The 57,671-nt window shown below is 51.7% G+C and carries 54 protein-coding genes, 1 pseudogene and 1 riboswitch (1 of these 56 running past the window's edge); of the genes and pseudogenes, 31 read left to right on the top strand and 24 right to left on the bottom strand.

All coding sequences use genetic code 11. The features are described 5' to 3' along the window. On the bottom strand, positions 1 to 291 hold the start of the coding sequence (gene fsa / locus A1WG_RS05265; protein ID WP_016242614.1) for a fructose-6-phosphate aldolase. It extends 372 nt beyond the left edge of the window; the window shows 291 of its 663 coding nt (coding positions 1-291); the start codon lies at positions 289 to 291; its stop codon lies beyond the left edge, outside the window. Between the two features lie 128 nt (positions 292 to 419). On the opposite strand from fsa, the gene A1WG_RS05270 reads away from it, so the two are divergent. From A1WG_RS05270 to A1WG_RS05285, 4 genes are all read left to right on the top strand, one after another. Next, on the top strand, positions 420 to 1,319 hold the full coding sequence (locus tag A1WG_RS05270) for a glycyl-radical enzyme activating protein (RefSeq protein ID WP_001516054.1): 900 nt from the start codon (positions 420 to 422) through the stop codon (positions 1,317 to 1,319). Between the two features lie 5 nt (positions 1,320 to 1,324). Beyond that, the gene (locus A1WG_RS05275) at positions 1,325 to 3,757 is read left to right on the top strand and encodes a glycyl radical protein (RefSeq protein ID WP_000209339.1); all 2,433 of its coding nucleotides are present in this window, start codon (positions 1,325 to 1,327) and stop codon (positions 3,755 to 3,757) included. Positions 3,758 to 3,902: 145 nt separating this feature from the next. Beyond that, on the top strand, positions 3,903 to 4,718 hold the full coding sequence (gene ybiV / locus A1WG_RS05280) for a sugar-phosphatase YbiV (RefSeq protein WP_001516053.1): 816 nt from the start codon (positions 3,903 to 3,905) through the stop codon (positions 4,716 to 4,718). 150 nt (positions 4,719 to 4,868) lie between these two features. Further along, on the top strand, positions 4,869 to 6,128 hold the full coding sequence (locus tag A1WG_RS05285; protein ID WP_001516052.1) for a DUF1479 domain-containing protein: 1,260 nt from the start codon (positions 4,869 to 4,871) through the stop codon (positions 6,126 to 6,128). A gap of 221 nt (positions 6,129 to 6,349) precedes the next feature. Here the strand turns inward: A1WG_RS05285 and A1WG_RS05290 are convergent, their stop codons facing one another. Then, on the bottom strand, positions 6,350 to 7,942 hold the full coding sequence (locus A1WG_RS05290) for an ABC-F family ATPase (protein WP_000961451.1): 1,593 nt from the start codon (positions 7,940 to 7,942) through the stop codon (positions 6,350 to 6,352). Positions 7,943 to 8,160: 218 nt separating this feature from the next. On the opposite strand from A1WG_RS05290, the gene ldtB reads away from it, so the two are divergent. After that, entirely contained in the window at positions 8,161 to 9,081 is a 921-nt protein-coding gene (gene ldtB / locus A1WG_RS05295) for a L,D-transpeptidase (protein ID WP_001056379.1), read from the top strand. A 57-nt stretch (positions 9,082 to 9,138) separates the two neighbouring features. Here ldtB and A1WG_RS05300 read toward each other — a convergent pair whose 3' ends face one another. Together A1WG_RS05300 and mntR are read right to left on the bottom strand one after the other, a co-directional pair. After that, positions 9,139 to 10,257, bottom strand: a complete 1,119-nt coding sequence (locus A1WG_RS05300; RefSeq protein WP_000056401.1) for an anion transporter — start codon at positions 10,255 to 10,257, stop codon at positions 9,139 to 9,141. Beyond that, a complete protein-coding gene (gene mntR / locus A1WG_RS05305) occupies positions 10,254 to 10,721 on the bottom strand; it encodes a manganese-binding transcriptional regulator MntR (RefSeq protein WP_000091026.1) in 468 nt (155 codons plus the stop codon). The genes A1WG_RS05300 and mntR overlap by 4 nt, the downstream gene beginning before the upstream one ends. A 185-nt stretch (positions 10,722 to 10,906) precedes the next feature. Here mntR and mntS point away from each other — a divergent pair, with 185 nt between their 5' ends. Further along, positions 10,907 to 11,035 (top strand): manganase accumulation protein MntS, encoded by a 129-nt coding sequence (mntS, locus tag A1WG_RS05310; RefSeq protein WP_001001759.1) that lies wholly within the window; start codon positions 10,907 to 10,909, stop codon positions 11,033 to 11,035. A gap of 267 nt (positions 11,036 to 11,302) precedes the next feature. Next, positions 11,303 to 12,886, top strand: coding sequence for a phosphoethanolamine transferase (gene opgE, locus A1WG_RS05315; protein WP_001054649.1), 1,584 nt, complete (start codon positions 11,303 to 11,305; stop codon positions 12,884 to 12,886). A 49-nt stretch (positions 12,887 to 12,935) separates the two neighbouring features. Here opgE and ompX read toward each other — a convergent pair whose 3' ends face one another. Both ompX and A1WG_RS24680 read right to left on the bottom strand, forming a co-directional pair. Beyond that, on the bottom strand, positions 12,936 to 13,451 hold the full coding sequence (gene ompX, locus A1WG_RS05320; RefSeq protein WP_001516050.1) for an outer membrane protein OmpX: 516 nt from the start codon (positions 13,449 to 13,451) through the stop codon (positions 12,936 to 12,938). A 52-nt stretch (positions 13,452 to 13,503) separates the two neighbouring features. Next, the gene (locus A1WG_RS24680) at positions 13,504 to 13,569 is read right to left on the bottom strand and encodes a protein YliM (RefSeq protein ID WP_120795379.1); all 66 of its coding nucleotides are present in this window, start codon (positions 13,567 to 13,569) and stop codon (positions 13,504 to 13,506) included. 233 nt (positions 13,570 to 13,802) lie between these two features. Between A1WG_RS24680 and rhtA the strand changes: the two genes are divergently transcribed. From rhtA to ybiO, 6 genes are all read left to right on the top strand, one after another. Next, the gene (gene rhtA, locus A1WG_RS05325) at positions 13,803 to 14,690 is read left to right on the top strand and encodes a threonine/homoserine exporter RhtA (RefSeq protein WP_001119539.1); all 888 of its coding nucleotides are present in this window, start codon (positions 13,803 to 13,805) and stop codon (positions 14,688 to 14,690) included. A gap of 299 nt (positions 14,691 to 14,989) precedes the next feature. After that, positions 14,990 to 15,493: a DNA starvation/stationary phase protection protein Dps gene (gene dps, locus A1WG_RS05330; protein WP_000100800.1), complete on the top strand. Its 504-nt coding sequence runs from the start codon at positions 14,990 to 14,992 to the stop codon at positions 15,491 to 15,493. 402 nt (positions 15,494 to 15,895) lie between these two features. Beyond that, complete coding sequence (gene glnH / locus A1WG_RS05335) at positions 15,896 to 16,642, top strand: glutamine ABC transporter substrate-binding protein GlnH (protein ID WP_001516049.1); 747 nt, start codon at positions 15,896 to 15,898, stop codon at positions 16,640 to 16,642. A gap of 108 nt (positions 16,643 to 16,750) precedes the next feature. Continuing rightward, positions 16,751 to 17,410, top strand: coding sequence for a glutamine ABC transporter permease GlnP (gene glnP / locus A1WG_RS05340; RefSeq protein WP_001159054.1), 660 nt, complete (start codon positions 16,751 to 16,753; stop codon positions 17,408 to 17,410). After that, complete coding sequence (gene glnQ / locus A1WG_RS05345) at positions 17,407 to 18,129, top strand: glutamine ABC transporter ATP-binding protein GlnQ (protein ID WP_001516048.1); 723 nt, start codon at positions 17,407 to 17,409, stop codon at positions 18,127 to 18,129. The genes glnP and glnQ overlap by 4 nt, the downstream gene beginning before the upstream one ends. 252 nt (positions 18,130 to 18,381) lie before the next feature. Continuing rightward, positions 18,382 to 20,607 (top strand): mechanosensitive channel protein, encoded by a 2,226-nt coding sequence (gene ybiO / locus A1WG_RS05350; RefSeq protein ID WP_001516047.1) that lies wholly within the window; start codon positions 18,382 to 18,384, stop codon positions 20,605 to 20,607. Here ybiO and rlmF read toward each other — a convergent pair. Then, positions 20,604 to 21,530 (bottom strand): 23S rRNA (adenine(1618)-N(6))-methyltransferase RlmF, encoded by a 927-nt coding sequence (rlmF, locus tag A1WG_RS05355; RefSeq protein WP_001516046.1) that lies wholly within the window; start codon positions 21,528 to 21,530, stop codon positions 20,604 to 20,606. The two genes, ybiO and rlmF, sit on opposite strands and share 4 nt — an antisense overlap. Positions 21,531 to 21,805: 275 nt before the next feature. Here rlmF and mcbA point away from each other — a divergent pair, with 275 nt between their 5' ends. The 5 genes from mcbA (at position 21,806) to ybiJ (ending at position 26,366) form a co-directional block, all read left to right on the top strand. Beyond that, the gene (mcbA, locus tag A1WG_RS24675) at positions 21,806 to 22,066 is read left to right on the top strand and encodes a DUF1471 family periplasmic protein McbA (protein ID WP_001516045.1); all 261 of its coding nucleotides are present in this window, start codon (positions 21,806 to 21,808) and stop codon (positions 22,064 to 22,066) included. Between the two features lie 263 nt (positions 22,067 to 22,329). Continuing rightward, the gene (locus tag A1WG_RS05365; protein WP_000429983.1) at positions 22,330 to 24,612 is read left to right on the top strand and encodes a catecholate siderophore receptor Fiu; all 2,283 of its coding nucleotides are present in this window, start codon (positions 22,330 to 22,332) and stop codon (positions 24,610 to 24,612) included. A gap of 212 nt (positions 24,613 to 24,824) precedes the next feature. Then, positions 24,825 to 25,502 carry a PKHD-type hydroxylase YbiX gene (ybiX, locus tag A1WG_RS05370; protein WP_001516044.1) on the top strand — a complete coding sequence of 226 codons (678 nt, stop codon included), beginning with the start codon at positions 24,825 to 24,827 and terminating at the stop codon, positions 25,500 to 25,502. A gap of 73 nt (positions 25,503 to 25,575) precedes the next feature. Next, on the top strand, positions 25,576 to 25,842 hold the full coding sequence (gene ybiI, locus A1WG_RS05375) for a C4-type zinc finger protein YbiI (protein ID WP_001516043.1): 267 nt from the start codon (positions 25,576 to 25,578) through the stop codon (positions 25,840 to 25,842). Between the two features lie 263 nt (positions 25,843 to 26,105). Then, entirely contained in the window at positions 26,106 to 26,366 is a 261-nt protein-coding gene (gene ybiJ, locus A1WG_RS05380) for a DUF1471 family protein YbiJ (RefSeq protein ID WP_000849310.1), read from the top strand. Positions 26,367 to 26,588: 222 nt separating this feature from the next. On the opposite strand, the gene A1WG_RS05385 is transcribed toward ybiJ, so the two are convergent. The 3 genes from A1WG_RS05385 to dinG form a co-directional block, all read right to left on the bottom strand. Beyond that, positions 26,589 to 27,662 carry a malate/lactate/ureidoglycolate dehydrogenase gene (locus tag A1WG_RS05385; RefSeq protein WP_001516042.1) on the bottom strand — a complete coding sequence of 358 codons (1,074 nt, stop codon included), beginning with the start codon at positions 27,660 to 27,662 and terminating at the stop codon, positions 26,589 to 26,591. A gap of 140 nt (positions 27,663 to 27,802) precedes the next feature. Then, entirely contained in the window at positions 27,803 to 28,771 is a 969-nt protein-coding gene (gene ybiB / locus A1WG_RS05390; protein ID WP_001516041.1) for a DNA-binding protein YbiB, read from the bottom strand. A 27-nt stretch (positions 28,772 to 28,798) separates the two neighbouring features. Beyond that, positions 28,799 to 30,949, bottom strand: coding sequence for an ATP-dependent DNA helicase DinG (gene dinG / locus A1WG_RS05395; RefSeq protein WP_001218667.1), 2,151 nt, complete (start codon positions 30,947 to 30,949; stop codon positions 28,799 to 28,801). Positions 30,950 to 31,068: 119 nt separating this feature from the next. Here dinG and A1WG_RS05400 point away from each other — a divergent pair, with 119 nt between their 5' ends. Then, positions 31,069 to 31,551, top strand: a complete 483-nt coding sequence (locus tag A1WG_RS05400; protein WP_077633340.1) for an NADAR family protein — start codon at positions 31,069 to 31,071, stop codon at positions 31,549 to 31,551. Positions 31,552 to 31,784: 233 nt separating this feature from the next. Here A1WG_RS05400 and rhlE read toward each other — a convergent pair whose 3' ends face one another. Then, entirely contained in the window at positions 31,785 to 33,149 is a 1,365-nt protein-coding gene (gene rhlE, locus A1WG_RS05405) for an ATP-dependent RNA helicase RhlE (protein ID WP_000007078.1), read from the bottom strand. Positions 33,150 to 33,377: 228 nt separating this feature from the next. Between rhlE and cecR the strand changes: the two genes are divergently transcribed. From cecR to A1WG_RS05430, 5 genes are read left to right on the top strand one after another with little or no spacing between them, the layout of a single operon-like run. Next, the gene (cecR, locus tag A1WG_RS05410) at positions 33,378 to 34,049 is read left to right on the top strand and encodes a DNA-binding transcriptional regulator CecR (protein ID WP_024191852.1); all 672 of its coding nucleotides are present in this window, start codon (positions 33,378 to 33,380) and stop codon (positions 34,047 to 34,049) included. Positions 34,050 to 34,051: 2 nt separating this feature from the next. Then, positions 34,052 to 35,047: a secretion protein HlyD gene (gene hlyD, locus A1WG_RS05415; RefSeq protein ID WP_001516038.1), complete on the top strand. Its 996-nt coding sequence runs from the start codon at positions 34,052 to 34,054 to the stop codon at positions 35,045 to 35,047. After that, positions 35,040 to 36,776 (top strand): ATP-binding cassette domain-containing protein, encoded by a 1,737-nt coding sequence (locus tag A1WG_RS05420; protein WP_000997115.1) that lies wholly within the window; start codon positions 35,040 to 35,042, stop codon positions 36,774 to 36,776. Before hlyD ends, A1WG_RS05420 begins: the two co-directional genes overlap by 8 nt. Beyond that, positions 36,769 to 37,902, top strand: a complete 1,134-nt coding sequence (locus A1WG_RS05425; protein WP_001516036.1) for an ABC transporter permease — start codon at positions 36,769 to 36,771, stop codon at positions 37,900 to 37,902. Before A1WG_RS05420 ends, A1WG_RS05425 begins: the two co-directional genes overlap by 8 nt. Before the next feature lie 10 nt (positions 37,903 to 37,912). Then, positions 37,913 to 39,019, top strand: coding sequence for an ABC transporter permease (locus A1WG_RS05430; protein ID WP_000469021.1), 1,107 nt, complete (start codon positions 37,913 to 37,915; stop codon positions 39,017 to 39,019). Here the strand turns inward: A1WG_RS05430 and A1WG_RS05435 are convergent. Next, positions 38,981 to 39,391: a YbhQ family protein gene (locus tag A1WG_RS05435; RefSeq protein ID WP_000871975.1), complete on the bottom strand. Its 411-nt coding sequence runs from the start codon at positions 39,389 to 39,391 to the stop codon at positions 38,981 to 38,983. The two genes, A1WG_RS05430 and A1WG_RS05435, sit on opposite strands and share 39 nt — an antisense overlap. Before the next feature lie 132 nt (positions 39,392 to 39,523). Between A1WG_RS05435 and A1WG_RS05440 the strand changes: the two genes are divergently transcribed. From A1WG_RS05440 to A1WG_RS05450, 3 genes are read left to right on the top strand one after another with little or no spacing between them, the layout of a single operon-like run. Next, positions 39,524 to 40,285 carry an endonuclease/exonuclease/phosphatase family protein gene (locus tag A1WG_RS05440; protein ID WP_001516034.1) on the top strand — a complete coding sequence of 254 codons (762 nt, stop codon included), beginning with the start codon at positions 39,524 to 39,526 and terminating at the stop codon, positions 40,283 to 40,285. After that, the gene (gene clsB / locus A1WG_RS05445) at positions 40,282 to 41,523 is read left to right on the top strand and encodes a cardiolipin synthase ClsB (RefSeq protein WP_000649633.1); all 1,242 of its coding nucleotides are present in this window, start codon (positions 40,282 to 40,284) and stop codon (positions 41,521 to 41,523) included. The genes A1WG_RS05440 and clsB overlap by 4 nt, the downstream gene beginning before the upstream one ends. Then, the gene (locus tag A1WG_RS05450; RefSeq protein ID WP_001516033.1) at positions 41,523 to 42,479 is read left to right on the top strand and encodes a lysylphosphatidylglycerol synthase domain-containing protein; all 957 of its coding nucleotides are present in this window, start codon (positions 41,523 to 41,525) and stop codon (positions 42,477 to 42,479) included. Before clsB ends, A1WG_RS05450 begins: the two co-directional genes overlap by 1 nt. Positions 42,480 to 42,690: 211 nt before the next feature. Here A1WG_RS05450 and A1WG_RS25395 read toward each other — a convergent pair. From A1WG_RS25395 to moaA, 7 genes and pseudogenes are all read right to left on the bottom strand, one after another. Beyond that, positions 42,691 to 42,807, bottom strand: a pseudogene (locus tag A1WG_RS25395) (BAX inhibitor (BI)-1/YccA family protein); the annotation flags it as partial. Positions 42,808 to 43,021: 214 nt separating this feature from the next. Then, a complete protein-coding gene (locus tag A1WG_RS05455) occupies positions 43,022 to 43,726 on the bottom strand; it encodes a Bax inhibitor-1/YccA family protein (protein ID WP_000373618.1) in 705 nt (234 codons plus the stop codon). A 137-nt stretch (positions 43,727 to 43,863) separates the two neighbouring features. Beyond that, positions 43,864 to 44,316 carry a molybdopterin synthase catalytic subunit MoaE gene (moaE, locus tag A1WG_RS05460; protein ID WP_000852287.1) on the bottom strand — a complete coding sequence of 151 codons (453 nt, stop codon included), beginning with the start codon at positions 44,314 to 44,316 and terminating at the stop codon, positions 43,864 to 43,866. A 1-nt stretch (position 44,317) separates the two neighbouring features. After that, positions 44,318 to 44,563, bottom strand: coding sequence for a molybdopterin synthase sulfur carrier subunit (moaD, locus tag A1WG_RS05465; protein ID WP_001516032.1), 246 nt, complete (start codon positions 44,561 to 44,563; stop codon positions 44,318 to 44,320). After that, complete coding sequence (moaC, locus tag A1WG_RS05470) at positions 44,556 to 45,041, bottom strand: cyclic pyranopterin monophosphate synthase MoaC (RefSeq protein WP_000080885.1); 486 nt, start codon at positions 45,039 to 45,041, stop codon at positions 44,556 to 44,558. The genes moaD and moaC overlap by 8 nt, the downstream gene beginning before the upstream one ends. Positions 45,042 to 45,043: 2 nt before the next feature. Beyond that, positions 45,044 to 45,556, bottom strand: a complete 513-nt coding sequence (gene moaB, locus A1WG_RS05475; protein ID WP_001516030.1) for a molybdenum cofactor biosynthesis protein B — start codon at positions 45,554 to 45,556, stop codon at positions 45,044 to 45,046. A 21-nt stretch (positions 45,557 to 45,577) separates the two neighbouring features. Continuing rightward, positions 45,578 to 46,567, bottom strand: coding sequence for a GTP 3',8-cyclase MoaA (moaA, locus tag A1WG_RS05480; protein WP_001516029.1), 990 nt, complete (start codon positions 46,565 to 46,567; stop codon positions 45,578 to 45,580). Next, positions 46,555 to 46,699, bottom strand: a riboswitch (molybdenum cofactor riboswitch). (Overlaps the previous gene by 13 nt.) Before the next feature lie 264 nt (positions 46,700 to 46,963). On the opposite strand from moaA, the gene yvcK reads away from it, so the two are divergent. Further along, positions 46,964 to 47,872 (top strand): uridine diphosphate-N-acetylglucosamine-binding protein YvcK, encoded by a 909-nt coding sequence (gene yvcK / locus A1WG_RS05485; RefSeq protein ID WP_001246027.1) that lies wholly within the window; start codon positions 46,964 to 46,966, stop codon positions 47,870 to 47,872. Positions 47,873 to 48,064: 192 nt separating this feature from the next. Here yvcK and uvrB read toward each other — a convergent pair whose 3' ends face one another. The 5 genes from uvrB to bioB all read right to left on the bottom strand — a co-directional run bounded on the left by uvrB (position 48,065) and on the right by bioB (position 54,266). Beyond that, positions 48,065 to 50,086 (bottom strand): excinuclease ABC subunit UvrB, encoded by a 2,022-nt coding sequence (uvrB, locus tag A1WG_RS05490; RefSeq protein WP_000042544.1) that lies wholly within the window; start codon positions 50,084 to 50,086, stop codon positions 48,065 to 48,067. Positions 50,087 to 50,659: 573 nt separating this feature from the next. Continuing rightward, on the bottom strand, positions 50,660 to 51,340 hold the full coding sequence (bioD, locus tag A1WG_RS05495; RefSeq protein WP_000043999.1) for a dethiobiotin synthase: 681 nt from the start codon (positions 51,338 to 51,340) through the stop codon (positions 50,660 to 50,662). After that, entirely contained in the window at positions 51,333 to 52,088 is a 756-nt protein-coding gene (gene bioC / locus A1WG_RS05500; protein ID WP_001516028.1) for a malonyl-ACP O-methyltransferase BioC, read from the bottom strand. The genes bioD and bioC overlap by 8 nt, the downstream gene beginning before the upstream one ends. Continuing rightward, positions 52,075 to 53,229, bottom strand: coding sequence for an 8-amino-7-oxononanoate synthase (bioF, locus tag A1WG_RS05505; RefSeq protein WP_001516027.1), 1,155 nt, complete (start codon positions 53,227 to 53,229; stop codon positions 52,075 to 52,077). The genes bioC and bioF overlap by 14 nt, the downstream gene beginning before the upstream one ends. Then, positions 53,226 to 54,266: a biotin synthase BioB gene (gene bioB / locus A1WG_RS05510; protein WP_000951218.1), complete on the bottom strand. Its 1,041-nt coding sequence runs from the start codon at positions 54,264 to 54,266 to the stop codon at positions 53,226 to 53,228. Before bioB ends, bioF begins: the two co-directional genes overlap by 4 nt. An 86-nt stretch (positions 54,267 to 54,352) precedes the next feature. Between bioB and bioA the strand changes: the two genes are divergently transcribed. From bioA to A1WG_RS05525, 3 genes are all read left to right on the top strand, one after another. Beyond that, positions 54,353 to 55,642 carry an adenosylmethionine--8-amino-7-oxononanoate transaminase gene (gene bioA / locus A1WG_RS05515; RefSeq protein WP_001516025.1) on the top strand — a complete coding sequence of 430 codons (1,290 nt, stop codon included), beginning with the start codon at positions 54,353 to 54,355 and terminating at the stop codon, positions 55,640 to 55,642. A gap of 58 nt (positions 55,643 to 55,700) precedes the next feature. Then, positions 55,701 to 56,177, top strand: a complete 477-nt coding sequence (locus tag A1WG_RS05520) for a kinase inhibitor (protein ID WP_001516024.1) — start codon at positions 55,701 to 55,703, stop codon at positions 56,175 to 56,177. 151 nt (positions 56,178 to 56,328) lie between these two features. Continuing rightward, the gene (locus A1WG_RS05525; RefSeq protein ID WP_001516022.1) at positions 56,329 to 57,612 is read left to right on the top strand and encodes a putative acyl-CoA thioester hydrolase; all 1,284 of its coding nucleotides are present in this window, start codon (positions 56,329 to 56,331) and stop codon (positions 57,610 to 57,612) included. Positions 57,613 to 57,671 lie beyond the last annotated feature (59 nt).

Raw genomic sequence — 57,671 nt, 5'->3', positions numbered from 1 at the left:
CTTGATGGCTGCCAGCCCCTCGGCGGTCACCGGTACTTTAACCACGATATCCGCAATAATAGAACGCAGTTTGCGTGCATCGTTCAACATGCCTTCAGCGGTGGTAGCCATTACCTGGGCAAACAAACGCCCCTGCCCCCCCATCGCTTCGTGAAGTTCCGGAAGCACAACCTCCAGCGGCTTTTTGCCTCCAGCGATAATGCTTGGGTTAGTGGTCACACCCGCCAGCGGGAAAACACGCGCCAGCGCCTTCACTGCAGCAACGTCTGAAGTATCCAGATACAGTTCCATAGCCATCCTCAAATGTACTTTTGTATGAAATCAGACTATCACGAAAAAACCCTCTGAACAGTTGATGCACATCAATTTAACTTTCATTAGAAAGCTATTTAATGTTTGAACGAAACAGAGAGGCATCTATGATCTTCAATATTCAACGCTACTCGACCCACGACGGCCCCGGTATCCGCACCGTAGTTTTTCTTAAAGGCTGCTCATTGGGCTGCCGCTGGTGTCAGAACCCGGAAAGCCGCGCCCGCACGCAGGATCTGCTGTATGACGCACGTCTGTGCCTGGAAGGCTGCGAGCTGTGCGCTAAGGCGGCCCCGGAAGTGATTGAGCGAGCGCTGAATGGTTTACTTATCCATCGTGAAAAGTTAACGCCTGAGCATCTGAGCGCGCTGACCGACTGCTGCCCAACTCAGGCACTGACCGTATGCGGTGAAACAAAAAACGTTGAGGAGATCATGGCGACCGTCCTGCGCGACAAACCGTTTTACGATCGCAGCGGCGGCGGTTTAACGCTTTCTGGCGGGGAGCCGTTTATGCAGCCGGAAATGGCGGCGGCGTTACTGCAAGCCAGCCACGAAGCCGGTATTCATACCGCTGTGGAAACCTGTCTGCATGTGCCGTGGAAATATATCGCGCCTTCCCTGCCTTATATCGATCTGTTTCTTGCCGATTTAAAACACGTTGCCGACGCACCGTTTAAACAATGGACCGACGGTAACGCCGCCAGAGTGTTGGATAACCTGAAAAAACTTGCGGCGGCAGGGAAAAAAATCATCATCCGCGTACCGCTGATTCAGGGCTTTAATGCCGATGAAACCGCAGTGAAAGCCATTACCGATTTTGCCGCCGATGAACTACAGGTTGGTGAAATTCATTTCCTGCCCTACCACACGCTGGGCATCAACAAATATCACTTACTTAATCTGCCCTATGACGCCCCGGAAAAACCGCTTGATGCGCCAGAACTGCTCGACTTTGCCCAGCAGTATGCCTGCCAGAAAGGGTTAACCGCGACCTTACGAGGATAACAATCATGACAACACTGAAACTGGATACGCTCAGCGACCGCATTAAAGCGCACAAAAATGCGCTGGTACATATTGTGAAACCACCGGTTTGTACCGAGCGCGCACAGCACTATACCGAGATGTATCAACAACATCTCGATAAGCCAATCCCGGTTCGTCGCGCGCTGGCGCTGGCGCATCACCTGGCTAATCGCACCATCTGGATCAAACACGATGAGTTGATCATCGGCAACCAGGCAAGCGAAGTCCGCGCCGCGCCGATCTTCCCGGAATATACCGTGTCGTGGATCGAAAAAGAGATTGATGATCTGGCGGATCGTCCCGGCGCTGGTTTTGCGGTGAGCGAAGAGAACAAACGTGTTCTACATGAAGTCTGCCCGTGGTGGCGCGGTCAAACCGTACAGGATCGCTGCTATGGCATGTTTACCGATGAGCAAAAAGGCCTGCTGGCAACCGGCATCATTAAAGCGGAAGGCAATATGACCTCCGGCGATGCGCACCTGGCGGTCAATTTCCCGCTGCTGCTGGAAAAAGGGCTTGATGGTCTGCGCGAAAAAGTGGCGGAGCGCCGCTCGCGTATTAACCTGACGGTACTGGAAGATTTGCACGGCGAGCAATTCCTGAAAGCCATTGATATCGTGCTGGTGGCAGTCAGTGAACACATTGAACGTTTCGCCGCCCTGGCGCGTGAAATGGCAGCCACCGAAACCCGCGAAAGCCGTCGCGATGAACTGCTGGCAATGGCCGAAAACTGCGATCTCATCGCCCACCAGCCACCGCAGACTTTCTGGCAAGCGCTGCAATTATGCTATTTCATCCAGTTGATTTTGCAGATCGAATCCAACGGTCACTCGGTATCGTTTGGTCGTATGGATCAGTATCTCTATCCGTACTATCGTCGCGACGTTGAACTCAACCAGACGCTGGATCGTGAACACGCCATTGAGATGCTGCATAGCTGCTGGCTGAAGTTGCTGGAAGTGAACAAAATCCGCTCCGGTTCGCACTCCAAAGCCTCTGCCGGTAGCCCGCTGTATCAGAACGTCACCATCGGTGGGCAAAACCTGGTTGATGGTCAGCCGATGGATGCGGTGAATCCGCTCTCCTACGCAATCCTCGAATCCTGTGGTCGCCTGCGTTCAACTCAGCCTAACCTCAGCGTGCGTTACCACGCGGGAATGAGTAACGATTTCCTCGATGCCTGCGTGCAAGTGATCCGCTGTGGCTTCGGGATGCCGGCATTTAACAACGATGAAATCGTGATCCCGGAATTTATTAAACTCGGTATTGAACCGAAGGACGCTTACGATTACGCGGCAATTGGCTGTATCGAAACTGCCGTCGGCGGCAAATGGGGCTATCGCTGCACCGGCATGAGCTTTATCAACTTCGCCCGCGTAATGCTGGCGGCGCTGGAAGGTGGTCGTGATGCCACCAGCGGCAAAGTGTTCCTGCCACAAGAAAAAGCGTTGTCAGCGGGTAACTTCAACAACTTCGATGAAGTCATGGACGCGTGGGATACACAAATCCGTTACTACACGCGCAAATCGATCGAAATCGAATATGTCGTCGACACCATGCTGGAAGAGAACGTACACGATATTCTCTGCTCGGCGCTGGTGGATGACTGCATTGAGCGAGCGAAAAGTATTAAGCAAGGCGGCGCGAAATATGACTGGGTTTCTGGCTTACAGGTCGGTATTGCCAACCTGGGTAACAGCCTGGCCGCTGTGAAAAAACTGGTGTTTGAACAAGGCGCGATTGGTCAGCAACAGCTTGCTGCCGCGCTGGCGGATGACTTTGAAGGGCTGACTCACGAGCAACTGCGTCAGCGTCTGATTAATGGCGCGCCGAAGTACGGCAACGACGATGATACCGTCGATACACTGCTGGCTCGCGCTTATCAGACCTATATCGATGAACTGAAGCAGTACCATAATCCGCGCTACGGTCGTGGCCCGGTTGGCGGTAACTATTACGCAGGTACGTCGTCTATCTCCGCGAACGTACCGTTTGGTGCACAGACGATGGCGACACCGGATGGGCGTAAAGCACATACGCCTCTGGCGGAAGGTGCAAGCCCGGCCTCCGGCACCGACCACCTCGGCCCAACGGCGGTGATTGGTTCGGTAGGTAAACTGCCTACGGCGTCGATTCTCGGTGGTGTACTGCTCAACCAGAAACTGAATCCGGCGACACTGGAGAACGAGTCCGACAAGCAGAAGCTGATGGTTCTGCTGCGTACCTTCTTCGAAGTGCATAAAGGCTGGCATATTCAGTACAACATCGTTTCCCGCGAAACACTGCTGGAAGCAAAAAAACATCCTGATCAGTATCGCGATCTGGTGGTACGTGTAGCAGGCTATTCCGCCTTCTTCACCGCGCTCTCTCCTGACGCTCAGGACGATATCATCGCCCGTACCGAACATATGCTGTAGTCCTCTCCGCCCGGTAGCCGTCGTTACCGGGCTAAATCATTCACATAATCAATTCTCCCTTACTTTCATTCGAAATATAATTTGTGCTCCACGTCACATTGTTATTACACTGTTACGGTTTCATTTTTGAGCCAGGAGCACACATATGAGCGTAAAAGTTATCGTCACAGACATGGACGGTACTTTTCTTAACGATGCCAAAACGTACAATCGGGCACGTTTTATGGCGCAATATCAGGAGCTGAAAAAGCGCGGCATCGAGTTCGTTGTCGCCAGCGGTAACCAGTATTACCAGCTCATTTTCTTCTTTCCTGAGCTAAAGAATGAGATCTCTTTTGTCGCGGAAAATGGCGCGCTGGTCTACGAACATGGCAAGCAGTTGTTCCACGGCGAACTGACCCCGCATGAATCTCGAATTGTCATTGGTGAACTACTGAAAGATAAACAGCTCAATTTTGTTGCCTGCGGTCTGCAAAGTGCATACATCAGTGAAAATGCCCCTGAATCATTCGTTGCATTGATGGCAAAACACTACCATCGCCTGAAACCGGTAAAAGATTATCAGGACATTGATGATGTTCTGTTCAAGTTTTCACTTAACCTGCCGGATGAGCAGATCCCGCTGGTAGTTGACAAACTGCACGTTGCACTCGACGGCATAATGAAACCCGTTACCAGTGGCTTTGGGTTTATCGACCTGATTATTCCCGGCCTGCATAAAGCGAACGGCATTTCACGGTTACTGAAACGCTGGGATCTGTCGCCGCAAAATGTGGTGGCAATTGGCGACAGCGGTAACGACGCAGAGATGCTGAAAATGGCGCGTTATTCTTTTGCGATGGGCAATGCAGCGGAAAACATTAAACACATCGCCCGTTACACTACCGATGATAATAATCATGACGGCGCGCTGAATGTGATTCAGGCGGTGCTGGATAACACAGATCCTTTCAATAAGTAATCTTCCCCTGGCCGGAGCGCCCCCTCCGGCCTCTCTCTTTTTTCTCGCTTTGTGCAGTGACTCAAGATTTTTATCTTGAGTTAACTTATTTTTAACTTAAAGTATCAATCGTAATCATTTTTACTTTCGAATGAAAGATGCGAGGTTGATATGACTTTTACCTGTGAGACACTGCCAACAGATACGAAAGCGGCTATCCGTAAGATGAAAGCGGAGCTGCGACAGCAGATCGGTGATGTGCAACATGTCTTCGATAAACTCTCAGCAAAAATCGAAGCGCGTGTAGCAGAAATAGATGCCCTGAAAGCACAAGGATTGCCGGTTTGGCCGGAGATCTCTTATAGGGATATTGCAGCCGGTACAGTAAACAATGTCACTCGCAATGAAATTAAGCGCCGCGGTTGTGCGGTAATAAAAGGCCATTTCCCTCGTGAGCAGGCGCTGGCGTGGGATCGCGCAATGCTCGACTACCTTGATGCCAATCACTTTGATGATGTATATAGAGGTCCTGGCGACAGTTTTTTCGGTTCGCTGGAGGCTTCTCGCCCCGAAATCTATCCCATTTACTGGTCACAGGCGCAGATGCAAGCGCGGCAGAGCGACAATATGTCTGCGGTTCAATCTTTCCTTAACCGCCTGTGGAAATCTGAAAGCAACGGCAAACAATGGTTTGATCCCGATGTCAGCGTGATTTATCCGGACAGAATTCGCCGTCGCCCACCAGGCACGACGTCCAAAGGTCTGGGCGCACACACCGACTCTGGTGCTCTGGAACGCTGGCTATTACCCGCTTATCAGCGCGTTTTTGCCAATGTTTTCAACGGTAATTTTGATGATTATGATCCGTGGGATGCTGCGCATCGTACCGATGTAGAAGAATACACCGTAGATAACACCACCAAATGTTCGGTGTTCCGCACGTTTCAGGGCTGGACGGCGCTCTCCGATATGTTGCCTGGCCAGGGATTATTACATGTGGTGCCAATCCCGGAAGCGATGGCATACGTTTTACTGCGTCCGTTACTGGATGACGTACCAGACGACGAGCTGTGCGGTGTCGCGCCTGGTAAGGTTCTGCCAATTTCAGAGAAATGGCACCCATTGTTGATAAAAGCACTCACGTCAATTCCGGCAATAACAGCGGGGGATTCCGTCTGGTGGCACTGCGATGTGATTCACTCCGTCGCGTCGGTAGACAATCAACAAGGCTGGGGGAACGTGATGTATATTCCCGCCGCGCCGATGTGCGAGAAAAACCGGGCTTATGCGCACAAGGTCAGAAAGGCACTGGAAAAAGGCGTCTCGCCGGGTGACTTCCCACGTGAAGATTATGAAGCAAACTGGGAAGGCCGCTTTACGCTGGAGGATCTGAACGTTCACGGTAAACGCGCGCTGGGCATGGACGTGTGAAAGTTGATAGATTAGTGGAAGTGAGGTTAAGGAAGTCGGTTCGATGTTACTCAGAGAGCTGACAACGTGCGCTTTGTTAATGCCGGATGCGACCTACAAAATCTTGCAGATTCAATATATTGCAGGGACTGCGTAGGCCTGATAAGCGTAGCGCATCAGGCAATCTTGCGTTTATCCTCAGCCGCCGTCACCCCGACTGTATCGGGGTGACGGGCAATAACTTACTCGATCCCTCTGCTACGCAGATAATCTTCGTAGTTGCCGCTAAAGTCGATCACGCGTTCCGGAGTGATTTCCAGAATACGGGTCGCCAGGGAGCTTACGAACTCACGGTCGTGAGAAACAAAGATCAGCGTGCCCTGATACAGTTCCAGTGCCATGTTCAGCGACTCGATGGATTCCATATCCAGGTGGTTGGTCGGTTCGTCCATAATCAGAATATTCGGTTTCTGCATCATTAACTTACCAAACAACATACGGCCTTTTTCACCACCGGAAAGTACTTTAGCAGGCTTTTTGATGTCGTCCTGGCTGAACAACAAACGACCGAGAATGCTGCGTACCGCCTGCTCGTCATCGCCTTCCTGTTTCCACTGGCTCATCCATTCAAACACGGTCAGATCATTATCGAACTCATATTCATGATCCTGTGCGTAGTAACCAATACGCGCATTTTCTGACCATTTTACAGTACCATTGTCCGGTTCCAGATCCCCTACCAGCGTTTTCAGCAGGGTCGATTTACCGACGCCATTGGTGCCGAGTACTGCCAGCTTTTCACCCACTTCCAGCAGCAGGTTGATATTTTTAAACAGCGGACCGTTATCAAACCCTTTAGTCAGGCCTTCTACTTCCAGCGCATTACGGAACAGCTTCTTATCCTGCTCAAAACGAATGAACGGGTTCTGACGGCTGGAGGCTTTCACCTCTTCCAGTTTGATTTTATCAATCTGACGCGCACGTGAAGTCGCCTGACGAGATTTCGACGCGTTGGCGCTAAAGCGGCTTACAAAGGACTGCAACTCGGCAATCTGCGCTTTCTTCTTGGCGTTATCAGCCAGCAGGCGTTCGCGTGCCTGGGTCGCCGCCGTCATGTACTCATCGTAGTTACCCGGATAAACGCGCAGCTCACCGTAATCCAAATCCGCCATGTGCGTACAGACCATATTGAGGAAGTGACGGTCGTGCGAAATGATGATCATGGTGCTGTCACGCTCGTTCAGCACCTGCTCCAGCCAACGAATGGTATCGATGTCCAGGTTGTTGGTTGGTTCGTCGAGCAGGAGAATATCCGGATCGGCAAACAGCGCCTGCGCCAGCAACACACGCAGTTTCCAGCCTGGAGCCACTTCGCTCATTGGACCGTAGTGTTGCTCCACTGGAATACCCACGCCAAGCAGCAGCTCACCGGCGCGTGCTTCCGCAGAGTAACCGTCCATTTCGCCGTATTTCACTTCCAGATCGGCAACTTTGTAGCCATCTTCTTCGCTCATTTCCGGCAAAGCATAGATGCGGTCGCGCTCCTGTTTCACTTCCCACAACTCTTTATGCCCCATGATCACCGTATCCAGCACGGTGAACTCTTCAAAGGCAAATTGATCCTGGCGCAGTTTACCAATGCGCTCGTTGGGATCGAGGGAAACGTTGCCCAGCGTCGGCTCTAAGTCGCCGCCGAGGATCTTCATAAAGGTGGATTTACCACTACCGTTCGCGCCAATCAGGCCGTAACGGTTGCCGCCGCCAAATTTGACGGAAATGTTTTCAAACAACGGCTTACTGCCGAACTGCATGGTGACGTTACTGGAAACTAACACAGGCGTATCCTGAAAAGAGATATGACAAACCGCGTATTATGCCATAAGTCTGAAAGAAGATCCCGCTCGCCGCTTAAGGTCTACACTCTTCCCAAAGGCAAAAAATGTGATTTCGTACACATCTGATTTCACTGTTAGCAGGAATGAACATATAATGCGCTTCCAATACTCTAATATTCTCAACCTAATGGCCTGCCAGGCACGAAATCTCGCTTAACATGAATATGAAATTGAAAACGTTATTCGCAGCGGCCTTCGCTGTTGTCGGCTTTTGCAGTACCGCGTCAGCGGTAACTTATCCTCTGCCAACCGACGGGAGTCGCCTGGTTGGTCAGAATCAGGTGATCACCATTCCAGAAGGCAATACCCAGCCGCTGGAGTATTTTGCGGCCGAGTATCAGATGGGGCTTTCCAATATGATGGAAGCGAACCCTGGTGTGGATACCTTCCTGCCGAAAGGCGGCACCGTCTTGAACATTCCGCAGCAACTGATCCTGCCAGACACGGTTCATGAAGGTATTGTAATTAACAGCGCAGAGATGCGTCTGTATTACTATCCGAAAGGGACTAACACCGTTATCGTGCTGCCGATCGGGATTGGTCAGTTAGGTAAAGACACGCCTATCAACTGGACCACCAAAGTAGAACGTAAGAAAGCCGGCCCGACCTGGACACCGACCGCCAAAATGCATGCGGAATACCGTGCAGCAGGCGAACCGCTTCCGGCTGTTGTTCCGGCTGGTCCGGATAACCCAATGGGGCTGTACGCTCTGTACATCGGTCGCCTGTACGCTATCCACGGCACCAACGCCAACTTTGGTATCGGCCTGCGTGTAAGCCACGGTTGTGTGCGTCTGCGTAACGAAGATATCAAATTCCTGTTCGAGAAAGTGCCTGTTGGTACGCGCGTACAGTTTATTGATGAACCAGTGAAAGCGACCACCGAGCCAGACGGCAGCCGTTATATTGAAGTCCATAACCCGCTGTCTACGACCGAAGCTCAGTTTGAAGGTCAGGAAATTGTACCAATTACCCTGACGAAGAGCGTACAGACCGTGACCGGTCAGCCAGATGTTGATCAGGCGGTTCTGGACCAGGCTATTCAAAACCGTTCCGGGATGCCAGTTCGTCTGAATTAATCTTCAAAACTTAAGCAAAAGGCGGACTGATAATCCGCCTTTTTTATTTTCCAGCGCTTATCCAACCGGGAGCATAACTAACAAAACGTATCCTACCAGCGCCGCCCACAACAGCATTGGTATCGAATAGAGATGGAAACGCCACCAGATACGATGATCGTTCGCCATACGCAGTGCAATCAAATTTGCCAGCGATCCCGGTAACAAACCAAAACCCCCGACATTTACCGCCCAGGCCAGTAACAACGACGGCGGCACATAGTTCAGCAGCAAAATTGTGCCCGGCACATTACTGATCACCTGCGATAAACCAATTGCCGTTAGCCATAATCCGGGTTCGGATAAATAGCTCACGTGACTCAACACGCCCTGTAAAGCTGGAAGTTGGGTCAGCAAATGGACGTCGATAAACATCGCCATAAACACCAGCAGCAGCGTCCAGTCCACACTCAACACCACGCGACGTGCCAGCAGCGCAAATCCCGCTGCTACAATCACCAGCCCCCATAGCTCTTGTTTCAACTCAAGCGCCGTAAGAAAAACGATATACAGTCCCAGACAACTCCACACCAGTCGCGGCTTCCACTCCGGCGTTTGCGTACCAGTATGATACTGCAACGCCCTTCCAGGGAAACAACACCAGCACAGCAGCAATAGTGTCAGCATCATCACGCCAGCCAGCGGTGCCATTTGTGCAATAAAACCGGCGAACGAAAGGCCAGAGCGTCCCCAGATAAGAATATTTTGCGGGTTGCCTATCGGCGTCAGCAGCGATCCGGCATTCACCGCCAGCGCCTCGAATATAATCAACCGATTAACCGGGATCTCACACAGTCTCTTTAGCGTAATGGTCAGCGGAACAACAATGAACAGCGCAACATCGTTGGTCAGAAACGTAGAAAGTAGCGCCGCCGCCAGCACCATAAACATTGCCAGTCGACGTTCAGTGGCAAAACGGCGCACCATTTTACGCCCCAGCACATCAAAATAACCGCTTAACTCCACACCTTTGGTCAGCAGCATCAGGCCACTTAAGGTGATGATGGTGTGCCAGTCGATAGCGCCAGGCCAGGACTTTGGTGCGAAAGGAACGAAAAAACTTAATCCGATGCCAACAAGAATTAATAACTGAAAAAAGCGATCGCCTTGTATCGTGCGTAAAAAAGGCAGGCTCATTTGGCACCGTGTTTCTGGGTAAACAAACGAAAGGCGTCCAGCGTCTCTTCACTGACATGGTGTTCCATACCTTCCGCGTCACGACGGGCGATTTCCGGGCTGACGCCCAACACCAGCAAGAAATTTTCGACAATCTGATGCCGCTCACGGCTTTCCTGCGCTAGCTTTTCCCCTTCCGCAGTCAAAAACACGCCTCGCCAGGGGATCATTTCAATTAGCCCCATTGTTGCCAGCCGCTTGAGCATTTTAGCCACCGTCGGTTGAGAGACGCCCAGACGGGCGGCCATATCAACCTGACGTGCTTCTCCCACTTCTCTAATCAAATCAGAAATCAGCTCAACGTAATCGTCGATAAGCTCGCGACGATGTGCCTCTCTGACCTGGCGAAACCCTTCAACGTGCTCTTCCACGTTCACTAACTGCGTCACTTTTTTTACTGTTGGCGTACCTGCGCGACGACTCATTGTGCTTCCTCATTATGGTGACACATATATAGCGCTCTCATTTCGTGCGCACATTGTAAACCAGAGTTGTGAAGGCACAAAAATTTAACGTTTTAGCAATAGCTATATAATATAGCCTGTGCTATATCTGTATGTAATGCAATCATCCCTCATGGATCGACGGGATTAGCAAGTCAGGAGGTCTTATGAATGAGTTCAAGAGGTGTATACGCGTGTTTAGTTACTCCCCCTTTAAAGTGCGGTTAATGCTGCTCTCGATGTTGTGCGATATGGTCAACAACAAACCGCAGCAAGATAAACCCTCCAATAAATAGCGGCGTCGCGGTACGCCGCTTCACTCCAGCTTTTAGCAGAAACATTGTTTGGCTTGAAAAACCCCACTTTTTGTCGGATTTGCTATCCTCTTCGCAAAAGATTTTTTCGTCAGTAGTTGACCTGAGCGGCGGCTCGCTCTATCTTCTTGCAGCCCTGCGTATATTGCGGCTCGCGGATGCGGACCACTCCACTCTCTTCTCGCACTCTTGCAGGTATTGACCCTTGACGCCAGGGTGAGCACATGGCGTTTGTTACGATAGTGGCATATGAATTTAACCCTCAAAGAATCGCTTGTTACCCGTAGCCGGGTATTTAGCCCGTGGACTGCGTTCTACTTTTTACAGTCGCTATTAATTAATCTCGGCTTAGGCTATCCCTTCAGTTTGCTCTACACCGCCGCGTTTACGGCTATTTTGCTTTTGCTATGGCGGACATTGCCTCGCGTGCAAAAAGTCCTGATCGGCGTCAGTTCGTTAGTGGCAGCTTGTTATTTCCCCTTTGCTCAGGCCTACGGCGCGCCTAACTTCAATACATTGCTGGCATTGCACTCCACAAATATGGAAGAGTCGACTGAAATCCTGACGATTTTTCCGTGGTACAGCTATCTGGTCGGCTTATTTATTTTTGCGCTCGGCGTGATTGCTGTCCGGCGAAAAAAAGAGAGTGAAAAAGCGCGCTGGAATAAATTCGACAGCCTGTGCCTGGTATTCAGTGTGGCGACATTTTTTGTCGCTCCGGTTCAAAACCTGGCCTGGGGCGGCGTATTTAAACTGAAAGATACTGGCTATCCGGTATTTCGTTTTGCTAAGGATGTCATCGTTAACAATAACGAGGTAATTGAAGAGCAAGAACGGATGGCGAAACTTTCCGGGATGAAAGACACCTGGACGATTACGGCAGTTAAGCCGAAATACCACACTTATGTGGTGGTGATCGGTGAAAGTGCGCGGCGCGACGCGCTTGGTGCCTTTGGCGGCCACTGGAACAACACCCCGTTTGCCAGCAGCGTTAACGGCCTGATTTTTGCTGATTACATTGCCGCCAGTGGTTCCACGCAAAAATCGCTCGGCTTAACGCTTAACCGCGTGGTCGATGGCAAGCCACAGTTTCAGGATAACTTTGTCACCCTTGCCAACCGCGCGGGTTTTCAGACATGGTGGTTTTCCAATCAGGGACAAATTGGTGAATACGATACCGCCATCGCCAGCATCGCCAAACGTGCGGATGAAGTGTACTTCCTGAAAGAAGGGAATTTTGAAGCCGATAAGAACACCAAAGACGAAGCGTTGCTGCAAATGACCGCTCAGGTGTTGGCGGAAGAACACTCGCAACCGCAACTGATTGTTTTACATCTGATGGGCTCACATCCGCAGGCCTGCGACCGGACACAAGGCAAATACGAAACCTTCGTACAATCGAAAGAAACGTCATGCTATCTCTACACCATGACGCAAACGGACGACTTACTGCGCAAACTTTATGACCAGTTACGCAACAGCGGTAACAGTTTCTCTATGGTTTACTTTTCTGACCACGGTCTGGCCTTTAAGGAACGCGGTAAAGAAGTCCAGTATCTGGCTCACGACGATAAATATCAGCAAAATTTCCAGGTGCCTTTTATGGTCATTTCAAGCGACGATAAAGCGCATCGGGTAATTAAAGCACGCCGTTCAGCCAATGACTTCTTAGGCTTTTTCTCACAGTGGACGGGGATAAAAGCGAAGGAAATTAACATCAAATACCCGTTTATTTCTGAAAAGAAAGCCGGGCCGATATACATCACAAACTTCCAGTTACAGAAGGTGGATTACAACCATCTCGGAACCGATATATTCGATCCCAAATCTTGAGACAAAAAAATCCGCCCCGAGAGGCGGATTTTTTATATCACCGAAGTGATTAGAAGCGGTAACCAACACCGGCAATCCAGGTGCCTACGTCAACGTTACGAATACGGCTCTGCTCGTAAGAGAAGTCCAGAGCAACGTTTTCGATTGGGTTGAACTGCAGACCCGCACCGTAGGAGAAGCCGTAGTCGCTGGTGTCGTGTTTGAAGGTCGGGTAGTTAGTATCCTGGAATTTACCGTAACCAACACCGACTACACCATAGATGCTCGCCCAGTCATTGATACGGTATGCCGGACCTGCGGTGATGCCGTAGTACTGGGTTTTGTTGTAATCGCCTGCACTGTTAGTACGACTTTTTTCAGTGTAAGTGAAAGAACCGATCACACCCAGCGGGCTGTTGTCTTCTTCATAGCGGTATTTCAGGTTGAAACCGCCCATTTTGTTCATTTTGCCCTGAGCGTCGCTCTGAGCATAACCACCAGTAACGGTAGAAGTAGCAGCTACGGAAGTACCTGCGGTGAAAGCCAGAACTGCGGCCAGTGCTGAAAGACATGCAATTTTTTTCATAACCACCTCAAATGTGATTCAAATAAGTCCTAAGCTTTAAATATATCAAAAATTAATGGGAAACTCTTCGCGATTTGTGATGTCTAACGGGCCATTTCATGTAACAGAACGTTTCCACATGCCGCTATCCATCTAAATTTAAATCATTTTTTCAGTGAATTGCGTAAGTATTACGCATATTTTCACTCTCACTCATCCAGATTATTCCTAATCATCAGACTAATGAGTCAATCAATCCTGGCGCATTTTAGTCAAAACGGGGAAAAATTTTTCAACAAATGCTCAACCAGCCTGTGGTATATCCAGTACACTCCACGCTTTACCTTACTATACAAACTTATGGGAGAAATGATGCCAGGGTCATTACGTAAAATGCCGGTGTGGTTACCGATATTAATATTGCTCGTTGCCATGGCATCTATTCAGGGTGGAGCCTCATTAGCAAAATCTCTTTTTCCACTGGTTGGCGCGCCCGGGGTTACTGCACTGCGTCTTGCTCTGGGGACACTGATTCTTATCGCTTTCTTTAAGCCGTGGCGGCTGCGTTTTGCCAAAGAACAACGGTTGCCACTGTTGTTTTACGGTGTATCGCTGGGTGGAATGAACTATCTTTTTTATCTTTCTATTCAGACCGTACCACTGGGAATTGCGGTTGCGCTGGAGTTCACCGGACCACTGGCGGTGGCGCTGTTCTCCTCGCGTCGTCCGGTAGATTTCGTTTGGGTTTTGCTGGCAGTGCTCGGTCTGTGGTTCCTGCTGCCGCTGGGGCAAGATGTTTCCCATGTCGATTTAACCGGCTGTGCGCTGGCTCTCGGTGCCGGTGCTTGTTGGGCTATCTACATATTAAGTGGGCAACGTGCGGGTGCTGAACACGGCCCTGCAACGGTGGCAGTTGGCTCGCTGATTGCGGCGTTAATTTTCGTGCCAATTGGCGCGTTACAGGCAGGAGAGGCTCTCTGGCACTGGGCAGTGGTTCCATTGGGTTTGGCTGTCGCAATCCTCTCGACCGCTCTGCCCTACTCGCTGGAGATGATTGCCCTCACCCGTTTGCCGACGCGAACATTTGGCACTCTGATGAGCATGGAACCGGCGCTGGCCGCCATTTCCGGGATGATTTTCCTCGGTGAGATGCTGACGCCGATACAGCTTCTGGCACTCGGCGCTATCATTGCCGCTTCAATGGGCTCCACGCTGACAGCACGCAAAGAGAACAAAATAGAAGAATTAGATATTACTTAAATTTACAATTCTGCATGGTTATGCATAACCATGCAGAATATTCCGCTTTTTTTCACCTGCTACGGCCTTATATATCCGGTTATACAAAAGCATATTTATTCCGAAAGCTTCTGATGAACAAATAAATAAGAATCGTTCTTATCATTACATATAACTTACTGAATTTATATCAGATTTTATTTTTCACGTTTATTACCGCTATTAGTGCGATAGGAACAGCCACAATAGCGAAATACATAGCCGGTGCTATACTTAATCCCGTTAATTGCTGGGACATAACATCAAGAGGATATGAAATTATGAGTACCGCTAAATTAGTTAAATCAAAAGCGACCAATCTGCTTTATACCCGCAACGATGTCTCTGACAGCGAGAAGAAAGCAACAGTAGAGTTGCTAAATCGTCAGGTTATCCAGTTTATTGATCTTTCTTTGATTACTAAACAAGCGCACTGGAATATGCGCGGCGCTAACTTCATTGCCGTACATGAAATGCTGGATGGCTTCCGTACAGCCCTGATTGATCACCTGGATACCATGGCGGAACGTGCGGTACAACTGGGCGGCGTTGCCCTTGGCACCACTCAAGTTATCAATAGCAAAACACCGCTGAAAAGCTACCCGCTGGACATCCACAACGTTCAGGATCACCTGAAAGAACTGGCAGACCGTTACGCGATTGTCGCCAATGACGTACGTAAAGCAATCGGGGAAGCAAAAGATGATGACACTGCGGATATTCTGACCGCCGCTTCCCGCGACCTGGATAAATTCCTGTGGTTTATCGAATCTAACATCGAATAAATCCATCGCTGATGGTTCAAAACTTTAGTACGCAATGAAACGGCTTCCTGACAGGAGGCCGTTTTGCTTTGCTGCCCTTCTTAATGCACTTTTTTAGTGCATTCATCTACCGTTCCCGGCTGAATAAGTAAATTTTTTGTATCCACAACATCACACAATCGTTACATAAAGATTGTTTTTTCATCAGGATTTACGCTAAATGATCATTGTGCTGACTGCACAATTTTAGCGCACCACTTTGGTGCCCCAGAATGGTGCAATCTGGGGGCATTGCCCCATAGATCGTGCAGTAAGATTTCGTCGCATCTCGAAAAATCAACGGGTTGCAAAACTGGCACGATTTTTTCATATTTATGAATGTCACGCAGGGGATCGTCCCGTGGATAGAAAAAAGGAAATGCTATGAAGTCTGTATTAAAAGTTTCACTGGCTGCACTGACCCTGGCTTTTGCGGTTTCTTCTCATGCCGCGGATAAAAAATTAGTTGTCGCGACAGATACCGCTTTCGTTCCGTTTGAATTTAAACAGGGCGACAAATACGTGGGCTTTGATGTCGATCTGTGGGCGGCAATTGCTAAAGAACTGAAGTTGGATTACGAACTGAAACCGATGGATTTCAGCGGCATTATTCCGGCATTACAAACCAAAAACATCGATCTGGCACTGGCGGGCATCACTATTACCGACGAGCGTAAAAAAGCGATCGATTTCTCTGACGGCTACTACAAAAGCGGCCTGTTGGTGATGGTAAAAGCCAACAATAACGATGTGAAAAGCGTGAAAGATCTCGACGGTAAAGTCGTTGCAGTGAAGAGCGGCACGGGTTCCGTTGATTACGCAAAAACTAACATCAAAACCAAAGATCTACGTCAGTTCCCGAATATTGATAACGCCTATATGGAACTGGGCACCAACCGCGCAGACGCTGTTTTGCACGATACACCAAACATTCTGTACTTCATCAAAACCGCCGGTAACGGCCAGTTCAAAGCGGTAGGTGACTCCCTGGAAGCTCAGCAATACGGTATTGCGTTCCCGAAAGGTAGCGACGAACTGCGTGACAAGGTCAACGGCGCGTTGAAAACCCTGCGCGAGAACGGAACTTATAACGAAATCTACAAAAAATGGTTCGGTACTGAGCCGAAATAATTATTGCCTTTAATTTATGGCCCGGTGGCCTTTTGCATACCGGGCCTGCGTTTCGCCCAGCCAGTCTTCTGGCTCAGGGTATTTACACCACGGTAACAGGAACAACATATGCAGTTTGACTGGAGTGCCATCTGGCCGGCCATTCCGCTTCTGATTGAAGGCGCCAAAATGACCCTATGGATTTCTGTCCTCGGTCTGGCTGGCGGCCTGGTGATCGGCCTGGCGGCTGGTTTTGCACGCACCTTCGGTGGTTGGATAGCCAACCACGTCGCGCTGGTCTTTATTGAAGTGATCCGCGGGACACCTATCGTCGTCCAGGTGATGTTTATCTACTTCGCCTTGCCGATGGCGTTTAACGACTTACGCATCGACCCGTTTACTGCGGCGGTGGTCACCATCATGATCAACTCCGGCGCGTACATTGCGGAAATCACGCGTGGTGCGGTGCTGTCAATCCACAAAGGTTTTCGTGAAGCAGGACTGGCGCTCGGTCTTTCACGTTGGGAAACCATTCGCTACGTCATTTTACCGCTGGCACTGCGCCGCATGCTGCCGCCACTGGGCAACCAGTGGATCATCAGCATTAAAGACACCTCGCTGTTTATTGTTATCGGCGTGGCGGAACTGACCCGTCAGGGGCAAGAAATTATTGCCGGTAACTTCCGCGCCCTTGAGATCTGGAGCGCCGTTGCGGTGTTCTATCTGATTATTACCCTGGTGCTGAGCTTTGTTCTGCGTCGTCTGGAAAGAAGGATGAAAATCCTGTGATTGAATTTAAAAACGTCTCCAAGCACTTTGGGCCAACCCAGGTGCTGCACAATATCGATTTGAACATTAGCCAGGGCGAAGTGGTGGTGATTATCGGACCATCCGGTTCGGGTAAATCGACCCTGCTGCGCTGCATCAACAAACTGGAAGAAATCACCTCCGGCGATCTGATTGTCGATGGCCTGAAGGTTAACGATCCGAAAGTTGACGAGCGTCTGATTCGCCAGGAAGCAGGCATGGTGTTCCAGCAGTTTTACCTCTTCCCGCACCTGACTGCGCTTGAAAACGTAATGTTTGGCCCGCTGCGCGTGCGTGGTGCAAACAAAGAAGAGGCGGAAAAACTGGCGCGTGAACTGCTGGCAAAAGTTGGCCTCGCGGAACGCGCGCATCACTACCCTTCCGAGCTTTCTGGTGGTCAGCAACAGCGTGTGGCGATTGCCCGTGCGCTGGCGGTGAAGCCGAAAATGATGTTGTTCGATGAACCGACATCGGCTCTTGATCCGGAACTGCGCCATGAAGTGCTGAAGGTCATGCAGGATCTGGCAGAGGAAGGTATGACGATGGTGATCGTAACCCACGAAATCGGTTTTGCCGAAAAAGTGGCTTCACGTCTTATCTTTATCGACAAAGGCCGGATTGCGGAAGATGGCAATCCACAGGTGTTGATCAAGAATCCGCCAAGCCAGCGTTTGCAGGAATTTTTACAGCACGTCTCTTAATAAGACACATTGCCTGATGTGCTACGCTTATCAGTCCTACAGAATATATAGCAACTTATTGAAATTGCATAAATTTGTAGGAGCGTTCACGCCGCATTCGGCAAAAAAGCCCGCACGTTATCAGCAACCTGCTTAATATCCCTTCCTCCCTTTCACCCGAAAGGGAGGAACACCAGATTCCTCTCATTTAAAATTCCCCCTCCCCCAGCATCTATACTTATCTTTTTGCTCTATTTTCTCACTGGAGGAGTCATGCGGTGGATCCTGTTCATCCTCTTCTGCCTGCTGGGCGCACCTGCCCACGCGGTATCCATACCCGGCGTTACAACCACAACGACAACGGCCCCAACGACTGAACCGGCTCCGGAACCGGATATTGAACAAAAAAAAGCGGCCTATGGTGCACTGGCGGATGTACTGGATAATGACACCTCGCGCAAAGAGCTGGTCGATCAGTTACGCACCGTCGCCGCCACGCCCCCCGCGGAACCCGTACCGAAGATCGTGCCGCCAACGCTGGTTGAAGAGCAAACCGTGCTACAAAAGGTGACCGAAGTCAGTCGCCATTATGGTGAAGCTCTCTCCGCACGCTTCGGGCAACTTTATCGCAATATTACTGGCTCCCCACATAAACCGTTTAATCCGCAAACCTTCAACAACGCCCTTACCCATTTTTCCATGCTGGCCGTTTTAGTGTTTAGTTTTTACTGGCTGGTTCGCCTGTGCGCACTGCCGTTATATCGCAACATGGGTCTGTGGGCGCGGCAGAAAAATCGTGAGCGCAGTAACTGGTTGCAGCTTCCGGCGATGATTATCGGTGCGTTTATTATCGACCTGCTGTTACTGGCACTGACATTATTTGTCGGTCAGGTTTTAAGCGACAACCTGAATGCGGGCAGCCGCACCATTGCTTTTCAACAGAGTCTGTTTCTCAATGCTTTCGCCCTGATTGAATTTTTCAAAGCTGTTTTACGCCTGATTTTCTGCCCGAACGTTGCTGAACTGCGTCCATTCTCTATTCAGGATGAGAGTGCCCGCTACTGGTGCCGCCGCCTTAGCTGGCTAAGCGGCCTGATTGGTTATGGCCTGATTGTGGCTGTACCGATTATCTCAAACCAGGTGAATGTGCAAATCGGGGCACTCGCGAACGTCATCATCATGCTGTGTATGACGGTGTGGGCGTTGTATCTGATATTCCGTAATAAAAAAGAGATTACCCAGCATTTGCTCAACTTCGCGGAACACTCACTGGCCTTTTTCAGTCTGTTTATTCGTGCTTTTGCGCTGGTGTGGCACTGGCTGGCAAGCGCCTATTTTATCGTGCTGTTTTTCTTCTCGTTATTTGACCCAGGAAACAGCCTGAAATTTATGATGGGCGCGACGGTGCGTAGCCTGGCGATTATTGGGATCGCGGCGTTTGTTTCCGGTATGTTTTCTCGCTGGCTGGCAAAAACCATTACCCTTTCGCCACACACTCAGCGTAACTATCCGGAACTGCAAAAACGGCTGAACGGCTGGCTGTCGGCGGCGCTGAAAACGGCACGTATTCTGACAGTGTGCGTAGCGGTGATGCTACTATTCAGCGCCTGGGGACTGTTCGATTTCTGGAACTGGCTGCAAAACGGCGCGGGGCAGAAAACGGTGGATATCCTGATCCGCATCGCTCTCATCCTTTTCTTCTCGGCAGTTGGCTGGACGGTACTCGCCAGTTTGATCGAAAATCGGCTGGCTTCGGATATTCATGGTCGCCCGCTGCCCAGCGCCCGCACGCGTACCCTGCTGACACTGTTTCGCAACGCGCTGGCGGTGGTAATCAGTACCATCACCATTATGATTGTGTTGTCGGAAATTGGCGTCAATATTGCGCCGCTACTGGCAGGAGCCGGAGCGTTAGGGCTGGCGATTTCCTTCGGTTCGCAAACGCTGGTGAAAGATATTATTACCGGGGTGTTTATTCAGTTTGAAAACGGCATGAATACCGGAGATTTAGTCACCATCGGGCCGCTGACCGGCACGGTTGAACGCATGTCGATTCGATCCGTGGGCGTGCGCCAGGATACCGGGGCTTATCACATTATTCCGTGGTCCTCGATAACCACCTTTGCCAACTTTGTCCGCGGCATTGGCTCTGTGGTGGCGAATTACGATGTTGATCGTCATGAAGATGCCGATAAAGCCAATCAGGCGCTAAAAGATGCCGTGGCGGAAGTGATGGAAAATGAAGAAGTTCGTGGGCTGATTATCGGTGAACCTAACTTTGCCGGAATTGTTGGCTTAAGCAATACCGCGTTTACACTGCGTGTTTCGTTTACCACGCTGCCACTCAAACAGTGGACGGTACGTTTTGCCCTCGACAGCCAGGTAAAAAAACATTTCGACCAGGCGGGTGTTCGCGCACCGATACAGACTTATCAAGTGCTGCCTGCTCCGGGCGTTACCCCGGCAGAACCATTACTACCGGGAGAACCGACACTTTAACGCTGACGATTGGCAAAACGACGACGCTGTTCGTCGTTCATAAAGGTCCAGGCAATGAAGCGGCTCTGCTTTTGCCCCTGGGCCATCTCTTTTTTGACCACTTTCACCGCACCAACATCCGTCAGAGCACGATACAACGGCGGTAAGTTTTCGCCACGAGAAACCAGCGAGGTGAACCACATTACCTGCTTCGCAAAGCCTTTACTCTCTTCAATCATCTTTTTGATGAAAGCCACTTCACCGCCTTCGCACCACAGCTCCTGCTGCTGACCGCCAAAGTTCAACGCATCGTCTCTGTTTAATCCGAGATTACGCCGTTTGCGCTCGCTACCAGCACGCGCTGCCGCGGCAGAGTCGTGGAACGGCGGGTTACACAAGGTTGCGTCATATTGCTCATTTTTATGGATAATGCCGTTAAAAATAGCACTATTCTCTTTTTGCCGACGCAGGCGGATGGCGCGGTTAAGTCCCGGATTGGCGCTGATGATCGCCTGCGCGCTGCTTAACGCCTGACTGTTAGTTTCAGTACCGGTAAAACGCCAGCCATATTCATGTACGCCAATCAGCGGATAAATACAGTTCGCGCCAACGCCGATATCCAGAATGCTGGCACTGGCCGGAATTGTTCCGGTCGCCTCAGCCAGTAAATCGGCAAGATGATGAATATAATCCGCCCGGCCAGGTACTGGCGGACACAGAAAACCGTCAGGAATATCCCAGTTCGCCACGGCATAAAAATGTGCCAGCAACGCCTTGTTGAGCGCCTTCACCGCCAGCGGATTGGCGAAGTCTACGCTTTGCTCACCGGCAGGGGTAAGCGTGAGAAATTGCTTCAGTTCAGGATTCACCTGACAAAGCGTGGCGAGATCGTAGCGGCTGTGATGACGGTTGCGCGGGTGCAACCCCGGTTTCTGGGCGGACATAGCATTCTCCTTTAAGCAGCGGCGTAAGATACCCGCATAACGCGGCAGGGTAAATATCTGGCTGCGTTTAACATGACTCAAAACCTTAACCTGACTGCATTTTTCAGCAATTCACCATAAAAATCAGCACCATGCATGTCATTGATTTGTCTGGTTTTGTAAAAACATATCGTTCAAAAAACAAGCACATCTCTGTCAATTTTTTGCGTCATTCTCATCACGCAGGAGACCTACACTTATCAGGCACTACTCGTTGTATTTATGAGGATGTCATTATGAAAAAGTGCCTCGCACTACTGCTTGCCACCGTCCTGAGCGGAATCACCTTCACGGCTTATGCCGCGCAACCTCTGAGTAACCAGGACAGCGGTCAACTACGGCCAGCCGGAACCGTTTCGGCAACCGGTGCATCTAACCTAAGCGATCTGGAGGAAAAACTGGCAGAAAAAGCGCGCGAACAAGGCGCGAAAGGTTATGTCATTAATTCCGCAGGCGGAAATGATCAGATGTTCGGTACTGCAACCATCTACAAATAACCACACCAACGCAACTGCATTCGCCTCTGGATGCAGTTTTCGCCTGTTTTGTAAGCAAAAAACATCAAATATGAACACAATGTAAATAAATGTATTTATTTTTCACGCAATGGGTGATAGAAAATCGCGCCAGGTGATAATGCTTATCAAAATTATTATCACTTCAAGATTACTATTACGGGATTAACAGTGGCATCGCATCCGCAGAGACGCTTTCTCGTGACAGTGAAAATTTAAACATATAAGAAAAAGTCACCTGCCAAATGGAAAACAATCGCAATTTCCCTGCCAGACCCTTTCATTCGCTCACGTTCTTTGCCGGTCTTTGTATCGGCATCACGCCTGTGCCACAGGCTCTCGCCGCAGAAGGGCAACAAAACACTGATGATACACTGGTTGTCGAGGCATCGACGCCTTCGCTTTATGCGCCACTTAAATCTGCCGATCCAAAATTCTCCCGCCCGGTCATCGATACCACCCGCACAATGACGGTGATTTCTGAACAGGTGATAAAAGATCAGGGCGCAACCAACCTTACTGACGCGCTAAAAAACGTACCTGGCGTGGGCGCATTTTTTGCCGGTGAGAATGGTAATTCCACTACCGGCGACGCCATTTATATGCGCGGTGCGGATACCTCTAACAGCATTTATATTGATGGCATCCGCGATATTGGTAGTGTCTCACGTGACACTTTCAATACCGAACAGGTGGAAGTCATTAAAGGCCCATCCGGCACCGATTACGGACGCAGCGCGCCGACGGGTTCGATCAATATGATCAGTAAACAGCCACGTAATGACTCTGGTATTGACGCCTCTGCCAGTATTGGTAGCGCCTGGTTCCGTCGCGGCACACTGGACGTCAATCAGGTGATTGGTGACACCAGCGCAGTGCGCCTGAATGTGATGGGCGAAAAAACGCACGATGCCGGGCGCGATAAGGTTAAAAATGAACGTTACGGCGTCGCCCCTTCCGTGGCATTAGGCCTCGGTACGTCGACGCGTTTGTATCTCAACTATTTACACGTTACCCAGCACAACACGCCGGACGGCGGCATTCCGACCATTGGTTTGCCGGGTTATTCCGCACCTTCTGCAGGAACGGCGGCACTGAACCATTCCGGTAAGGTGGATACGCATAACTTTTATGGTACGGACTCCGATTACGACGATTCGACCACCGATACCGCCACTATGCGTTTTGAACATGACATCAGCGATAACACCACCATTCGTAATACCACCCGCTGGTCGCGCGTGAAGCAGGATTATCTGATGACGGCGATTATGGGCGGAGCATCGAATATTACCCAGCCCACCAGCAATGTGGATAGCTGGACGTGGTCACGCACGGCGAATACTAAAGATGTGAGTAATAAAATCCTCACCAACCAGACTAACCTGACGTCGGCGTTCTATACCGGTTCAATCGCCCATGATGTCAGTACCGGCGTGGAATTTACCCGCGAAACGCAGACCAACTACGGCGTTAATCCGGTGACGTTACCGCCGGTGAACATTTACCATCCTGACAGCAGCATTCATCCTGGCAGTCTGACGCGCAACGGTGCCAATGCTAACGGCCAGACAGATACCTTCGCGATTTATGCCTTCGATACGCTGCAAATCACCCGTGATTTTGAGCTGAACGGCGGGATCCGTCTGGACAATTATCATACTGAATATGACAGTGCTACCGCCTGCGGCGGCAGTGGTCGCGGTGCCGTCACCTGCCCAACTGGCGCGGCAAACGGTTCTCCGGTCACCACCGTCGACACCGCCAGGTCGGGCAATCTGGTCAACTGGAAAGCCGGGGCGCTGTATCATCTGACGGAAAATGGCAATGTCTACGTCAACTATGCTGTTTCCCAACAACCGCCTGGCGGCAGCAACTTCGCTCTTGCACAGTCTGGCAGCGGTAACAGCGCCAACCGCACCGACTTTAAACCGCAAAAAGCGAAGACCAGCGAAATTGGCACCAAATGGCAAGTGCTGGATAAACGCTTGCTACTAACTGCCGCGCTGTTCCGTACCGATATCGAAAATGAAGTTGAGCAAAACGACGACGGGACTTACTCGCAGTACGGTAAAAAGCGCGTCGAAGGCTATGAGATTTCCGTGGCTGGAAATATCACTCCCGCATGGCAGGTGATTGGCGGATATACCCAGCAAAAAGCGACCATTAAAAATGGTGCAGACGTGGCTCAGGATGGTTCGTCATCACTGCCGTATACGCCAGAACACGCCTTTACCTTATGGAGCCAGTATCAGGCAACGGATGATATCTCCATTGGTGCAGGCGCACGCTATATCGGCAGTATGCATAAAGGTTCTGACGGCGCGGTGGGAACTCCGGCGTTTACTGAAGGTTATTGGGTTGCCGATGCCAAATTGGGCTATCGCGTCAATCGCAACCTCGATTTCCAGTTAAACGTCTACAACCTGTTTGATACCAATTACGTGGCCTCGATTAACAAGAGCGGCTACCGCTATCATCCGGGCGAGCCAAGAACCTTCCTGCTCACCGCCAATATGCATTTCTGATTCAGATATGGGGCGCAGGGCTTACTAAGATTGATGGCGAGAACAGGACTGCCTGATGCGCTGCGCTTATCAGGCCTACAAGGTTGTGCAACACGTTGAGTTCACATCATTTGGTAGGCCGGATAAGGCATTCACGCCGCATCCGGCATGAACAAAGCACCTGCTGTTAAAAATCGGTGTGGGGTGAAAGCCCTACTTTTTGGAGAACTTGTATGATGTACCACATTCCCGGCGTGTTATCGCCACAGGACGTCGCACGTCTTCGTGAACAACTGGAACAAGCCGAATGGATTGATGGTCGTGTCACCACTGGCGCGCAGGGCGCACAAGTTAAGAGCAATCAGCAAGTGGACACCCGCAGCGCGTTATATGCCGCATTGCAAACTGAGGTGCTTAACGCGGTTAACCAACATGCTCTGTTCTTTGCCGCTGCCTTGCCGCGTACCCTATCCACGCCGCTGTTTAATCGTTATCAGAACAATGAAACCTATGGTTTTCATGTGGATGGCGCAGTACGCAGTCATCCGCAAAACGGCTGGATGCGCACAGACCTTTCTGCGACGCTGTTTTTGAGCGATCCACAAAGCTATGAAGGCGGCGAACTGGTCGTCAATGACACCTTCGGGCAGCATCGGGTAAAACTCCCGGCAGGCGATCTGGTGTTGTATCCTTCGAGTAGCCTGCACAGCGTAACGCCCGTCACGCGCGGCGTGCGGATGGCCTCGTTTATGTGGATCCAGTCGATGATCCGCGATGATAAAAAGCGCGCCATGCTATTCGATTTGGACAACAACATTCAGTCGCTGAAAAACCGCTTTGGTGAAGGTGAAGAAATCCTGTCGCTACTCAATCTTTATCACAATCTGCTGCGAGAATGGTCGGAGATCTGACAGTTGAACTGCCAGAGTTTGTCCCTATATTAGCTACACTTAATTGTACAAGCATTGATATGGGGAGGACGATATGGCATCCGGTTGGGCTAATGATGACGCCGTCAACGAACAGATCAACAGTACAATTGAAGATGCGGTTGCCCGCGCTCGGGGTGAAATCCCGCGTGGTGAAAGCCTGTATGAATGTGAAGAGTGCGGTGCTCCCATCCCGCAGGCCCGTCGGGAAGCCATTCCTGGCGTACGTTTATGCATCCACTGCCAGCAGGAGAAAGATTTACAAAAACCTTCTTATACAGGATATAATCGCAGAGGCTCGAAGGACAGCCAGTTACGTTAACTACAACTGGCATGGAGTACAGCAAGTATAATTTGCATTTTGCGTGGCATTCCGTGCCTTTAACGCAGCCGTAACTGACACGCGGTACAAAATTGAATCATAAGCACGACAAATAGATGAATTATCAGCATCTTAGATATCAATCAATTTATTTGAACAAGGCGGTCAATTCTCTTCGATTTTATCTCTCGTGAAAAAACGTGATACTCATCACATCGACGAAACAACGTCACTTAAACAAAATCACCTGCGAGAGATTAATTATGAAAACTATCAATACTGTTGTTGCTGCTATGGCTCTTTCAACTCTGTCATTTGGCGTGTTCGCGGCACAACCGGTAACGGCATCCCAGGCACAAAGCATGAATAAAATCGGCGTAGTTTCTGCCGATGGCGCATCCACCCTCGACGCGCTGGAAGCAAAACTGGCAGAAAAAGCTGCGGCGGCTGGTGCCAGTGGATACAGCATTACTTCTGCCACCAACAACAATAAATTAAGCGGAACTGCGGTTATCTATAAGTAATTCACAGGTCGGATAAGGTGTTTACGTCGCATCCGGCAACAAGTGCCTGATGCGACGCTACCGCGTCTTATCAGGCCTACAAAATCCGAACCGTTGACCGGCATCCGGCAAAAGAATTTCCCTGTCTGTTTACCGACAGACGCATGTGCTCTAACCCTCATTGATCCTATGTTACCCTTGTTTGCCCGTCCGTCACTGGACGGGCTTTTTTTCGCTGGCTGACTATTGGCAGAAAGTCTGCAACGTCGCTTCTGGTACACCAATTTGCCGCGCCGCGTCACAAATCGCCTGCCAGCTCCCGGCATCTAACGGGATCCCCAGCTCCTGCCGTTCACGGCGCATATTCACTTCCCATTCGCCTGGCAGCAAAATCGGCTTATCTTCATCATGCGGCGAAGCTTTCACCCACTCGGCAAAGGCTTCGGTCTGCTCTGCACAATCTGGCGCGCCGAACAATTCCGGGTTAACGATGATGGTGGTCATACAGTTAAGAATGGTATCGGGGCTGGTTTGTAACGTTTCCTGATGGGTCGTTTTGCCGCCGGAAAGCGCACCACCAAGAATTTCGCACATCGCCGCCAGGGCATAACCTTTATGTTCGGCAAAGGTCAGCAGTGATCCCAACGGTGACTCCTGCATCACTGCCGGATTGGTCGTCGGCACGCCGTTAACATCAATCAGGCAGCCTGGCGGTACGGGCACACCTTTATGCCAGGCGACACGGGTTTTGCCAAATGCAATGGCGCTGGTGGCATAATCAAGCAACAGCGGGAAGTTATCCTTTCGTGGAAAGACCACGCAGAACGGATTGGTGCCGAAGCGACGATCGCGACCATGGAACGGTGCCACCATCGGAATCCCCACTACGCTCACAAAGTGAACAGAGACAAACCCCGCCGCTGCGCACTGTTCCGCCCAGTAACCGATACGCCCGATATGATGAGAGTTACGCAGTGCCACAGCAGCAATTCCGTGCTGACGCGCTTTTTCAATGCCAAGTGTCATGGCCTCGTACGCCGCCACCTGACCGAATGCACGATCGCCATCAAGCGTGACCACTGCCCCCGCATCTTTGACAATTTTAGCGTGATGGTTGATTTGCAAAGAACCCAGTCGCCAGGAATGCACATAGCTCGGGATCATGCCAATCCCATGTGAATCATGCCCTGCCAGATTTGCCGCAATTAAATGATCTGCTACTAGTTTTGCTTCCTGTTCCTCGCTACCCATCTGACGAAACACAGTCAGAATAAAGTTGTGCAGCGTCCGGGCATGAAAGCGATGACCACTTGCCATAGTTAACTCCTGTTTATGTTATATGCCTGTTGCTTTTTTATGCTGCGCGCCGCACGCGGGAAGGTCAATAAATATGCTGCAATTTCATGTTGCTGTGGAGTAAAGGCCGGATGACGCTCATCATCCGGCAGGGGGAGAAATTAAAATGATTGCTTAACGCGCGCCAGGCCATCGCTAACGGATGCCACTTCGCCCGCCGCCACCAGGCAGCAAGCCATCTGGATTTTTAGTGATTTGGGAATCGGTTCGCTGCCTGCCAGACAACGCTCAATCCACTTCGCGGTGGTTTCCGGGTCTTTTGCTTCTGGCAGTATCAGTAGCTCACTGCCTGCATCGTCCTGTTTTTCATACAGCACCCGCGTTCCTTCGCGATCAATCAGATTGATTTGCGGACAGCGTTGCGGATTTGCATACACTTCGCCTTCGGTGCCGTGCATTAACAGCGCCCTCCCACCGATGTCGTTAAAGAATTTCGCCACCCGCCCGACATATTCCGGATGCGAAACACTGGAAAGACGCAGCGCATCACCTTCAGCAAATGGCGTCGCCAGTTTCGCCAGCGTATGCGCACTGTTACGCACGCCCATCCGCCAGCGCATCGCCAGTTGTTTTTCCAGCGGCGGGCAAAACGCGCCTACAGGCATAAACACAGGTTGATGTTCGTCGAGCTTCGCCTGCGCCTGGCCGCCGTGCAGCGTTGGCGTAATCCCCATCAGTTCGAAAATGGTTTCGCTCAGCACGCGGGTCGGATCTTCGCTAACACCGTGAACCACTACTGGAAAACCGAGTTTGTGCAGCAGGAGCGCCAGCAATGGCGTCAGGTTGGCCTGTTTACGCGCACCGTTGTAACTGGGAATAACAACAGGCATCGGCTTGCCAACAGGGGGCGTCAACTTGATGGTGTGATTTTGCATGGCTTCGTAAAAGCCGAGCATCTCTGCTTCCCCTTCCCCTTTGATACGCAGCGCCATCAATACGCCGCCCAACTCAAGGTCAGGTACTTCACCGTTGAGCATATGGGCATACAGGCCGCGCGCCGTATCCTGGTCTAAATCGCGCGCATGGTTTTTGCCGCGCCCGATCTCTTTGATGATTTTGCGATAGTCCATTTATGACTCCTTACCTGACTCACATCATTAACGCCGCCGACGGCGTGGGGATTTTGCTTTTTCTTTCTTTTTAACTATACCTTCAGGGACTTCTGGTTGCTCAATCGGAAACACCGGTAAGGCATCAAGTAACCGCTTGCCGTAGTTTTTGGTTAACAAGCGTTTATCATAAATCACCACTTCACCCCAGCAACTGTGGCTTCGAATCAGACGCCCAACTTGCTGAATCAGGTTAAACGAGGCGCTCGGCAGGCTTTGTACCTCAAAGGGATAACGATTAAGACTTTTTAGCCATTCGCCTTCGGTGATCACCACCGGGCTGTCGATGGGGGGAAAGGCGATTTTATGAATATGCACCTGACTTAGCAGGTCACCTTTCAGATCAAGGCCTTCGGCAAAAGACTGTAAACCTACCAATACACTGCGCTCACCGTTAGCAACGCGTTTACGATGCAGTTCAACTAAGCGGTAGCGAGGCTGATCGCCCTGCACCAGCAACATCAGACGTAAATCTGTCACATAGTCGAGAAATCGCTGCATCGCCCGCCCGCTGGCAAACAACACCAACATGCCGAGATGTTTTTTGCTCTCTACCTGCTCACGGAAAAAGGCCGCCATTTCGGCAATATGCTGCTCTTCGTTGTCAATGGACGGTTCATAACGCATCTGCGGAATGACAATTTTGCCCTGTTCGCAGTGGTTGAAGGGGGAATCCAGCGCCACAAAGCGATCGCCCGCTTTCTCTTTCAACCCACTCATCTCCTGCAAACGCGAAAAACTGTTCAGCGAACGCAAGGTTGCAGAAGTGATAATAATGTGCGGAATACTGCGCCACAGCAGCCTTTCGAGTTGATCGCTGACGCGGATCCCCACACAGTGAAACCAGAGATGTAGCTGCCCGTCGCGTTCTTCCCGCGTCGCCCATTTGGTTACCGGCGCACCAGAAGATTGCGCCAGAGACGCCAGCCGCCAGAGTTTGCTCTGCGCCTCAAACATCCCCAGCGCGCGGTTCATCTGCAAAATCAGTCGATGCAAACGCACAATGTCATGGCTACCGGTTTTCTCACTTAAATCATTGAGGAATAACTCAGCCAGACCACGCAGCATCTCGGTCAGTTTTGCCAGCCGCTGGCAGATCTCCAGTACTTCATCCGGCAATTCGCCCATCGCAAAACGGTGCTCTGCCTCTTGCCCGGCAGGCATATAGAGATTGAGGATGTTGTTTAAAGAGGCGATAAGCTCATACAACTCTTCACAATGCGCATTCAACCGTTCAGGGATCGCCAGCGGTGGAATGGTCTTCGGGCGAAACTGCTCCATGCAGGTGGCGACCAGTTTTGTGAACAGATCCAGTTGTAGCCGATACCAGGGTGCAGTAATTTCCGCGCTCATTTCCAGCGCATCCCGCGCCACGTCCGGCAGGTGATGACCTTCATCCAGCACCAGCAGCAAATTTTTCGGTTCTGGCAATACCGCTTCGCTTTCCATCGCCGCCATCACCAGCGCATGGTTTGCCACTACCACTTCCGCTTCCTGAATTTCCCGGCGGGCAACAAAAAACGGACATTCGCGGTAGTAATAACAGTTACGGTTGAGGCAACTGGCTTTGTCGGTACTCAGACGACGCCAGAGATCGTCATCAATGGCGATATCAGTGTGATCGCGCAGGCCATCCCATTTATAAGTATCGAGATCGCCCTTCAGCTTTGCACAACGTTTTTGTTCTTCCTGATTGTTCGGTGTCAGTTCATCGTCGAGAAACGCGAGCAGATCCTGTTGTGTGGGTTCGGTACTGGCGAGCGCCGTCAGGTTACGCGGGCAAACGTAGCGCCCACGCCCGAAAGCGGCGGTGAATTTTAGATCGGGAATGATCTTTTTCAGCAGCGGCAAATCTTTGCTGTAGATCTGATCCTGCAACGCCACGTTAGCGGTACTCACCACCAGCGTTTTTTGCTCTTCGCGGGCAATGGCGATGCCGGGGATCAAATAGGAGAGCGTTTTCCCAACGCCGGTGGGGGCTTCAATCGCCAGATGCCGCCCTTCTTCTCCGGCCAGTGTTTTGGCGACATCCGCAATCATCTGCCGCTGCGGCGCACGGGGAATAAAGTCGGGGATCTGTTCCTGAAGCGCCTTATACCAGGCGGCAATTTGCGCTTTAAGCGCGGCGGTTAATGCCATGAGAAAACCTGAAATACTGTATAAACAGCCAATATTGTGGCATTTTTCAGTTTTCAGGGGTAATGATTTTTCTGTTTCTGGAAAGTGGCTCGCAATAACCGCCAGGATAATACGGTCTAATTCCTGTTCGACAACAAAGGATTCAACACGTCATGCAAGACACCATCATAAATTTCTACAGCACCAGTGACGACTACGGGGATTTTTCTAACTTTGCCGCCTGGGCCATCAAGATTGACGACAAAACCTGGCCCACCTCAGAACACTATTTTCAGGCACAAAAGTTCCTTGATGAAAAATACCACGAAGAGATCCGCCGGATTTCCTCACCCATGATCGCCGCGCGTATGGGGCGTGACCGTTCTAAGCCCCTGCGTAAAAACTGGGAGTCGATAAAAGAAGAGGTGATGCGCAAAGCGCTTCGCGCTAAATTCGAACAACACGCAGAACTGCGCGCGCTCCTGCTGGCAACCGCGTCAGCGAAACTGGTTGAGCATACGAAAAATGATGCTTACTGGGGAGATGGCGGTAATGGTCAGGGCAAGAATCGCCTGGGCTACCTTTTAATGGAGCTGCGCGAACAATTGGCTGCGGAGAAGTAACGCATCGGGTGGCTTGTGGGCGGTAAAACAGAGAAATCTTTTTGCCGCGCTTGCAAATTGCTGACTAGCGCTTGTAGTGATATGCCGGATGCGGCGCGAACGCCTTATCCGGCCTACAAGTTGTTAAAATTCAATATATTGTAGGAACCACGTAGGCCTGATAAGCGTAGCGCATCAGGCAGTTTTGCGTTTGTCATCAGTCTCAGATGCCGGGCATTACCCGGCATAAAAGATTACTGAGCTGCGGCAGGTTTACGCGGACGGCGGCGACGTTGTTGCTCGCCTGCCGGTTTGGCATCACCAAGACGACGAGACGGTTTTGCTGCAGGCTTCGCGTTACCAGCCTTCGCACCGCTTTCTGCGCGACGCGGTTGCTGTTGACTACGACCACCGCTCTGCCCACGACCGCCGCCGCTGCGTTGCTGGCGACCGTTCTGGATCGGTTCGGCTTTAATTGACGGATCCGGCTCATAGCCCGGAACAGCGATACGCGGGATCTCTTTTTTCAGCAGTTTTTCGATATCGCGCAACAGTTTGTGCTCATCAACACACACCAGCGATAACGCTTCGCCGGTGGCTGCGGCACGACCGGTACGCCCGATGCGGTGCACGTAATCTTCCGGTACGTTTGGCAGCTCATAGTTGACGACGTGTGGCAACTCTTCGATATCCAGGCCACGCGCGGCGATATCGGTCGCCACCAGCACACGAATATCACCCGATTTAAAATCGGCCAACGCACGAGTACGCGCACCTTGCGATTTATTACCGTGGATCGCCGCACTGCGGATGCCATCTTTATTTAGCTGTTCTGCCAGATGGTTGGCACCATGTTTGGTACGTGTAAACACCAGCACCTGCTGCCAGTTACCTTTACCAATCATGTGCGACAGTAATTCCCGTTTGCGTTTCTTATCAACAAAATGAACGTGCTGGGTCACTTGCTCAGAGGCGGTATTACGGCGCGCCACTTCGATTTCCAGCGGGTTATGCAGCAGTTTTTCTGCCAGCGCTTTAATCTCGTCAGAGAAAGTCGCGGAGAACAGCAGGTTCTGGCGTTTCGCGGGCAGCTTTGTTAACACACGGCGAATATCGTGGATAAAGCCCATATCGAGCATACGGTCAGCTTCATCAAGGACGAGGATTTCTATCTGATCCAGTTTCACCGCATTCTGGTGTTCCAGGTCCAGCAGACGCCCGGGCGTTGCCACCAGCACATCAACACCGCCGCGCAGTTTCATCATCTGCGGGTTAATGCTGACGCCGCCAAACACCACCAGCGAACGAATGTTCAGGTATTTGCTGTAATCACGGACGTTTTCGCCAATCTGCGCCGCCAGTTCACGGGTCGGGGTGAGGATCAACGCACGAACCGGACGACGCCCTTTGGCGTGCGGCTCACGGGAAATCAGGTGTTGCAGTAGCGGCAGCGTAAAGCCCGCTGTTTTACCCGTGCCGGTCTGGGCACTGGCCATCAGATCACGGCCTTCCAGTACTGCGGGGATCGCCTGCTGCTGAATAGGGGTGGGTTCACGGTAACCTTGCTCGGCAACGGCGCGCAGGATATCAGGGCTTAAACCCAAAGAATCGAAAGACATAACTACTCCGAACCGCCCCGACCGTTACCGGTGTAGTTTTCAGGGAGATACTGAAAAGGAAAATGACAAAAACCACAATGTCATGAGGGAGCGGAGTGTAGCAGTTTTTGTGACGCAGCGCATAAATTATCCCTGTGACTGGCGTTGCTAAAATTCTTAGCCATACTGGACAACGCTAAAAATGAGTCATAATCTTAATCAATCATTTGATTAAGAATGGGCTGTGCGATGAATAGTCCTGCCATGACAACCAAAGGTGAACAGGCCAAAAAACAGCTAATTGCTGCGGCACTGGCACAGTTTGGTGAGTATGGAATGAACGCCACCACCCGCGATATCGCCGCCCAGGCCGGGCAGAATATCGCAGCCATCACCTATTACTTCGGTTCGAAAGAAGATTTATACCTCGCCTGCGCCCAGTGGATTGCCGATTTTATTGGCGAGCAGTTCCGTCCGCACGCCGAGGAAGCCGAACGCTTGTTCGCACAACCACAGCCGGATCGCGCCGCTATCCGCGAACTGATCCTTCGCGCTTGCAGGAACATGATTCAACTGCTCACCCAGGATGATACCGTCAACCTCAGCAAGTTTATCTCCCGTGAGCAGCTCTCTCCCACGGCGGCCTACCATCTGGTGCATGAACAGGTGATTAGTCCGCTACACAGCCACCTTACACGCCTGATTGCCGCCTGGACCGGCTGTGACGCCAACGATACCCGCATGATCCTCCATACTCATGCGCTGATTGGCGAGATTCTGGCGTTTCGTCTCGGCAAAGAAACGATTCTGTTACGTACCGGCTGGACCGCGTTCGATGAAGAAAAGACCGAACTGATTAACCAGACGGTAACCTGTCATATCGACCTGATTTTGCAAGGATTATCGCAAAGGAGTTTGTAGTGATGAAAAAACCTGTCGTGATTGGACTGGCGGTAGTGGTACTTGCCGCCGTGGTTGCCGGAGGCTACTGGTGGTATCAAAGCCGCCAGGATAACGGCCTGACGCTGTATGGCAACGTGGATATTCGCACTGTTAATCTTAGCTTCCGTGTCGGTGGTCGCGTTGAATCTCTGGCGGTAGACGAAGGTGATGCCATCAAAGCGGGTCAGGTGCTGGGCGAACTGGATCACAAGCCGTATGAGATTGCGCTGATGCAGGCGAAAGCAGGCGTTTCGGTGGCGCAGGCACAATATGATCTGATGCTTGCCGGTTATCGCGATGAAGAAATCGCCCAGGCTGCCGCTGCCGTAAAACAGGCGCAGGCCGCTTACGACTATGCGCAGAATTTCTATGCTCGTCAGCAAGGATTGTGGAAAAGCCGCACTATTTCGGCAAACGACCTGGAAAATGCCCGCTCCTCGCGCGACCAGGCCCAGGCAACGCTGAAATCAGCACAGGATAAATTGCGTCAGTACCGTTCCGGTAACCGTGAACAGGACATCGCCCAGGCGAAAGCCAGCCTCGAACAGGCGCAGGCGCAACTGGCGCAGGCGGAGCTGAATTTACAGGACTCAACGTTGGTAGCCCCCTCTGATGGCACGCTGTTAACCCGCGCGGTAGAGCCTGGCACAGTGCTCAATGAAGGTGGCACGGTGTTTACCGTTTCACTAACGCGTCCGGTGTGGGTGCGTGCCTATGTCGATGAGCGCAATCTCGACCAGGCCCAGCCAGGCCGCAAAGTGCTGCTCTATACCGATGGTCGCCCGGACAAGCCGTATCACGGGCAGATTGGTTTCGTTTCGCCAACCGCTGAATTTACCCCGAAAACCGTCGAAACGCCGGATCTGCGCACCGACCTTGTCTATCGCCTGCGGATTGTGGTGACCGACGCCGATGATGCGTTACGCCAGGGAATGCCAGTAACGGTGCAATTCGGTGACGAGGCAGGACATGAATGATGCCGTTATCACGCTAAACGGCCTGGAAAAACGCTTTCCGGGTATGGACAAGCCCGCCGTCGCACCGCTCAACTGTACCATTCATGCCGGTTATGTTACGGGGCTGGTGGGGCCGGATGGCGCGGGTAAAACCACGTTGATGCGGATGCTGGCCGGGTTACTGAAACCCGACAACGGCAGTGCTACGGTCATTGGCTTTGATCCGATCAAAAACGACGCGGCGTTACACGCGGTGCTCGGCTATATGCCGCAGAAATTCGGTCTGTATGAAGATCTCACGGTGATGGAGAATCTTAATCTGTACGCGGATTTGCGCAGCGTAACCGGTGAAGCGCGAAAACAGACGTTTGCTCGCCTGCTGGAGTTTACTTCTCTTGGCCCATTTACCGGACGCCTGGCGGGTAAGCTCTCTGGCGGGATGAAACAAAAACTCGGGCTGGCCTGTACCCTGGTGGGTGAGCCGAAAGTGTTACTGCTCGATGAACCCGGCGTCGGCGTAGACCCCATCTCACGGCGCGAGCTGTGGCAGATGGTGCACGAACTGGCAGGCGAAGGGATGCTGATCCTCTGGAGTACCTCATATCTCGATGAAGCCGAACAGTGCCGTGACGTATTGCTGATGAACGAAGGTGAGTTGCTGTATCAGGGAGAACCGAAGGCTCTGACGCAAACCATGGCCGGACGTAGCTTTCTGATGACCAGCCCGCACGAAAGCAACCGCAAACTGCTGCAACGAACGCTGAAACTGCCGCAGGTCAGCGACGGGATGATTCAGGGGAAATCAGTACGTCTGATCCTCAAAAAAGAGGCCACACCAGACGATATTCGCCGCGCCGACGGAATGCCGGAAATCAACATCAACGAAACCACACCTCGCTTTGAAGATGCGTTTATTGATTTGCTGGGCGGTGCCGGAACCTCAGAATCACCGCTGGGCGCAATATTGCATACGGTAGAAGGCTCACCGGACGAGACGGTGATCGAAGCGAAAGAGCTGACCAAGAAGTTTGGCGATTTTGCCGCCACCGATCACGTCAATTTTGCCGTCAAACGCGGTGAAATCTTTGGTTTGCTGGGGCCAAACGGTGCGGGGAAATCCACCACCTTTAAGATGATGTGCGGCTTGCTGGTGCCGACCTCCGGTCAGGCGCTGGTGCTGGGAATGGATCTGAAAGAGAGTTCCGGTAAAGCGCGCCAGCATCTCGGCTATATGGCGCAAAAATTTTCGCTGTATGGCAACCTGACAGTCGAACAGAATTTACGCTTTTTCTCCGGCGTGTATGGCTTACGCGGTCGGGCGCAGACTGAAAAAATCACCCGTATGAGCGAAGCGTTCGGCCTGAAAAGCATTGCCTCACATGCTACCGATGAACTGCCATTAGGTTTTAAGCAGCGGCTGGCGCTGGCCTGCTCGTTGATGCATGAACCGGATATTCTGTTTCTCGATGAACCCACTTCCGGCGTCGATCCCCTCACCCGCCGCGAGTTTTGGCTACATATCAACAGCATGGTAGAGAAAGGTGTCACGGTGATGGTCACCACCCACTTTATGGATGAAGCGGAATATTGCGACCGCATCGGACTGGTGTATCGCGGGAAACTGATTGCCAGCGGCACGCCGGACGATTTGAAAGCGCAATCGGCCAACGATGAGCAACCCGACCCCACGATGGAGCAAGCCTTTATTCAGTTGATCCACGACTGGGATAAGGAGCATGGCAATGAGTAATCCGATCCTGTCCTGGCGTCGCGTGCGAGCGCTGTGCGTTAAAGAGACGCGGCAGATCATTCGCGATCCGAGTAGCTGGCTGATTGCGGTGGTGATCCCGCTGTTGCTACTGTTTATTTTTGGCTACGGCATTAACCTCGACTCCAGCAAGCTGAGGGTCGGAATATTGCTTGAACAGCGTAGCGAAGCGGCGCTGGATTTCACCCACACCATGACAGGCTCACCTTATGTCGACGCCACTATCAGCGATAATCGCCAAGAATTAATCGCCAAAATGCAGGCGGGGAAAATTCGTGGTCTGGTGGTGATTCCGGTGGATTTCGCGGAACAGATGGAGCGTGCCAACGCCACCGCGCCAATTCAGGTGATTACCGACGGCAGCGAGCCAAATACCGCCAACTTTGTGCAGGGTTATGTCGAAGGGATCTGGCAGATCTGGCAAATGCAGCAAGCGGAAGACAACGGGCAGACTTTTGAGCCGCTTATTGATGTCCAGACTCGCTACTGGTTTAACCCGGCGGCGATTAGCCAGCACTTTATTATTCCCGGTGCTGTAACCATTATCATGACGGTGATCGGCGCGATCCTCACCTCGCTGGTGGTGGCGCGGGAGTGGGAACGCGGCACTATGGAGGCTTTGCTCTCTACGGAGATTACCCGCACGGAACTGCTGCTGTGTAAGCTGCTCCCCTATTACGTCCTCGGCATGCTGGCAATGCTGCTGTGTATGCTGGTGTCGGTATTTATTCTCGGTGTGCCATATCGCGGTTCGCTGCTGATTCTGTTTTTTATCTCCAGCCTGTTTTTACTCAGTACGCTGGGGATGGGGCTGCTGATTTCAACGATTACCCGCAACCAGTTCAACGCCGCACAAGTCGCACTGAACGCCGCGTTCTTGCCGTCGATTATGCTCTCTGGCTTTATTTTTCAGATCGACAGTATGCCTGCGGTGATCCGCGCGGTGACGTACATTATTCCCGCACGTTATTTCGTCAGCACCCTGCAAAGCCTGTTTCTCGCCGGGAATATTCCGGTAGTGCTGGTCGTGAATGTGCTGTTTTTGATCGCTTCGGCGGTGATGTTTATCGGTCTGACGTGGCTGAAAACCAAACGTCGACTGGATTAGGGAGAAGAGCATGTTTCATCGCTTATGGACGTTAATTCGCAAAGAGTTGCAGTCGCTGCTGCGCGAACCGCAGACGCGCGCGATTCTGATTTTACCCGTGCTGATTCAGGTGATCCTGTTCCCGTTCGCCGCCACGCTGGAAGTAACCAACGCCACCATCGCCATTTACGACGAAGATAACGGCGCACATTCGGTAGAACTGACCCAACGTTTTGCCCGCGCCAGCGCCTTTACCCATGTGTTGCTGCTGAAAAGTCCACAGGAGATCCGCCCGACCATCGACACGCAAAAGGCGTTATTGCTGGTGCGCTTCCCGCCTGATTTCTCGCGCAAACTGGATACCTTCCAGACCGCGCCGTTGCAATTAATTCTCGACGGACGTAACTCCAACAGTGCGCAAATCGCCGCTAACTACCTGCAACAAATCGTCAAAAACTATCAGCAGGAGCTGCTGGAAGGAAAGCCGAAGCCAAACAACAGCGAGCTGGTGGTGCGCAACTGGTATAACCCGAACCTCGACTACAAATGGTTCGTGGTGCCATCACTGATCGCCATGATCACCACTATCGGCGTAATGATCGTCACTTCGCTTTCTGTTGCCCGCGAACGTGAACAGGGAACGCTCGATCAGTTGCTGGTTTCACCCCTCACCACCTGGCAGATATTTATTGGTAAAGCCGTCCCTGCGTTAATTGTCGCCACGTTCCAGGCCACCATTGTGCTGGCGATTGGTATCTGGGCGTATCAAATCCCCTTCGCCGGTTCGCTGGCGCTGTTCTACTTTACGATGGTGATTTACGGTTTATCGCTGGTGGGCTTCGGTCTGTTGATTTCATCACTTTGTTCAACGCAACAGCAGGCGTTTATCGGCGTATTTGTCTTTATGATGCCTGCAATCCTGCTTTCCGGTTACGTTTCGCCGGTGGAGAACATGCCAGTATGGCTGCAAAACCTGACGTGGATTAACCCTATCCGCCACTTTACAGACATTACCAAGCAGATCTATTTGAAGGATGCGAGTCTGGATATTGTGTGGAATAGTTTGTGGCCGTTACTGGTGATAACGGCCACAACAGGATCAGCGGCGTACGCGATGTTTAGACGCAAGGTGATGTAACTTTTTATCTTTCGCCAGTAGCGACACTACCGCCGGGCCGGCAAGGATCGCCAGCCCTGCAATTGCCAGCAAATAGTTATTTTCCAGCACGCGGGACAACAGCCACAGCACAATCAGCGCCGCGCCAAAATACCAGGTGGTGGTCAACTCTTCCAGCACATCTGCTACCTCGCGCCAGCGTTGCTCAGGATGACGCTGTAACACCAGCATCATCACTACTGTTACACAATACAGCACGCATAACCCTACGCCGACATGAACCAGCGTCTTACTCATCCAGCCCATAACCAGCAGCGCCACTACCAGTAAATGCAACATAATCTGCCAGCAACTTAGGCCAGTTGCGACACGAACGCGTTGTTGCCACTTCATGGCTTCTCTCCTGAAGAATTTATCTCTACTAATTCAGAGTACCGAACTTTACGGAAAATTCCGTAAGACCGCACCTTTTTGTGACGCCGACTACACTATTTCAATGAGATAAGAGGCAAAAACAGGAAAATTATGCCCGACCAAACACAACATTTTTCGTTCAAGGTGCTCACCATCAATATTCACAAAGGCTTTACAGCATTTAACCGACGCTTCATTTTGCCGGAACTTCGCGACGCCGTGCGTGCCGTCAGCGCCGATATCGTCTGCCTGCAGGAAGTGATGGGGGCGCACGAAGTCCATCCACTGCATGTGAAGAACTGGCCCGATACTTCGCACTACGAGTTTCTTGCCGACACCATGTGGAGTGATTTTGCCTACGGACGTAATGCTGTATACCCGGAAGGGCATCACGGGAACGCGGTGCTGTCACGCTATCCCATTGAACATTATGAGAATCGCGATGTTTCGGTCGATGGCGCGGAAAAGCGCGGCGTGCTTTATTGCCGCATTGTTCCGCCAGTCACGGGGAAAGCGATTCATGTGATGTGCGTGCACCTCGGCTTGCGGGAGGCGCACCGTCAGGCGCAGCTTGCGATGCTTGCTGAATGGGTGAATCAACTACCGAACGGCGAACCAGTATTAGTCGCGGGAGATTTCAACGACTGGCGGCAAAAAGCCAATCATCCCTTAAAAGTACTGGCTGGGCTGGATGAGATATTTACCCGCGCCCACGGACGCCCGGCGCGAACATTTCCGGTGCAATTTCCCGTTCTTCGTCTGGACAGGATTTACGTCAAAAACGCCAGTGCCAGTGCGCCCACAGCGCTGCCGCTGCGGACCTGGCGACATCTTTCTGACCATGCCCCTTTGAGTGTGGAGATCCATCTATGAAATGTGGTTGGCGCGAAGGGAACAAGATTCAGTTACTGGAAAACGGCGAGCAATATTACCCTGCTGTGTTTAAAGCGATTAACGAAGCAGAGCAACGCATCATCCTTGAGACATTTATCTGGTTTGAAGATGACGTCGGCAAACAGCTACATGCGGCGCTGCTGGCAGCGGCGCAACGTGGGGTTAAAGCGGAAGTCTTGCTGGATGGCTATGGTTCGCCAGATCTCAGCGATGAATTTGTCAGCGAACTGACCGCGGCTGGCGTGGTATTTCGTTATTACGATCCTCGTCCTCGCCTGTTCGGTATGCGCACGAATGTGTTCCGCCGGATGCATCGCAAAATTGTGGTCATCGATACACGAATCGCCTTTATCGGCGGGATAAATTACTCCGCCGAGCATATGTCCAGCTACGGCCCACAGGCCAAACAGGATTACGCGGTGCGGCTGGAAGGGCCGATTGTTGAAGATATTCTGCAGTTTGAGCTGGAAAACTTGCCTGGGCAGAGCGCGGCACGCCGCTGGTGGCGACGTCACCATAAAGCGGAAGAAAACCGCCAACCGGGGGAAGCGCAGGTATTACTGGTCTGGCGCGATAACGAAGAACATCGCAGCGATATCGAGCGCCACTATTTGAAAATGCTCACTCAGGCGCGGCGGGAAGTGATTATCGCCAACGCCTACTTCTTTCCCGGCTATCGATTTTTACACGCCTTACGTAAAGCGGCACGGCGCGGGGTGCGGATCAAACTGATTATTCAGGGTGAACCGGATATGCCGATTGTCAGGGTTGGCGCGCGTTTGCTCTATAACTATCTGGTTAAAGGCGGCGTTCAAGTGTTTGAGTATCGCCGCCGCCCGCTCCACGGCAAAGTGGCGTTAATGGATGATCACTGGGCGACGGTAGGCTCCAGTAATCTCGATCCGCTCAGTTTGTCGCTGAATCTCGAAGCTAACGTCATCATCTACGATCGTAATTTTAACCAGACGCTACGCGACAATCTTAATGGCATCATCGCCGCCGATTGTCGGCAGGTAGATGAAAGTATGCTGCCAAAACGCACCTGGTGGAATCTGACTAAAAGCGTGCTGGCATTCCACTTTTTGCGCCACTTCCCGGCGCTGGTGGGCTGGCTTCCGGCGCATACGCCGCGTCTGGCACAGGTTGAGCCGCCCGCGCAACCGGCAATGGAAACGCAGGATCGGGTAGAAACAGAAAATACGGGGGTAAAGCCCTGATGAGTAAATCCCATCCTCGCTGGCGCTTAGCAAAGAAGATCCTTACCTGGCTATTTTTTATCGCGGTGATTGTGTTGCTGGTGGTCTACGCCAAAAAAGTGGACTGGGAAGAGGTCTGGAAGGTCATCCGCGACTATAACCGCGTTGTGCTATTGAGTGCGGTCGGGCTGGTGGTCGTCAGTTATCTGATTTACGGCTGCTATGACCTGCTCGCCCGTTTCTACTGCGGTCACAAACTGGCGAAGCGCCAGGTGATGCTGGTGTCATTTATCTGCTATGCCTTCAACCTGACGCTCAGTACCTGGGTCGGCGGGATTGGGATGCGTTATCGCCTTTATTCGCGTCTGGGATTACCGGGCGGCACCATCACACGCATTTTCTCGCTGAGTATTACCACCAACTGGCTGGGCTATATTTTATTAGCCGGGATTATTTTTACCGCAGGCGTGGTGGCGTTACCGGATCACTGGTATGTCGATCAAACCACGCTGCGTATTCTCGGCATTGGCTTACTGATGATTATCGCGGTTTATTTATGGTTTTGCGCTTTCGCGAAGCACCGCCATATGACCATCAAAGGGCAAAAGCTGGTGCTGCCTTCATGGAAATTCGCCCTCGCTCAGATGCTGATTTCCAGCGTTAACTGGATGGTGATGGGGGCAATTATCTGGCTGTTACTTGACCAAAGCGTGAATTATTTCTTTGTCTTAGGCGTGTTACTGGTTAGTAGTATTGCTGGTGTCATCGTGCATATTCCGGCGGGGATTGGCGTGCTGGAAGCGGTGTTTATCGCGCTACTGGCAGGAGAGAATACATCCAAAGGCACAATTATCGCCGCCCTACTCGCTTACCGTGTGCTGTATTACTTTATCCCGCTGCTGCTGGCGCTGATCTGTTACCTGTTGCTGGAAAGTCAGGCGAAGAAGCTACGGGCGAAAAATGAAGCGGCGATGTGAAGTTCGGTTAAGTTCTTTTGGTTTGTGCAGATTGTTAGCAACGTGCTATTTGTTCATGGCGGATGCGGCGTAAACGCCTTATCCGCCCTACAAAACCGGGCTAAATTAATAGATTACAATTCCACTCTGTGCCTGCTAAGCGTAGCGCATCGGGCTCATTGCGTTTCCTCACAATTTTACCCAAGAAAGAAATTTACCTATTTTTCTATGACTAATGAAAAAACCGCGTATGCCTTTGCCAAACAAGTGTTATAGCTATTGCTGCAAGAATCCCGAAGAAGCCGATAAAATAATAATAGAGAGTTAACGCCCCTATAAAAGCGCAACGACAATCACCACCAAAGAGATTAAAAAAAGATACATTACACCTGCAATGGCAGCATTTATCTTATTGATATCTTTACTTAAGCCATATATACAAAAAATTATATTTATGGATGCGCCCCCATGTCATGGGCGCATTTTATAACAGGCTTTTATTCATTGTCGTTTTAATTAGAAAAAATCCCGACGCCAGGCCGGGATTTGGAGGGGAAACGGAATTAACGGCGGTTGCCAAAAATCCGCAGCAACATCAGGAACAGGTTGATGAAGTCGAGATACAACGTTAATGCACCAAGAATTGAATATTTGCGCAGGTTCGACGTGTCGCGGGTATCAATCTGCTCACCCATATTTTTCAGTTTCTGGGTGTCATAGGCGGTCAGGCCGACAAAGACAATCACTCCGATATAGGTCACCACCCACATCAACGCCTCGCTTTTCAGCCAGAAGTTCACCAGCGAGGCGATGACAATGCCGATTAACGCCATAAACAGCATATTGCCGAAGCCGCTTAAATCGCGCTTCGTGGTGTAGCCGTACAGACTCATCGCACCGAACATTCCGGCGGTAACAACGAAAGTACTGGCGATAGAGGCGGCGGTGTAGACAATGAAAATGCTGGAAAGCGTCAGACCTGTCAGCGCCGAATAAAGCATAAAGAGCATGGTTGTCACACCCGCGCTGAGCTTTTGAATCATCGCTGATAACACAATTACCAGAGCTAATTGCGCTATTACCAGACCAATTAAAAAGATGCGGTTGGTGAAAAGCAGCTCCATCACGGCGGCGGAGTTAGCAGCATACCAGGCAACAAACGCGGTCAACAACAGGCCAACGGTCATCCAGCCATAGACCTGTGCCATATAGGTTTGCAGGCCAGTCCTGGCTTGTACGATTGAATCAGAACGTGGGAATCTGTCCATGAAGATCTCCTGAAGATATAAGGAATATCTAAAGGATACTGCAAATGATGAGGGTATGCATCGCCGCAGCGTAAACGTATGTCCGGTACGGTGAAATTGCCGGATGCAGCTCTATGCCTTATCCGGCCAACAAAAAACTACCAGCGTTTTGCTGCCTGCTGATCGCTCTCCCGCGCTTCGACCCAGCGGTCACCTTCCGGCGTAGCTTCGCGCTTCCAGAACGGTGCGCGGGTTTTGAGATAATCCATAATAAACTGCCCGGCCTCAAACGCACTACTGCGATGCGCACTGGTAACGCCGACAAAAACGATTTCATCACCCGGCCATAATTCGCCAATACGATGAATCACCGTGACTCGCCCCAGCGGCCAGCGGTTACGCGCTTCATCAACGATTTCCGCCAGTGCTTTTTCAGTCATTCCCGGATAGTGTTCGAGGGTTAATGCTTTTACGCTGTCACCCAGGTTATGGTTACGCACCTTACCGGTAAAGGTGACCACCGCACCGTCTTCATCACGCTCAGCCAGCCACGGATACTCTTCCCCTACGCTGAACGGCTGCGGTCCGACAACAATTTTGGTTTCAGCCATCTTAGCCTCCGGTTACCGGCGGGAAGAAAGCCACTTCGTCGCCGTCAGTTAGCGGATGGTCGAAACTCACCAGCGTCTGGTTGACGGCAGCCAGTAATTTGCCATCTTCCAGCGCCAGCGCCCAACGATCGCTCTGCGCTGCCAGGTGCTGGCGTAACGCTTCAACGGTTGGAAAATCCGCGGCAACGTCGGTTGCATCGGTCCCCACCAGCTCGCGCACCTGGGCGAAAAAAAGAACTTTAATCATCCGCTTCCACCTTAAAGTCACCCGACTTGCCACCGCTCTTCGCCAGCAGGCGTACCGGACCAATCACCATATCTTTTTGCACGGCTTTACACATATCGTAAATGGTCAGCGCCGCCACCGAGGCCGCGGTTAACGCTTCCATTTCGACGCCGGTTTTCCCGGTCAGGCGGCATAAGGTTTCTATACGTACCCGATTGTGTTCCGGCTCTGCCTGCAAATTGACTTCAACTTTACTGAGCATTAGCGGGTGACACAGTGGGATCAGATCCCATGTACGTTTTGCCGCCTGAATACCGGCAATCCGCGCGGTGGCAAATACGTCGCCTTTGTGGTGACGACCATCGATGATCATCGCCAGCGTCTCGCTGCGCATGGTGACAAAGGCTTCCGCCCGTGCTTCACGTACAGTTTCCGCTTTGGCGGAGACATCCACCATGTGCGCTTCGCCAGCGGCGTTGATATGAGTCAGTTGCGACATACTTATTTCTTCAAATGTGGATGGAAATTGCATGGACGTGTACGGGCATCCAGTTGCGGCGCGATGATATTTTCCCATGCGGTGCGGCACGCTTTGGTCGAACCCGGCATAGCGAAAATCAGTGTCTTGTTAGCAACGCCCGCTATCGCACGAGATTGCAACGTTGCGGTGCCAATCTCTTCGAATGACAACATACGGAATACTTCACCGAAGCCTTCGACTTCACGATCGAACAGCGGCAGCAACGCTTCTGGTGCCTGATCGCCTTCCGTCAGTCCGGTGCCGCCAGTAATCAGCACCACTTGCACATCGTCGCTGGCGATCCACGCAGATACCTGCGCGCGGATGGCGTAGCGGTTTTCTTTAACAATCGCTTTATCGACAATGTGATGGCCCGCTTCCTGCGCCGAATCGCGCAGATAATGACCGGAGGTATCGTCTTCTTCACCGCGACGATTAGAAACCGTAAGAATAGCAATACGGGTCGGGATAAATTCAGTGCTTACCTGACTCATCTGATCTCTCCTTTTGACGTTTTAGCCGCCAATGTACGATAAGTTTTGCGTAATACCGGTGTTATTTTGATGCAGGAAATGGGTCTGTTTTTTCTCCCGCAGCGCCGCTGAAATACGCGCTTCCAGCGCCTGTTGCTGGGCATCATCTTCCAGCAGATCGCGCAGGTTAACGCCGCCTTCACCAAACAGGCAGAGATGGAGTTTACCAATGGAGGAGACGCGCAGACGGTTGCAGGTGGCGCAGAAATCTTTTTCATACGGCATGATAAGGCCGATTTCTCCGGCGTAATCCGGATGACAAAAGACTTGCGCGGGGCCGTCGCTGCGTTGACGAAGTTGATGGATCCAGCCGCGACGCAGCAGTTCGTCACGCAGAATCTGACCAGAGATATGGTGCTTACGGAAAAGTTCGCTACCCTCGCCCGTTTCCATCAGTTCGATGAAACGTAACTGGATGGGGCGATGCTGGATCCAGTTCAGAAAGGTGTCGAGCTGGTGATGATTGACATCGCGCATCAGCACGGTATTGACTTTGACCTTCTCAAACCCGGCTTCAAATGCGGCATCAATCCCCGCCATCACCTGGTTGAATTTATCCTGACCGGTAATAGCATAAAACTGGCGAGCGTCGAGGCTATCGACACTGACGTTAATCCCCGTCAGTCCGGCATCGCGCCAGTTCGCCACGTCGCGTTCCAGGCGGTAACCATTGGTGGTGACCGCAATCTGACGAATAGCGTCGTTTTCCCGCACGGCTGCGATGATATCGGTAAAGTCGCGGCGTAAAGACGGTTCACCGCCTGTCAGACGTACTTTTTCGGTGCCCAAACTGGCGAAGGCGCGAGTAACCCGGCGAATTTCATCGACGGTCAGAAAGCCTTTATTGGTGACGCCGCTCGGCTTATAGCCATCCGGCAGGCAGTAGGTGCAACGAAAGTTACACACATCGGTAATCGACAGGCGCAAGTAATAAAACTTACGCGCAAATGCATCAGTCAGTTGTGAAGCCATGTACACCTTTCCAGATACGGGAGGCGAAGTCATTTCTTCCTTCGCCCTGGTGGCAATCTTTATGAGCATTGTCACGGCCAAAGCACCATATCAGTTGACCCAGGTGCAGAGGCTAGAGTGTTTAGTGGTTATGTCGATACTAGCGTGTAAATGAGATTTTTACCATTCACACTTTCCGCTATGTAATCATATATATAGCGTCATGATCGTGCTATTTCGCTACAGAATAAGGGAATATGACGGTTTTACTTTGATATACATCATCAGGGATGCACAGCGAACCTCGTCCTTTAGAGGTAGAAGAAAATATTTGTATCCTCAATATTGGCAGGTTAATTGCCGTTTCCCTGTCAGTTGCGCTACTGTAGCGCGGATAATCTGACTTCAGGAATCTATATGCGCAATCGTACGCTGGCTGACCTTGATCGTGTTGTTGCACTCGGCGGAGGGCATGGATTAGGACGCGTTCTTTCATCACTTTCATCTTTAGGCTCTCGTTTAACGGGCATTGTCACCACCACCGATAATGGCGGTTCAACAGGCCGTATTCGCCGCTCAGAAGGCGGCATTGCCTGGGGCGACATGCGCAACTGCCTCAACCAACTGATAACGGAACCGAGCGTCGCCTCCGCGATGTTTGAATACCGTTTTGGCGGCAATGGCGAGCTTTCCGGTCATAATCTCGGAAACTTGATGTTAAAGGCGCTGGATCACCTTAGCGTGCGGCCTCTGGAAGCCATCAATTTAATTCGTAATCTGTTGAAAGTGGACGCGCAATTAATTCCGATGTCAGAGCATCCCGTTGATCTGATGGCCATTGACGATCAGGGGCATGAAGTTTATGGCGAGGTCAATATCGACCAGTTAACTACGCCAATTCAGGAATTGCTCTTAACCCCGAATGTGCCCGCAACGCGTGAAGCGGTTCATGCTATCAATGACGCAGATCTGATCCTTATCGGACCTGGCAGTTTTTATACCAGCCTGATGCCAATTCTGCTGCTTAAGGAAATGGCACAGGCATTACGCCGCACGCCAGCGCCGATGGTTTATATCGGCAATCTGGGGCGTGAATTGAGCCTGCCTGCGGCGAATCTGAAGCTGGAAAATAAGCTGGCGATTATGGAACAGTATGTCGGGAAGAAAGTGATTGATGCCGTAGTCGTTGGGCCGAAAGTAGATGTTTCTGCGGTCAGCGACAGAATAGTGATTCAGGACGTACTGGAGGCCAGCGATATCCCCTATCGCCATGACCGCCAGTTGTTACATAACGCACTGGAAAAGGCGTTACAGGCATTGGGTTAACGGGAAGCCGGAAGAGAATTCCGGATTCATATTGCTGACAAAGTTCACGTTATCCATGCCGGATGCGGCCTACAAGCCGCGCAAATTCAATATATTGCAGAGATCATGTAGGCCTGATAAGCGTAGCGCATCAGGCAATTTTGCGTTCTCATTAGCCTCAAACCAGAAGAACATTCCTGCTTCTTCATCTCGTCACGACGCGGCAATAAACAGCTCACGCAACTGATGCAACTGGTCACGGATTTGCGCCGCCTCTTCGAATTCGAGGTTTTGCGCATGTTTCATCATCTGCCCTTCCAGCTCATGGATTTTCTGCTGCAACGCTTTTGGCGACATATCCATCGGCACATTATCCGGCTCAACAATCGGGCGCGATTTCCCTCTGCCCTTCGCTTTGGTTTTGGCAATGTTCTGCCCCAGCGCCAGGATATCGACCACTTTTTTATTAAGACCTTGTGGCGTAATACCATGCTCTTCGTTGTACCGCTGCTGTTTCTCACGACGACGTTCCGTTTCGCCAATCGCTTTCGCCATCGACGGGGTTATCTTATCACCGTAGAGAATCGCTTTGCCGTTGATGTTACGCGCCGCACGGCCAATGGTCTGGATCAGCGAACGTTCTGAACGCAGGAACCCTTCTTTGTCAGCATCGAGGATCGCCACCAATGAGACCTCCGGCATATCCAGACCTTCACGCAGTAAGTTGATCCCCACCAGTACGTCGAACTCGCCCAGACGCAAGTCGCGGATAATCTCCATACGCTCAACGGTATCAATGTCGGAGTGAAGATAACGCACGCGCTCACCGTGTTCTTCCAGATATTCCGTTAGATCTTCCGCCATTCGCTTGGTCAACGTCGTCACCAGAACGCGTTCGTTAATTGCCGCACGCAGGCGAATCTCCGAAAGAAGATCATCGACCTGGGTCGCTACCGGACGCACTTCGATAATCGGATCGAGCAAGCCAGTCGGGCGCACCACCTGATCCACCACGTCACCACCGGATTTCTCCAGTTCGTAGTTACCTGGCGTCGCAGAAACATAAATCGTTTGCGGAGCCAGCGCTTCAAACTCCTCAAATTTCAGCGGACGGTTATCCAGCGCCGATGGCAATCGGAAACCATACTCCACCAGAGTCTCTTTACGCGCCCTGTCACCGCGATACATTCCGCCAATTTGTGGAATGGTGACGTGAGATTCATCGACCACCAGCAGACCATCGGCAGGCAGGTAATCAAATAACGTCGGCGGTGGTTCGCCAGGTCCACGCCCGGAGAGAAAGCGCGAATAGTTTTCAATCCCCGAACAGTAGCCCAGCTCATTCATCATCTCCAGATCAAACTGGGTTCGTTGAGTCAGACGCTGCTCTTCCAAAAGTTTATTGTTTTCCAGCAGCACTTTGCGTCGGTCCGCCAGTTCTGTTTTGATCTCTTCCATCGCCTGCACAATGCGTTCACGCGGCGTAACATAGTGCGTTTTCGGGTAGATGGTAAAACGTGGGACTGTTGAAACGATTTGCCCGGTTAATGGATCAAACAACGACAATCGTTCAACTTCTTCATCAAACAGCTCCACGCGTAGCGCAATGTCGTCGGACTCCGCCGGGAAAATGTCGATCACTTCACCACGCACGCGGAAGGTCCCGCGCTGGAATGCCTGGTCATTGCGGGTATATTGCAACTCCGCCAGGCGACGCAGGATCGCACGTTGGTCGATAATCATGCCGACCGTGAGGTGCAGCATCATTTTGAGATATAAATCAGGATCACCCAGACCATAAATAGCGGAAACTGACGCAACAACAATAACATCCCGCCGCTCCAGCAACGCTTTGGTTGCTGAAAGACGCATCTGTTCAATATGTTCGTTTACCGAGGCATCTTTCTCAATAAACGTATCAGAGCTTGGTACGTAGGCTTCCGGCTGATAGTAGTCGTAGTAGGAGACGAAGTATTCCACCGCGTTTTCCGGGAAGAATTCTTTCATCTCACCATAAAGTTGCGCTGCCAGCGTTTTGTTGGGTGCCAGCACCATCGTTGGGCGTTGCAGATCAGCAATGACATTAGCAATGGTGAAGGTTTTCCCCGACCCCGTCACACCGAGCAGAGTCTGGTGCGCGAGGCCATCCTCCAGCCCCTCTTTGAGGCGGCGAATCGCCTCCGGCTGATCGCCAGAAGGTTTGAACGCGGAATTCAGTTTGAATGGTTTACTCATGAGTCGCTACCTGAAGGAGTGGGCGGGCAGGTGTGTAATTTTACTCGTCATGATTAATAATGCCAACAAATAACACTGGATAAAAAAACAGGCTCACACCACAATATCTCTGTTACGCCGTAAACTAAGGTGTCAACCGTAGGCAAAATTGACGCAGTGACGAGATAAAACGCCAGTGTTGCAGGGTTATCCCCAGAGCAATGGCTTTTTTAACATTTGTCAAGATGGCTGATGACGGATTTATTGCAGGAGATGACACTTTCCTGACAGCCATTGCATTTATCTAACCAATTAAAAAATAACATATATTTCTTTAAGCCGTCTTTAGCGCCAATTTGCGTGCAGGCCGCGTATTCTCTCGCTTACATTACGTTTTCTAACTCTAATGCACATGGTTATCCACAGGAATAGTGGATAACTGCCTGCAGCCCCTATGTCCAGCCGCCTGGGCAATTCCCATACTAATCGTATAATGCAGGGGTAAAAATTTTTTCGCGATTTTTTTAGCCTTTGATTGGTTAAATTACGGACGACTGAAAACGCCAGCTCGCTCGCAATTCAACCAATTTTTTGCTACTTCAGTGAAGTGAGAGTGATATATCTTCCGGTTAACGCACTTTCTGGATTTTCCTCAAGCCAGGGGATTTCCCCCAGCAGCGGTGCAGGTATCATTCGCGTGAGAGTGGCCATATATTCGCCATGCCGTTTGCCTGGCGGCGTGACATCGTTTGCCACCCAGCCTGCGAGAGTGAGTCCAGCCTGCTGTACTGCCTGTGCTGTCAGCATCGCGTGATTAATGCAGCCCAGTTTTATCCCAACGACCAGAATCACCGGCAGTTGTTCGCTCTTCACCCAATCGGCAAAAGTGAAAGTAGCAGAAAGCGGCGTAAACCAGCCACCAGCGCCTTCCACTAACACCCAGTCAGCCTGTTGCTCCAGCGCGCGTAATCCGGCGCTCATTACCTTCGGCTCAATCGGTCTCCCCTCTTCCGCGCTGATGATATGTGGCGAAGTAGGTTCAGCGAAGGTGTAAGGATTTACCGTGGCGTAATCCAGGTGCAAGCTGCTGTTGCGCTGTAACGCCAGCGCGTCGCTGTTACGTAAACCTTCTGCAGTCATTTCGCTGCCGGAGGCCACCGGTTTATAACCTGCTGTCCGGTAACCTGCAGCCTTAGCGGCCTGTAAAAGCGCACAACTGGCAACGGTTTTCCCCACTTCGGTGTCCGTCCCGGTAACAAAAAAGCGTTTACTCACGAGTAATCACTCCCAAAAAAAGATGATAAGTCAGAGGGTATCGCCCCTGTTGTTGCGGCCAGGCCAGTTGCAATCGCTGTAACTGTGAACGCGTTAATACTCGCTGGTCGCGCCCTTCGTGAAGATGCGTTGCACCAATACCTTTCAGTGAACGCATGGCGCTGAGTGCGTCATCAAACCACAGCGTAATGGGTTGAATATTGTATTGATGACGAAAACCTTTCAACGCCCGTTCAATTTCTGCTGGCGGTAAAAAGTGATTAGCGTGGGGGCGTGCGTCTACAGCCTGCCATGCCTGATGTAGCTCTGGTAATGAGCCTTGTGCCAGGGTGGTAAACGCCACAATTCCGCCAGGACACACTACCCGATAAAGCTCGCGTAATGCCGTAGATAATTCAGCGCACCATTGCACGGCAAGGTTGCTCCACGCGAGATCAAACGTCGTGTTCGCCAGCGGTAAGGATTCGATATCCCCCGTCAGGTAATGATGTGCGGCATCCTGCTGACGTGCCTGTACAAGCATAAGCGGAGAGAGATCCAGTGCCGTCACCTGTGCGCTACGTTCACGCCAGCGGCGGCTCATCCAGCCAGGCCCGCAACCAGCGTCCAGCACCCGGGCGTACTGGCGTTGCGGGAGCATTGCCAGTAAGGCGTCGGCACTCTGGCGCTGCAACTCTGCGTGTTGCTCATACTGTGAGGCTGCCCGACCAAATGCCGCCGCAATGGCCTGCTTATTAACCGTTGCCATGCAGCACCTCCAGCAGACGGTCGATATCCGGTATTTCATGCCCTGCGGTTAAAGTCAGGCGCAGCCGCGCGGTGCCAGCGGGTACGGTTGGCGGGCGAATCGCCGTCACCCAGCAACCTTGCTGACGCAGGTTTTCTGCCAGGCGTAGCGCGCGAGCGTTATCACCAACGATTAATGGCTGGATGGCACTGCATGAGTCCGCGAGAGTAAATGGCGAACCCTGTACTCCACTACGAAAACGTGCAATCAGATCCGCCAGTTTTTCCCGCCGTGCGTCACCCTCTTCGCTACGAATCACCGCCAGCGATGCACGTAATGCCTGCGCCTGAGCGGGCGGCATACTGGTGCTGTAGATAAGATGGCGGGCAAACTGCAACAGATAATCTGCCACGCTATCGGAGCAAAGTACTGCCGCCCCACTGACGCCAAATCCTTTGCCAAAAGTCACCACCAACAATTCTGGTTTCATCTTTTGCTGCCAGCAACTGCCGCGCCCCTGCTCACCGATAACGCCCGTCCCGTGGGCATCGTCGACCATTAACCAGGCGTTGTGCTGTTGCGCTACTTGCTGGATTTCTGCCAACGGCGCGCTATCACCGTCCATGCTAAACACGCCTTCTGTCACCACCAGTTGCTGCCCCGGACAGGAGGCTGTAAGCAGACGCGTCAGATGAGTGACATCGTTATGGCTAAAACGGCGAAGCTGCGCCGGACTTAAACTAGCAGCCTCCAGCAACGAAGCATGACTAAGACGGTCGGCAACGATGCGATCCTCTTTCGTCATCATCGCGGCAATGACCGCCTGATTGGCAGCGAAACCGGAGATAAACAGTAGCGCCCGCGAATAGCCCAGCCACTCCGCCAGTTCTTCTTCCAGCGCCTGATGCACCACGCTATAACCGCTGACATGCCCGGAACCGCCGCTACCGACACCAAATTGTTCCACACCCTGCTGCCAGGCGCGGATGATGTGCGGATGATGGCTTAAACCGAGGTAATCGTTACTGGAAAAGTTCAGATACTGGCGACCATCTGCCACCAGCCAGCGTCCGGCTCCCTGCGCCACCGGATAGCGACGACGCAGGGCATCAGCTTCGCGCCGCGCATCAAGCGCCGCGTCGATTTTCTCCTGCCAGGTCATAGGGCTGCCGCGTTGTAGTATTCGTCAGTGTCCGGGGTCATCAGCGCCTGCTCCAGACGCTGCTGTTGTTCGTTATCGCCCGCCAGAACGGCGGTTTGTTGCGGATTCAGCCCCAGTTTGCGGAACAGTTGCAGGTCTTTATCTTCTTCCGGATTCGGCGTGGTCAGCAATTTGCAGCCGTAGAAAATCGAGTTAGCCCCAGCCATAAAGCACATCGCCTGAGTCTGTTCATTCATCTGCTCGCGTCCGGCAGAAAGACGCACATATGAGGTCGGCATCATGATCCGCGCCACTGCAATGGTACGAATAAAATCAAAGGCATCGACATCATCGTTATCTGCCAGCGGCGTGCCTTTCACCTTCACCAGCATGTTGATCGGCACACTTTCCGGTGGCGTCGGCAGATTCGCCAGTTGTAGCAATAATCCGGCGCGATCTTTCACCGTTTCACCTAAACCAACAATGCCGCCAGAACAGACTTTGATCCCGGCTTCGCGCACTTTTTCCAGCGTATCAAGACGCTCCTGATAAGTGCGTGTAGTGATGATGTTGCCGTAAAACTCCGGCGAGGTATCAAGGTTGTGGTTGTAGTAATCCAGCCCGGCATTCGCGAGGCGCTGCGCCTGGGATTCGCTCAACGTGCCCAGCGTCATACACGCTTCCAGGCCCATCGCTTTTACCCCCTGCACCATTTGTTCCAGGTACGGCATATCGCGCTCGTGCGGATTTTTCCACGCCGCGCCCATGCAGAAGCGCGTCGAGCCAGCCGCTTTCGCTTTGCGCGCTGATTCCAGTACCTGTTCGACTTCCATCAACCGCTCAGCTTCCAGACCGGTTTTATAGCGAGAGCTTTGCGGGCAGTATTTGCAATCTTCCGGACAAGCGCCGGTTTTAATCGACAGCAAAGTACTGACCTGTACCTGGCGAGGATCGAAATGCTGACGGTGAACCTGCTGCGCTTCGAAAAGCAGATCCAGTAATGGTTTTTCAAATAATTCTGTGACTTGCGACAATGTCCAGCGTGGGCGGTGAGCCATGGGGCTTCTCCAAAACGTGTTTTTTGTTGTTAATTCGGTGTAGACTTGTAAACCTAAAACTTTTCAATTTGGTTTACAAGTCGATTATGACAACGGATGATCTTGCCTTTGACCAACGCCATATCTGGCACCCGTACACATCCATGACCTCCCCACTACCGGTTTATCCAGTGGCGAGCGCAGAAGGTTGCGAACTGATTTTGTCTGACGCCAGACGCCTGGTTGACGGTATGTCTTCCTGGTGGGCGGCGATCCACGGCTACAATCACCCACAGCTCAATGCCGCGATGAAATCGCAAATTGATGCCATGTCACACGTGATGTTTGGCGGTATTACCCATGCGCCAGCCATTGAGCTGTGCCGCAAACTGGTGGCAATGACGCCGGAATCGCTGGAGTGCGTTTTTCTCGCGGACTCCGGTTCCGTGGCGGTAGAAGTGGCGATGAAGATGGCGTTGCAGTACTGGCAGGCCAAAGGCGAAACGCGCCAGCGTTTTCTGACCTTCCGCAATGGTTATCATGGCGATACTTTTGGCGCGATGTCGGTGTGCGATCCGGACAACTCAATGCACAGCCTGTGGAAAGGCTACCTGCCGGAAAACTTGTTTGCTCCCGCCCCGCAAAGCCGTATGGACGGCGAATGGGATGAGCGCGATATGGTGGGCTTCGCGCGGCTAATGGCGGCGCATCGTCATGAAATCGCTGCCGTAATCATTGAACCTATTGTTCAGGGCGCAGGCGGGATGCGTATGTACCATCCGGAGTGGTTAAAACGAATCCGCAAAATGTGCGATCGCGAAGGTATCTTGCTGATTGCTGACGAGATTGCCACCGGTTTTGGCCGTACCGGCAAACTTTTTGCCTGCGAACATGCGGGTATCGCACCGGATATTTTATGTCTCGGCAAAGCCTTAACGGGCGGTACAATGACGCTTTCCGCCACACTCACTACGCGCCTGGTTGCGGAAACTATCAGTAACGGCGAAGCTGGCTGCTTTATGCATGGGCCAACTTTTATGGGTAATCCGCTGGCCTGCGCAGCAGCAAATGCCAGCCTGACGATTATCGAATCTGGCGACTGGCAGCAGCAGGTAGCGGCTATTGAAGCACAACTACGCGAGCAACTCACACCCGCCCGTGACGCCGAAATGGTTGCCGATGTCCGCGTGCTGGGGGCTATTGGTGTGGTCGAAACCACACGCCCGGTAAATATGGCGGCTCTGCAAAAATTCTTCGTCGAACAGGGGGTATGGATCCGGCCATTTGGCAAACTTATCTACCTGATGCCACCCTATATTATTCGCCCGGAACAGTTACAGCGCCTGACGGCAGCCGTTAACCGAGCGGTGCAGGATGAAACATTTTTTTGCCAATAACGAGAAGTCAGCGTGAGGGTTTCTGGCTACACTTTCTGCAAACAAGAAAGGAGGGTTCATGAAACTCATCAGTAATGATCTGCGCGATGGCGATAAGTTACCGCATCGTCATGTCTTTAATGGCATGGGCTATGATGGCGATAATATTTCGCCGCACCTGGCGTGGGACGACGTTCCTGCGGGAACCAAAAGTTTTGTTGTCACCTGTTACGATCCGGATGCGCCAACGGGTTCTGGCTGGTGGCACTGGGTAGTTGTTAACTTGCCTGCCGATACCCGCGTATTGCCGCAAGGGTTTGGCTCTGATCTGGTGGCTATACCAGACGGTGTTTTGCAGACGCGTACCGATTTTGGTAAAACCGGATACGATGGCGCTGCGCCACCGAAAGGCGAAACCCATCGCTACATTTTTACCGTTCACGCACTGGATGTAGAACGTATTGATGTCGATGAAGGTGCCAGCGGCGCGATGGTCGGCTTTAACGTCCATTTCCACTCTCTGGCAAGTGCCTCGATTACCGCGATGTTCAGTTAAATACTCTGCCAGATGGCGCGATACCATCTGGCATCACTTAAAGGTATTAAAAACAACTTTTTGTCTTTTTACCTTCCCGTTTCGCTAAAGTTAGTATAAAAAAGCAGGCTTCAACGGATTCATTTTTCCATTTCAAAGCCCGGAGCAACCTGTGAACACATTTTCAGTTTCCCGTCTGGCGCTGGCACTGGCTTTTGGCGTGACGCTGACCGCCTGTAGCTCAACACCGCCCGATCAACGTCCTTCTGATCAAACCGCGCCTGGTACGTCTTCTCGCCCGATTCTGTCGGCAAAAGAAGCGCAGAATTTCGATGCGCAGCACTATTTCTCCTCACTGACGCCAGGTGCTGCAGCGTGGAATCCTTCACCGATTACCCTGCCCGCGCAACCTGACTTTGTTGTTGGACCAGCGGGTACACAAGGTGTGACGCACACGACCATTCAGGCTGCGGTGGATGCGGCAATTATCAAGCGCACCAATAAGCGCCAGTATATTGCCGTGCTGCCAGGTGAGTATGAAGGCACGGTTTACGTTCCTGCAGCTCCGGGTGGAATCACTTTGTACGGTACGGGTGAAAAACCGATTGATGTCAAAATTGGGCTTTCCCTTGATGGTGGAATGAGTCCTGCCGACTGGCGTCACGACGTCAACCCACGCGGCAAATATATGCCAGGTAAACCAGCGTGGTATATGTACGATAGCTGCCAGAGCAAACGCAGCGACAGTATCGGTGTACTGTGTTCTGCGGTCTTCTGGTCGCAAAACAATGGTCTGCAACTGCAAAATCTGACCATCGAAAACACGCTGGGCGATAGCGTAGATGCGGGTAATCATCCGGCGGTGGCGCTGCGTACCGATGGCGATAAAGTGCAGATCAATAACGTCAATATTCTCGGTCGTCAGAATACCTTCTTTGTCACCAACAGCAGTGTGCAGAACCGTCTGGAAACCAATCGCCAGCCGCGTACACTGGTGACAAATAGCTACATTGAAGGGGATGTGGATATCGTTTCCGGTCGTGGCGCAGTGGTGTTCGATAACACCGAATTCCGCGTGGTGAACTCTCGTACCCAGCAGGAAGCGTATGTTTTTGCACCGGCGACGCTGTCTAACATCTATTACGGTTTCCTCGCGGTAAACAGCCGTTTCAATGCTTCTGGTGATGGTGTCGCGCAATTAGGCCGCTCGCTGGATGTTGATGCCAATACCAACGGTCAGGTGGTAATCCGTGACAGTGTGATCAACGAAGGCTTCAACACTGTCAAACCGTGGGCCGATGCGGTGATCTCTAATCGTCCGTTTGCGGGTAACACCGGCAGCGTTGATGATGATGACGAAGTGCAGCGCAATCTGAATGACACAAACTACAACCGTATGTGGGAATACAATAACCGCGGCGTGGGTAGCAAAGTGGTTGCAGAGGCGAAGAAGTAAGCGCTGTTAACTATTTATTGGCCGGATGCGGCGTAAACGCCTTATCCGGCCTACGGTTC

Origin of the sequence: Escherichia sp. KTE96 (assembly GCF_000408525.1) — a bacterium.
GTDB classification, from domain to species: Bacteria; Pseudomonadota; Gammaproteobacteria; order Enterobacterales; family Enterobacteriaceae; genus Escherichia; species Escherichia marmotae.
The sequence above is the reverse complement of the archived record's forward strand: the minus strand, read 5'-3'. Positions and strand labels throughout refer to the sequence as shown.

Bases quoted from the DNA above. Each gene is read 5' to 3' on its own strand.
- A1WG_RS05440 (WP_001516034.1), top strand. From the start codon at position 39,524: ATGCCCGACCAAACACAACATTTTTCGTTCAAGGTGCTCACCATCAAT.
- bioC (WP_001516028.1), bottom strand. From the start codon at position 52,088: ATGGCAACGGTTAATAAGCAGGCCATTGCGGCGGCATTTGGTCGGGCA.
- moaB (WP_001516030.1), bottom strand. From the start codon at position 45,556: ATGAGTCAGGTAAGCACTGAATTTATCCCGACCCGTATTGCTATTCTT.
- hlyD (WP_001516038.1), top strand. From the start codon at position 34,052: ATGAAAAAACCTGTCGTGATTGGACTGGCGGTAGTGGTACTTGCCGCC.
- ybiB (WP_001516041.1), bottom strand. From the start codon at position 28,771: ATGGACTATCGCAAAATCATCAAAGAGATCGGGCGCGGCAAAAACCAT.
- glnH (WP_001516049.1), top strand. From the start codon at position 15,896: ATGAAGTCTGTATTAAAAGTTTCACTGGCTGCACTGACCCTGGCTTTT.
- A1WG_RS05365 (WP_000429983.1), top strand. From the start codon at position 22,330: ATGGAAAACAATCGCAATTTCCCTGCCAGACCCTTTCATTCGCTCACG.
- A1WG_RS05450 (WP_001516033.1), top strand. From the start codon at position 41,523: ATGAGTAAATCCCATCCTCGCTGGCGCTTAGCAAAGAAGATCCTTACC.
- moaA (WP_001516029.1), bottom strand. From the start codon at position 46,567: ATGGCTTCACAACTGACTGATGCATTTGCGCGTAAGTTTTATTACTTG.
- rlmF (WP_001516046.1), bottom strand. From the start codon at position 21,530: ATGTCCGCCCAGAAACCGGGGTTGCACCCGCGCAACCGTCATCACAGC.
- A1WG_RS05285 (WP_001516052.1), top strand. From the start codon at position 4,869: ATGACTTTTACCTGTGAGACACTGCCAACAGATACGAAAGCGGCTATC.
- ybiX (WP_001516044.1), top strand. From the start codon at position 24,825: ATGATGTACCACATTCCCGGCGTGTTATCGCCACAGGACGTCGCACGT.
- A1WG_RS05425 (WP_001516036.1), top strand. From the start codon at position 36,769: ATGAGTAATCCGATCCTGTCCTGGCGTCGCGTGCGAGCGCTGTGCGTT.
- moaC (WP_000080885.1), bottom strand. From the start codon at position 45,041: ATGTCGCAACTGACTCATATCAACGCCGCTGGCGAAGCGCACATGGTG.
- ompX (WP_001516050.1), bottom strand. From the start codon at position 13,451: ATGAAAAAAATTGCATGTCTTTCAGCACTGGCCGCAGTTCTGGCTTTC.
- mcbA (WP_001516045.1), top strand. From the start codon at position 21,806: ATGAAAAAGTGCCTCGCACTACTGCTTGCCACCGTCCTGAGCGGAATC.
- A1WG_RS05270 (WP_001516054.1), top strand. From the start codon at position 420: ATGATCTTCAATATTCAACGCTACTCGACCCACGACGGCCCCGGTATC.
- bioF (WP_001516027.1), bottom strand. From the start codon at position 53,229: ATGACCTGGCAGGAGAAAATCGACGCGGCGCTTGATGCGCGGCGCGAA.
- mntS (WP_001001759.1), top strand. From the start codon at position 10,907: ATGAATGAGTTCAAGAGGTGTATACGCGTGTTTAGTTACTCCCCCTTT.
- clsB (WP_000649633.1), top strand. From the start codon at position 40,282: ATGAAATGTGGTTGGCGCGAAGGGAACAAGATTCAGTTACTGGAAAAC.
- A1WG_RS05300 (WP_000056401.1), bottom strand. From the start codon at position 10,257: ATGAGCCTGCCTTTTTTACGCACGATACAAGGCGATCGCTTTTTTCAG.
- ybiI (WP_001516043.1), top strand. From the start codon at position 25,576: ATGGCATCCGGTTGGGCTAATGATGACGCCGTCAACGAACAGATCAAC.
- ybiV (WP_001516053.1), top strand. From the start codon at position 3,903: ATGAGCGTAAAAGTTATCGTCACAGACATGGACGGTACTTTTCTTAAC.
- moaD (WP_001516032.1), bottom strand. From the start codon at position 44,563: ATGATTAAAGTTCTTTTTTTCGCCCAGGTGCGCGAGCTGGTGGGGACC.
- A1WG_RS05385 (WP_001516042.1), bottom strand. From the start codon at position 27,662: ATGGCAAGTGGTCATCGCTTTCATGCCCGGACGCTGCACAACTTTATT.
- mntR (WP_000091026.1), bottom strand. From the start codon at position 10,721: ATGAGTCGTCGCGCAGGTACGCCAACAGTAAAAAAAGTGACGCAGTTA.
- A1WG_RS05275 (WP_000209339.1), top strand. From the start codon at position 1,325: ATGACAACACTGAAACTGGATACGCTCAGCGACCGCATTAAAGCGCAC.
- glnP (WP_001159054.1), top strand. From the start codon at position 16,751: ATGCAGTTTGACTGGAGTGCCATCTGGCCGGCCATTCCGCTTCTGATT.
- A1WG_RS05420 (WP_000997115.1), top strand. From the start codon at position 35,040: ATGAATGATGCCGTTATCACGCTAAACGGCCTGGAAAAACGCTTTCCG.
- ldtB (WP_001056379.1), top strand. From the start codon at position 8,161: ATGAATATGAAATTGAAAACGTTATTCGCAGCGGCCTTCGCTGTTGTC.
- A1WG_RS05435 (WP_000871975.1), bottom strand. From the start codon at position 39,391: ATGAAGTGGCAACAACGCGTTCGTGTCGCAACTGGCCTAAGTTGCTGG.
- dps (WP_000100800.1), top strand. From the start codon at position 14,990: ATGAGTACCGCTAAATTAGTTAAATCAAAAGCGACCAATCTGCTTTAT.
- cecR (WP_024191852.1), top strand. From the start codon at position 33,378: ATGAATAGTCCTGCCATGACAACCAAAGGTGAACAGGCCAAAAAACAG.
- dinG (WP_001218667.1), bottom strand. From the start codon at position 30,949: ATGGCATTAACCGCCGCGCTTAAAGCGCAAATTGCCGCCTGGTATAAG.
- moaE (WP_000852287.1), bottom strand. From the start codon at position 44,316: ATGGCTGAAACCAAAATTGTTGTCGGACCGCAGCCGTTCAGCGTAGGG.
- yvcK (WP_001246027.1), top strand. From the start codon at position 46,964: ATGCGCAATCGTACGCTGGCTGACCTTGATCGTGTTGTTGCACTCGGC.
- opgE (WP_001054649.1), top strand. From the start codon at position 11,303: ATGAATTTAACCCTCAAAGAATCGCTTGTTACCCGTAGCCGGGTATTT.
- uvrB (WP_000042544.1), bottom strand. From the start codon at position 50,086: ATGAGTAAACCATTCAAACTGAATTCCGCGTTCAAACCTTCTGGCGAT.
- bioA (WP_001516025.1), top strand. From the start codon at position 54,353: ATGACAACGGATGATCTTGCCTTTGACCAACGCCATATCTGGCACCCG.
- bioB (WP_000951218.1), bottom strand. From the start codon at position 54,266: ATGGCTCACCGCCCACGCTGGACATTGTCGCAAGTCACAGAATTATTT.
- ybiJ (WP_000849310.1), top strand. From the start codon at position 26,106: ATGAAAACTATCAATACTGTTGTTGCTGCTATGGCTCTTTCAACTCTG.
- A1WG_RS05520 (WP_001516024.1), top strand. From the start codon at position 55,701: ATGAAACTCATCAGTAATGATCTGCGCGATGGCGATAAGTTACCGCAT.
- A1WG_RS05455 (WP_000373618.1), bottom strand. From the start codon at position 43,726: ATGGACAGATTCCCACGTTCTGATTCAATCGTACAAGCCAGGACTGGC.
- rhlE (WP_000007078.1), bottom strand. From the start codon at position 33,149: ATGTCTTTCGATTCTTTGGGTTTAAGCCCTGATATCCTGCGCGCCGTT.
- rhtA (WP_001119539.1), top strand. From the start codon at position 13,803: ATGCCAGGGTCATTACGTAAAATGCCGGTGTGGTTACCGATATTAATA.
- ybiO (WP_001516047.1), top strand. From the start codon at position 18,382: ATGCGGTGGATCCTGTTCATCCTCTTCTGCCTGCTGGGCGCACCTGCC.
- A1WG_RS05430 (WP_000469021.1), top strand. From the start codon at position 37,913: ATGTTTCATCGCTTATGGACGTTAATTCGCAAAGAGTTGCAGTCGCTG.